Below are 57,671 nucleotides of genomic sequence, written 5' to 3'. Positions count from 1 at the left end.
GAAAGCGCATCTCTTCTTGGGTTCTTGGGTGGCGCCTTATGGAATAACCGCGCCAACATATAATAAAAGGTTCTATCAAAACGAATTGTCATTCCATTCGGGTTTATTTAGCCTTGCCACTATCGCTAATAATCCGTAGGGAACTGACACATGTTCGGGCTTTCCAGACCTCGCTCGCTATTCGCCGCCTCCGCCTTCGGACTGACCCTGGCGCTAGGCGCCCTGTCGCCTGCGCAGGCCCAGGAAGAACTGCGGGAGCTGCTCAACTCCTCCTATGATATTGCCCGCGAGCTCTTTGCTGCGGTCAATCCGAAATTCATCGACTGGTGGCAGGCCCAGCACGACGAGACCGTCAGCGTGAAGCAGTCCCACGGCGGTTCATCGACCCAGGCGCGTTCGATCATGCAGGGGATGCGCGCCGACGTGGTGACGTTCAACCAGGTCACCGACGTCAACGTACTGGCCGACGCCGGCCTGGTCGCCAAGGACTGGCAGGATCGTTACCCCAATCACGCCTCGCCCTACTACTCGACCATCGCGTTTCTGGTGCGCAAGGGTAATCCCAAGCACATCGAGAACTGGGACGACCTGGCTGGCGACGATGTGTCGCTGGTCTTTCCCAACCCCAAGACCTCGGGTAACGGCCGCTACACCTATCTCGCTGCCTGGGGCTACGCCGACAAGACCTTCGACGGCGACGAGAGCAAGATCGAGGACTTCATGAAGACGTTCCTCGGCAACGTCGAGGTGTTCGATACCGGCGGGCGTGGCGCAACCACAACCTTCGTCGAACGCGATATCGGCGACGTGCTGATCACGTTCGAATCCGAGGTCAATAACATCCGCAACGAATACGGCAAGGACGACTACGAGGTGGTGGTACCGCCGGTGAGTATCCTGGCCGAATTTCCGGTGGCCGTGGTCGACGAGTATGCCGAGCGTAACGGCAACGAAGATCTGGCCAAGGGCTATCTCGATTATCTTTACACCGAGGAAGCGCAGCGCCTACTGGCCGGGTTCAACTACCGCGTCAACGACGAGAAGGTTGCCGAAGAATTCCGCGACCAGTTCCCGCAAACCGAACTGCTGCGCGTCGAAGATGTCTTCGGAAGCTGGCCGGAAGCGATGAAGACGCACTTCGCCAGCGGTGGTGAACTGGATCAACTCCAGCGCCGATGATCGCCCAAGCTCTCACGCGACGTCGCGAACGCCGAGTACTGCCGGGCTTCGGCCTGTCGCTCGGCATCTCGCTGACCTTCGTCTCGCTGGTTCTGCTGCTGCCCCTGACCAGTCTGGTGGGGCAGCTTTCGCAGCTGAGCTGGTCGCAGTACTGGTTTCTGATCACCGACCCGCGGCTGCTGGCGAGCTACACGGTCACGCTCCTCGCCGCAGCGGTGGCCGCCCTGTCCAATGCGGTCTTCGGGCTGCTGATGGCATGGGTGCTGGTGCGCTACGAATTTCCCGGCAAGCGGCTGGTGGATGCGCTGATGGATCTGCCGTTCGCGCTGCCGACGGCGGTGGCGGGGATCACGCTGGCAACACTCTACTCCAGTAACGGCTGGATCGGCCGGCTGCTGGAGCCGCTGGGCATTTCGGTTTCCTACACCTGGGTCGGCATCGCGCTGGCGATGGCCTTTACCAGCATCCCGTTCGTGGTCCGTACCGTGCAGCCGGTACTGGAAGATCTGCCGGCCGAAGTGGACGAAGCCGCGATGACCCTCGGCGCCAGCGATGGCCTCGCGTTTCGTCGGGTGATCCTGCCCTACCTATGGCCGGCGCTGGTAACGGGTACCGGGCTCGCTTTCGTGCGCTCGCTGGGCGAGTTCGGCGCGGTGATCTTCATCGCCGGCGGCAAACCCTACGAGACCGAAATCACCTCGTTGATGATCTTCGTCAAACTGCAGGAGTACGACTACGCCGGCGCTTCGGCGGTCGCCTCGATCGTGCTCGCCACCTCGCTTGCCCTGCTGCTCGCGATCAACCTGTGGCAAGGGCGATTCATCAAGCGACTGCATGGAGGGCGCGGCTGATGATCCGTATCGGTGATGCACCGCGCGTCCGCCGTTTGTTGATCGGCGTGGCGCTTGCGCTGACGGTGCTGTTCCTGTTGCTGCCCTTGGTGGCGATCTTCGCCCAGGCGCTGATGAGCGGTATCGACGTCTACTGGCAGAACCTGAGCAACGCCTACACCCTCTCCGCCATCGGCCTGACGCTGCTGGTCGCTGTGATCACGGTGCCGGTCAATCTGGTCTTCGGGGTGTTTCTGGCCTGGCTGGTCACCCGTTTCGAGTTTCCCGGCCGCCGCCTGCTGCAGACGCTGATCGACATCCCGTTTGCCGTTTCGCCGGTGGTCGCCGGCCTGGTCTACCTGCTGCTTTATGGCCGCAACGGCTGGCTCGGCGGCTGGCTCGACGCCCACGATATCCAGATCATGTTCGCCTGGCCGGGCATCGTATTGGTCACGCTTTTCGTCACCTGTCCATTTGTCGCGCGCGAACTGATTCCGCTGATGCAGGCACAGGGTTCGCGTGAAGAGGAAGCCGCGGTGACGCTGGGCGCTTCCGGCTGGACGATCTTCCGGCGTGTCACGCTGCCCAACATTCGCCACGCCCTGCTCTACGGCGTGATCCTGACCAACGCCCGCGCCGTAGGTGAATTCGGCGCCGTCTCGGTGGTCGCCGGGGCGATTCGCGGCGAGACCAACACCCTGCCGCTGCAGGTCGAACAGCTCTATCAGGACTACAACACCGTCGGCGCCTTCACCAGCGCCTCGCTGCTGGCGTTGCTGGCACTGCTGACGCTGGCCGCCAAGGCCGCACTCGAATGGCGCGCCGCGCGCCGGGAGACCGCGACATGAGTATCCGCATCTCGCAGATCGACAAGACCTATGGTAAAACCCGCGCTCTCGAGCCCATCGATCTCGACATTCACGATGGCGAGCTGATCGGGCTGCTCGGCCCGTCCGGCTCCGGCAAGACCACGCTGCTGCGTATCGTCGCCGGGCTGGAACAGGCCGACGGCGGATCGATCCACTTCGGCGAGCGCGACGTGACCCACGTTCACGTGCGCGACCGGCGCATCGGTTTCGTGTTCCAGCACTATGCGCTGTTTCGCCACATGAGCGTGTTCGACAACGTCGCCTTCGGCCTCACCGCCATGCCGCGTTCGCAGCGGCCCTCGACCGGCGAAATCCGCACCCGGGTGATGCAGCTGCTCGAGATGGTCCGGCTTCAGGACTTCGCCGAACGATTTCCCGCCCAGCTCTCCGGCGGCCAGCAGCAGCGCGTGTCGCTGGCACGCGCCCTGGCCCTGAAACCCGACGTCCTGCTGCTCGACGAGCCGTTCGGTGCCCTGGATGCCAAGGTCCGTCAGGAGCTGCGTCGATGGCTGCGTCATCTCCACGAGGAGCTTAACTTCACCAGCCTGTTCGTGACCCATGACCAGGAAGAGGCGTTGGAGCTGTCGGATCGCGTGGTGGTGATGAGCAATGGCCGGGTCGAGCAGATCGCGACGCCGGATACGCTCTATCGCCAGCCCGCCAACCGTTTCGTGTTCGAGTTCCTGGGCGACGTCAACCGGCTCGAAGGCGATATCGAGAACCAGGTACTGACCTGCGGCAATGCGCGAGTGGCGGTGCCCGGCGTCGAGAATGGCCGCCGGGAACTGCTGCTGCGACCCCATGAGGTTCGCCTGGACGAGCAGCCCAGCGCCCGCGCGCACTTGCCGGTCAGCGTCACTGCGGTGGTGCCGGTCGGTGCCGAAGTGCGGATCGAGCTGGAGGCGGACTGGCTCGGTGAACCGTGGCTGGCGACGATCAGTCATGCCGATTTCGAACGTCTGGCGATCACCCGCGGCAAACGACTATTCGCGCAACCCAGCCGTCTGCATCGCTTCGATACGCCACGCCCGCAGACACTGGCGCCGTTATCGGTTTCGTGAGAGAAGACCGCTCGATTCGCCTCCGGAATTTCCGTTTGACGCTTGCCCGCGTTCCGGAAAGTAGCGGACAGTGTCTATAATGGGCGCATCCGCCCCCACGATTCGAGAGGTTAGCGTTATGCGTCAATGGTTTGCGCTCAAATGTACCGCCACGTTGCTACTACTCGGCCTGCTGACAGCCTGCGCCCAGAGCCCGCAGATTCTCTCCGTGAGCCCCAAGGTCAGCGGCGGGTTCCCGCAAGCCGGCAATGGCCAGTCTGTCTCGCTCGAGGTGGTCGACGGCCGCGACAGTAGCGTCATCGGCACCCGATCCGGCACGGCATCGGCAACCTCGACGATCACCGTCGAAGCCAACGATGTGATTCCCAAGATCCGCTCGCAAGCGGAAAATGCTCTGCGCGGCATGGGCTTCAACCCGACCAGCCAGAACAATGGCGGCCCCTCGCTGACACTGACGCTGGCCGAGCTCGACTACGCCCGGGGTACCGCCGAGCAGCCGATGTTGGGCGCCTCTCAGCTGCAGGCGATCATCCAGGCCGATGTCGCCAACGGCAACAATACCTACAAGGGTCGCTACACGGCCAAACGTTCGCAGAGCTACGCGCTCAAGCCGGACTGGGATACCAACAACCGCATGGTGAGCGAACTGTTGAGCAACGCTCTCGACCGCACCTTCCGCGATCAGCAGCTGGCCAATCTGCTGGCGCGCTGATACGTCCACGGCCCTTAAGCAGAGATGAAAAACCGCCTGCTACNNGTAGCAGGCGGTTTTCGTTATTCGATACAACACGGTGGGTGTGTCGATGATCGTGACGGTACGGCGCTAATTCGCGGGGCCTCGCCTCACCATCTTCCACACGCTTTCGGTCAGGCCATCCTCGGCTGGCGAGACGTCACACAGCGTCAGCTCGAAGTTGGGCGACATCAGCGACTCCACTTCCTCGTGCGTCACGCTGAACGGCGGGCCGCGCTCGGGATCGTCGTGGGTCAGGGTGATCAGCAGCCCCCGCCCGCCCGGCAGCAACAGCTGGGCCAGATGATGGGCGTAGCGCTGTCGCGCCGCCGGCGGTAGCGCGACGAGAGCGGCACGATCGTAAAAGCCCGCCAACTCGGCGGCATGGTCGACCTGAAATCGGAACACATCGCCGCACCACAGTTCGATGTTGCCCTGGCGGGTGCAGTCGAACCCTGACTTCCCGGATTCTGGCTGACGATAACGCAGTACAGGCTGAGCACTCTGGGCGACGAACTGCTCGATGGCCAGCGGCGAGAGTTCGATCCCCAGCACCGGATGACCATGCTCGGCTAACCAGCGCATATCCCGGCTCTTGCCACATAGCGGCACCAGAATCCTGGCCTCGGCCTCCAGACCGATCGCCGGCCAGTGAGCCGTCAAAGCCGGATGAGGCGCCTCGCGATGAAACCCGATGCGCCCCTGTTGCCACCGTTCGAGCCAATCCGCTGCGGTCACGAGGCACTCCCGGCGAGACTCAGAACCAACGGTCGCGCTTGCGCCGACGACGCGGCAGATGCGGCACGATCAGTCCGACGATCAAACCCGCAGCCGCGACACCACCGCCATACATGAAGTAGCGCATCAACAGGTCCTCCTTCTGCGTATCCAGACGCGCCTGCATCTCGCGCATCCTGCTCTCGGCCTGAGAGTAGGACTCGTCGAGCTGGTTGTTGGTGGTCTGAAGTTCATCGACCTGCGCCTCACGGCTTTGCAGTTCGTTGCGCATATCGGCCACTCGCTGGTTCCACTCGTCGTCGATGCCGTCGAGCCGCGTGGTCAGCTGATCGACTTTCTTCTGCAATGCCGGCAGCTGTTGCTGGGCGCTGGGTTCGTCCTGCACGAACTGGGACTGAACCCAGACCTCGTCCCCATCGGGGCCGCGAACCTGGGTATAGTCGCCCTGCGTCTGCAGCACGGTGACCGGATCGCCGCTGGTCAGCGTACCCACGATGCGATAGCCATCGGTTGGACCGCTGCGCACGAACGTGGTCAACGAATCACTGATCCAGTGGCCGTTCTGCGCAATGGCAGGAGCGGAAAACAGGGTCGCGCTCAAGGCGCAACCCAGAACTACATTTCGAATTTTCAACATATCGTCGTGATCTTAAGTGGCTAATCGATAACGGTTGGACATTGACTGGTTCACGCGACGATGAGACCACACCTCGCTTCCTGCAAGGGCGGTGAATCGATCATCCACACTTTCTGTGGATAACCATTTGGACAACCTGCGCATCGATGAGCCTATCCACCGGCTGTCTCGGCATTGCGACAAATTGGTGAAAATCTGACCAACCCCTGATTTTTCAAAAACTTTCCGAAACTTCGAAGCCGGTCGTCTCAGGTATCATCCCGGGGCGGCCACGCCATGGGCCGCGGGAATTCGGCGACGTTACCTTCGGACTTGACGGCCTTGGCTATCCCCCCTCGTTCCACTTCGTCGATACGGACGATGGCACTGTAGGGAATGTAGCTGCGGTTGACGCCATCGAAGGTGCGTCGAAGCTTCTCCGCGCCGGGATCGACGACAACCTTGGACTGATCCTCGAACACGAAAGCTTCGACTTCAATGAAGCCCCACAGATCGCTTTGAAAGATCTCCCTGGCGTAGAGTTCCCAAACTTCACCCTGATTGTGAAACACTACCCGATAGATCGGCTTGCTGGGCATAGATGAACGGCTCTCTCGATATCTTTACCAACGCTGCCGAGCCTTTCGACTCGAGACATCATCCCCGATTCTCGGCTCTCAGCGTGGCATTGCAAATAGGCGCAAGGGTACCACAGCCATCGCGCCATGCGAGCGACGCGGGTTGGCTGTATCGGGTCAACGGCCGTATAATGCCGCGTTTTCAAGGACGCCTGCTCGATGGAGATCCATTCAGGCAGGCTTTCCATCTTGTTTTTCTCCTCTCTTTTCCACGACAGGGCACCGGTGACGCGCGCATGGCCGCAGCAACGCAACCTATGACGAAGAAGCTCTTCATCAAGACCCACGGCTGTCAGATGAACGAGTACGACTCCGCTCGCATCGCGGATCTGCTCGGGGAATCTCATCGTCTGGAAATGACCGACAACGAGGGTGATGCCGACGTCATTCTGCTCAACACCTGCTCGATTCGCGAGAAGGCACAGGAGAAGGTGTTCCATCAGCTCGGACGCTGGAAGAAGTTGAAAGCCGCCAAGCCGGATCTGGTCATCGGCGTCGGCGGCTGCGTTGCGAGCCAGGAAGGCGAGAATATCCGCAAGCGTGCGCCCCACGTCGACATGGTATTCGGGCCGCAGACGCTGCATCGGCTGCCGACCATGCTGGACGCCCGCAACAAAGGCGCATCGCCGATCCAGACGGTGGACGTCACGTTCCCCGAGATCGAGAAGTTCGATCATCTGCCCAAGCCGAAATCCGACGGCGCGACCGCATTCGTGTCGGTGATGGAAGGCTGCTCGAAGTACTGCACCTTCTGCGTGGTTCCCTACACCCGTGGCGAAGAGGTCTCGCGCCCTTTCGAATCGGTGATGGAAGAAGTCGTTCATCTGGCCGACCAGGGCGTGCGCGAGATCAACCTGCTGGGCCAGAACGTCAACGCCTATCGCGGGCCGGATGCCGATGGCGACGAGATCGATCTGGCCGAGCTGATCGCCTGCGTGGCGGCGGTCGACGGTATCGACCGCATCCGCTTCACGACCTCGCACCCGGTCGAGTTTTCCGACAGCCTGATCGAAGCCTATGGCGAGATACCGGAGCTGGTAAGCCACCTGCATCTGCCCGTTCAATCAGGCTCGGATCGTATCCTCGCCGCCATGAAGCGCGGCCACGATCGCGACATGTACATCGACAAGCTCGAGCGCATTCGTGCCCTGCGTCCGGACATCAGTTTTTCCTCGGACTTCATCATCGGCTTCCCTGGCGAGACCGATGCCGACTTCGAAGACACCATGGACCTGATCCATCGTATCGGTTTCGATGCCTCTTTCAGTTTCATCTACTCGAAGCGACCGGGAACGCCGGCGTCCAGCCTTCCCGACGAGACTTCGGCGGAAACGAAAAAGCAGCGGCTGGCGATCCTACAGGATCGACTCAATCAGCAGACTGCCCAGATCGGCCGCCGTATGGTCGGCAACGTCGAACGAATTCTGGTCACCGGCTTCTCGCCCAGGGACCCAGGGCAGCTCTCAGGCCGAACCGAGAACAATCGGGTGGTCAATTTCCGGGCCGACGATCCGACGTCGCTGATCGGCTATTTCGTCGATGTCAGCATCACCGAAGCGCTGCCCAATTCGCTGCGCGGCGAGCTGGTTTCCGGCGAGCGCTATTGACCCCTGTCTCGGCCTCCCCATCTGAATTCAGGCGCAATGCCGCGAGACGCATCCGACATTCCGTCAGAGAGATGCGGCGTTGCCCTGCTTCAGCGCTAACGGGTGACGCGAAGCCGGTGGCTGACACTGGTTAACCTCAAGCATTGCTCCGACAGGAAACTGCGCAGTAAGCTGGCGATATGGCAGTCGTGCTGCGCTTTTTCCAAAGCCATATTTTCAAATCCATTTTTTCAAAACAACGGACCTCTTTGCGTTGACCCAAGACCAACAGTCTGACAATCGCGTCGTCTCCTTGACGCTCGAACCCAACGATCCCATGCGTCTGGCCAATCTCTGCGGTCAGCGCGACGAACACTTGAAACTGGTCGAGGCACGGCTCGGCGTCACGCTGCGCAACCGCGGCAACGTCTTCCAGATGGCCGGTCCCGACGCCGGCGTCAAGGCAGCGGCCAACGTGCTCGAGCATCTCTACCGCGAGACCGAAGCCGACGAACTGACCCCGGACACTGTCCATCTCTATCTCCAGGAGTCGGGGGTCGAGGCGATGGAAGAGGAGATCGGCGATATCGAAGCCGGTGGCCTGCTCATCCGCACGCCGCGAACGCTGATCAAGCCACGCGGCTTCAATCAGCAGGGCTACGTCGCCAGCATTCGTCGTCACGATATCAACTTCGGGATCGGCCCCGCGGGTACCGGCAAGACGTATCTGGCGGTGGCAGCGGCCGTGGAAGCGCTCAATCGTCAGGAGGTCAGGCGCATTCTGCTGGTTCGTCCGGCGGTCGAGGCCGGCGAGAAGCTCGGCTTCCTGCCCGGCGACCTGGCGCAGAAGATCGATCCCTATCTGCGCCCGCTCTACGACGCCCTCTACGAGATGCTGGGCTTCGAGCAGGTCAACAAGCTGATCGAGCGTCAGATCATCGAGATCGCCCCGCTCGCCTACATGCGCGGGCGTACGCTCAATAACGCCTTCATCATTCTGGATGAGAGCCAGAACACCACGCGCGAGCAGATGAAGATGTTTCTGACGCGTATCGGCTTCGGCTCGACGGCGGTGATCACCGGCGACGCGACCCAGGTCGACCTGCCGCGTGGCACGAGCTCGGGGTTGATTCACGTGCTAGAAGTGTTGCGCGATACGGCCGGCATCGGAATCACCCAGTTCGCGCCCAAGGACGTCGTCCGCCACCCGCTGGTGCAGCGCATCATCGAGGCCTACGATATTCACGAGGCGACCGAGGAAGCGGCCCAGCGACAGCGTCGGGAAGATCGCCGTCAGGCGCGGCTCGAGACCGAGACCCACCGGGGCCACGACGACTCATGACCCCGGAGATCGATCTCCAGATCGCCGTCGGCGACGAAGCCGAAACGGCTCTCCCGAGCCAGTCGGATCTCGAAGACTGGGTCGGTGCGGTACTCGCTCATGAGGGCGATACTCGCCACGAATTGACGATTCGCGTTGTCGAACGTGACGAGAGCCAACAGCTCAACCGGGACTATCGCGGCAAGGACAAGCCGACCAACGTGCTCTCTTTTCCGTTCGAATCCCCGCCTGGGATCGAACTGCCTCTGCTCGGCGACCTGGTGATCTGCCACGACGTGGTAGCCAACGAAGCGCAGGAACAGCACAAGTCAATCCACGATCACTACGCCCATCTGGTAATACACGGCTGCTTGCATTTGCTCGGCTATGACCATATAGATGATGATGAAGCCGAGCAGATGGAAACTCTCGAGAGAGTTCTGCTCACCCAGTTTGGCATTGCGGACCCGTATCGCGTCGTCGATTCGAAACCCGATGCCTAAACTCCGACTCAAAGCGTCAACATCCAGCATCATGCCGATACCGACGAGATCTTCCTGCGGTCATGGGGAAGCATCCAGCGAGACCCCAAGCCTGATGGCCGAAGCGCCTGACGAGCCTCCGCCAAGCCGCGCCCGAATCGCGGTTGGCCCCTTTTGGATATCGATCATCGATTCGCCGCGACTCTCTTTCGAGCGCGCCGCGAAGGCATCGTGTCGCCTACGGGCATTGCGATGGAGCGATAGTCCTTTTCCCTTCCGTGTGTCATTCGAGGACAAGAGACCACAGTCATGAGCGAAGACCGATCGAGTAGCCAGAGCAGTCGATCCTGGCTTGAAAAACTGATCAGTACCTTCTCCAGCGATTTCGATGAACCCAGCTCGCGTGAAGAGCTGCTCACCTTTCTGCGCGAGGCCGGCCCACGCCTGAACCTCGATCAGGATGCGTTGACGATCATCGAAGGCGCATTCCAGATCAGCGATCAGCAGGTGCGCGAGGTGATGATCCCGCGCTCTCAGGTCACCGCCATCAGCGTGACTCAGCGTCCGGAAGACTGCCTGCCGATCATTCTGGAAACCGCGCATTCGCGCTATCCGGTCATCGACGACAATCTGGACGACGTGCTCGGCATCATGCTGGTCAAGGATCTGCTCCCGCTACTCAAGGGCAACACTCAGGAGCGCGAGGCTTTCGCCCTGCGCGACGTGCTGCGCCCGGCGATGTTCGTGCCCGAATCCAAGCGTCTCAACAGCCTGCTCAAGGAGTTCCGCGATACCCATAATCACATGGCGATCGTGGTCGACGAGTATGGCGGCACCGCCGGTATCGTCACAATCGAGGATATTCTCGAGCAGATCGTCGGCGATATCGAGGACGAGCACGACACCGACGAAGAAGAGGATATCCGCGACATGGGCGACGGTACCTATGCCGTTCGCGCCTTGACGCCGATCGAAGACTTCAACGAACACTTCGACACCGAGTTCTCCGACGAGGAGTTCGATACCGTCGGCGGGCTGATCATGCAGCGCTTCGGCCACCTCCCGGGTCGCCACGAGCATACCGATCTCGGCGAGTGGCGCTTCACCATCCTCAATGCCGACAATCGACGCATTCGCCTGCTCCAGGCCAAACCGGTACCGACCGAAGTCGAAAACGAAAACGAACCGGCACGGCGCATCGAAAGCTGAGCGATGCCTGATTCGAGGCTCGGGCGTCTGAGTCGGAACTGTAGGTGCGGGACTGTAGCCCCGGGACTGTAGCCCCGGGACTCTAGGCGCAGGTCAGCGCGGTTGAAAGCACTTAACGCATTCATTCAGCAACTTTGGTATAAGGGGCACTTTTCGCAAGGAGCGCCCCTGACATGCCGCAAGCCAAGCCGTTGATTTCCGCCCGCCGCCCATGGCCGGGTTATCTCGCTGCGCTGATTGCCGGCGGGTTTGCCACGCTCTCTTTCGCACCCTTCCATCTGTGGTGGTTGGGACCGGTTGCGGTTGCCCTGATGTATCTCGGCCAGCATCGCTTGAGCGTGGGCCAGAGCGCGCTTCGCGGCTGGGTGTTCGGCGTTGGCCTGTTCGGAAGCGGCACTTCCTGGGTCTATGTCTCGATTCACGACTACGGCTATACCGGCGTACCGCTGGCGCTGTTTCTGACCGCGCTTTTCGTCGGCACTTTGGCTTTATTCCCGGCGCTCGTCTTCGGGCTCTATCGTCGTTTCACTTCGCCGCGACTGGCCTTTCTCAGCTTCGCCGGGATCTGGGTACTGGGCGAGGCCTTCCGCAGCTGGGCGTTCACAGGTTTCCCCTGGCTGCTGCTGGGCAGCGCCCAGGTCGATTCGCCGCTGGCGCCTTGGGCGCCCATCGGCGGCGTCTATCTGCTGTCGTTGATCGTCGCGCTCACCGGCACGCTCCTTGTAGAATTTTGTCATCGTCGCTGGTGGGCCATCGCTCCTATCGCACTGCTCTGGCTGGTGCCGCTGGCGCTACCCGCCCAGTGGACGACACCGGCCGCCGACCCGCTGCGCGTCGCATTGCTGCAGGGCAATCTGCCGCAACTCGCCAAATGGAGCGCCGATGGCCAGCGTGATGCAGTCAACACATACTCTCGCCTGACGCGTCAGGTGCCTGACGACGTCGACATCATCGTCTGGCCGGAGACTGCCCTGCCGATGCTCGAACAGCAGGCGCGGCCGTTCATGGCGCGCTTGCAGTCGACGCTGCCCAGCGACACTTCACTGCTGACCGGCGTCGTCCAGCGCGACGCCGAAGGGCGTTACTACAACGCCATCACCGGCGTCGGCGATACCCGCGGCGAATACCGCAAGAGCCATCTGGTGCCGTTCGGCGAATTCCTGCCGCTGGACTTCCTGCTGCGCGGCGTCATCGACTTCTTCGACCTGCCGATGTCGGACTTCGCCGCCGGCGACGATTCCCAGCCTCCAATCCTGACCCATGGCATCGCCATCGGCAGCGCCATCTGCTACGAGATCGTCTACCCCGACCTGGTCGCGGAGCGGGCGCGAGATGCCAACGTGCTGCTGACGGTTTCCAACGACACCTGGTTCGGCCGCTCGATCGGACCGCTGCAGCATCTGCAGATGGCGCAACTGCGTGCCTTGGAGAACGGCCGCTACGTCGTTCGTGCTACCAGTAACGGGGTCACGGCGATCATCGACGATCACGGCCGCCTGCGCGAGCGAGCGCCGCAGTTCGAAACCGCCAGCGTCGTCGGCGATATCATCCCCATGACCGGACAGACGCCTTTCACCCGCACCGGCAGCTGGCCGACGTGGCTGCTGTCATTGTTACTGCTGGCACCGGCACTGGTATGGAAGGCTCGCCAGCCCAGGTAACACCCCGCCGCATGCCGCCACGCCCTGGCACTCCAGCCAACGGGCGTGGCGTCACGATTTTCGGACCTGCGTCATTTCCGGATATGCGACGCCGGTTTATCGAATGGTTCCGAGGCGGCATTCGAGGCTTGCCTCCCGCCTGACGATAGCGTTGGATGGAACTCTTCATTTCCGGTCATCGAGTATGTCATGACACTGTCTCAGGTCTCCCCCGACGATATCCGCAGCGCCTTCTCCCAAGCCATGTCGGACATGTACCGGCAGGAAGTGCCGCAATATGGCGATCTGCTCGAACTGGTCGCCAATATCAATCAGACGACACTCGACTCGGATCCGGCGCTGGCCGCTCGGCTCGACGCGCAGAACGAGACCTCGCGCCTGGGCGTCGAGCGTCACGGGGCGATTCGCGTCGGCACCGCCGATGAGCTGTCGACGCTGAGACGCGTGTTCGCGCTGATGGGGATGTATCCCGTGAGCTACTACGATCTCTCCGAGGCCGGCGTGCCGGTTCACTCCACGGCTTTCCGCCCCATCGACGAGAGCTCGCTTCAGCGCAACCCTTTCCGGATCTTCACGTCGCTGCTGCGCCTGGAATTGATCGAGGATGCCGGCCTGCGCCGTCAGGCCGCCTCGATCCTTGCCGAGCGCGACATCTTCACCCCCGGGGCGCGCGAACTGGTCGAACTGGGTGAGCGCCAGGGTGGCTTCGATCGTGATCAGGCCGCGCGTTTCGTGACCGAGATTCTGGAAACCTTTCGCTGGCACCGCGACGCGACGGTCGACCATGACACGTACCATGCGTTGCACGCGGCCCACAGACTGGTGGCGGACGTGGTCTGCTTCCGCGGTCCGCATATCAACCATCTGACGCCGCGAACGCTGGATATCGACGCCGCCCAGACCGCGATGCCGGACTATGGCATCACGCCCAAGGCCGTGATCGAGGGGCCGCCCCGGCGCCAGTGGCCGATCCTGCTGCGCCAGACCAGCTTCAAGGCCCTGGAAGAATCGGTACGGTTCGCCGACAGCGATGGAGGCACTCATACCGCCCGCTTCGGCGAGATCGAACAGCGCGGTGTCGCACTGACACCCAAGGGCCGCGCGCGATATGACGAGCTGCTGGCCCAGTCCCGCCAAGCGCCAGCCGCCGCCGACAATCTCGCCCATCAGCGCCAGCTGGGCGAAGTCTTCGCTGCCTTCCCCGATGACGCGGCAACGCTGCGGCGTGAAGCGCTGGCGTACTTTCGCTATCAGCTCAGCGACAGCGGGCGCGAGCGTCTGGCCAGCGGCGAGTCGGCCCCGGCTTCCCTCGACGACGCGGTGGGTACGGGGTGGATCGATGCCACCCCGATCACCTACGAGGATTTCCTGCCGGTCAGCGCCGCCGGCATCTTCCAGTCGAACCTCGGCGACACCCAGCAGCAGACGCATGCCAGCGAGTCTCGCAGCGAATCCAACCAGAGCGCCTTCGAGCTGGCACTGGGTCGGCCGGTTCACGACGAATTCGAACTCTACGGACGTCTGCAGCAGGACTCGCTGGAACGAGTGCAACAGCAGCTCGGCATCGAGGATTGACGCTTTTTCGTCGCCGACCCGCGAAGCTCGTCGCAGCCGGAACACTTCTCGTCGCCTGAATGCCGATAGAACATCGCCTGTCACCCTAGGCTGAGAGCATCCCTCTCGAGACCCCATGGAGACAGGCAATGGCCACGGTCCACAACAATAATGCGACCGCCTCACTTTCGACCGATGTCGACCTTTCAACGCTACGCAAGGTGATCGCGGCCTCGGCGATCGGCAACTTCGTCGAGTGGTTCGATTTTGCCGTCTACGGCTTTCTGGCCGTGATCATCTCGCAGCACTTCTTCCCGCCCGGCGACGATTCATTGGCACTGCTGCAGACGTTCGCGGTGTTTGCGGTGTCATTCGCACTGCGCCCGCTCGGGGGCATCTTCTTCGGCATGCTGGGCGACAGGATCGGGCGCAAGCGCATCCTTGCCGTGACCGTGCTGCTGATGGCCGGGGCCACGACGCTGATCGGCGTGCTGCCGACCTACGCGAGCGTCGGGCTGTTTGCCCCGCTGGCGCTGGCACTGGCGCGTTGCATTCAGGGGTTCTCCGCCGGCGGCGAGTATGCCGGCGCCTGCGCCTTCGTGATGGAACACGCGCCGACCCACCGCAAGGCCCGCTACGGCAGCTTCGTGCCGGTTTCCACCTTTATGGCTTTTGCCACCGCGGCGGCGCTGACCTTCGTCATCAGCACCATCCTGTCCGAAGAGGCTCTGAACGCCTGGGGCTGGCGTATTCCGTTTCTGGTCGCCGCGCCGCTGGGGCTGATCGGGCTCTACATGCGCCTGCGACTGGACGAATCCCCCGCTTTCCAGGCCCTGAAAGCACAACATGCCGTGCCGCAGGCACCATTGAAAGAAACCGTCCGGGCGCACGGCGCGACCATTGTCAGTCTGAGCGCTTTCATTTCCGTCACGGCGCTGTCGTTTTACATGTTCACGACCTACTTCACGACCTACATGCAGGTCGTGGGTCACGCGTCGCGAACCACCGCGCTGCTGGCCAGTCTAGGCGCGTTGATTTTCGCGGCAGCGCTATGCCCGTTCGTCGGGCGATATGCCGATCGTGTCGGACGTCGCAAGACGATCCTGACGGCGGGAACGTGTCTGATCGTGGCGGTCTTTCCCGCCTATACGCTGGCCGGGAGCGGCGAATGGTGGGCATCGCTGATCGGCGCGATGCTGATGGCGGTGGGCGCGGTGATCTGCGGCGTGGTCACGGCGGTACTGCTGTCGGAGCAGTTTCCGACCCGGGTGCGCTATACCGCCTCGGCACTCTGCTACAACGTCTCGTATACGATCTTCGGCGGGACGGCGCCCCTGGTGGCAACCTGGTTGATCGAGCGCACCGGCAACAATCTGTCGCCAGCGATCTATTTGATCGCGATCACGCTATTGGCCATGTGGGGAGGGCTGCGCCTGCCGGAATCTTCCCACCGCGCACTGGATGCCGATGAGTCCGAATGGCGCCACGCTCCGGAACCCTTCATGCGGCCCACGACCTGATTTGCCAAGCCGTGCCGCGCGCTGACACGCCCACGACTAGCGAGTGCCGAGCCGCCAGTCGTGAGCGTCGATAAAGCGGCCTCAGGGCCGCGATTCGGATTGCGGCATTCCGGAAACGCGCTGGAAGTAGCGATGTCCGCAGGCGTGGCAGGCGTCCAGCCGCGCGACCTGATCGAGCAGCACGCCGACGCCACAGTGAACGCAGTTCATGCGTCCCGGCAGCGCCACTTCGCCGGCGGTGTAGTCGGCCCGAGCCGCTTCCAGGTCGTCATCGAAGCGTTCGCGATCGATGGTGGTGCGATCGGCGATCGAGAACAGCGCTTCGCTGACTCGGCGCGAGAGCACGTCGAGGTCGATCCCAAGCCAGGTCGCGATGCCCTCGCCACCCCTGGCCAGATACTGGCGAAAATCTCGCATGTCCCGCTCGACCCAGGCACGCAGCAGCGCCGCCTCGTCCTTGGTGAACTCTTCGAACTCGGACTCGAACGCGACCGCCTCGTCGAGTTCGTGCTGAAAGCTGTCCCAGGAGAGTTCTCCGCCGCCGTCCTTCAAGCGGGTCAGAATGCGTTCATAGGCTTCGCTGAGACGGGAACGCGCCTCGGGTCGTGACTGTTGCTCATCCATGGCTATCCCCTTTTGCTGCTGCGGATCGATTCACCCGGCCTTGATGCCAGGCTCTTACTTGCGACGATGGGTCTGGGGTATGCTTGTGGCCCTGAAAAATCAAGCCGGCCCCGCTTCTTTTCGTCTGTGATGAGTATAGCTTTTCGCGGGGACTCTGGCGCTCCCACACGCCGAACGCAAGGTGCCTGACCAAACCGATGGACGCACAGTACAACCCGCAAGCGATCGAAAACGCCGCCCAGCAATACTGGAACCGGAACCAGAGCTTCAAGGCCGTCGAGGATGCGACACGCGAGAAGTTCTATTGCCTGTCGATGTTCCCCTATCCCAGCGGCAAGCTGCATATGGGTCATGTGCGCAATTACACCATCGGTGATGTGGTGACGCGTTTCCAGCGCATGCAGGGCAAGAACGTGCTGCAGCCGATGGGGTGGGACGCCTTCGGCATGCCGGCCGAGAACGCCGCGATCAAGAATCGCGTAGCGCCGGGCAAGTGGACCTACGAGAACATCGACGCCATGCGCAGCCAGCTCAAGTCGCTGGGGTTCGCCTATGACTGGAATCGTGAATTCGCGACCTGCGACGTCGACTACTACCGCTGGGAGCAGTGGTTTTTTGCCAAGCTGGTCGAGAAAGGCGTCGTCTACAAGAAGATGTCGACGGTCAACTGGGACCCGGTCGACCAGACGGTACTCGCCAACGAGCAGGTCATCGACGGCCGTGGCTGGCGTTCCGGCGCGCGTGTCGAACGCAAGGAGATCCCGCTGTGGTTTCTCAAGATCACCGACTACGCGGATGAACTGCTGGCCGACCTCGACAAGGTCGAGTGGCCCGAGCAGGTCAAGACCATGCAGCGCAACTGGATCGGCAAGTCCCGCGGCGTCGAACTGAGTTTCGACGTGGCCGGCCTGGATGCGGCGGACGCCAATGCCCGGCTCGATGTCTACACCACTCGTCCCGATACGCTGTATGGCGTCACTTACATGGCGGTGGCCGCTGGCCATCCGCTGGCGAAGCGCGCCGCGGAACAGGATCCGGCCATGGCCGAATTCCTGCTCGAATGTCAGCAAGGCGGCAACTCCGAAGCCGAGCTGGCGACCATGGAAAAGCGCGGCCGCGATACCGGTTATCGTGCGATCCATCCGCTGACCGGCCAGGAAGTGCCGATCTTCGTCGCCAACTTCGTGCTGATGGAGTACGGCACCGGGGCTGTCATGGCCGTGCCTGGCCACGATCAGCGCGACTGGGAGTTCGCGACGAAATATGCGCTGCCGATCCAGCCGGTCATCGCCGACGCTGACGGCAGCACGCCGGATCTCTCCGCGGGTGCCTTCGTCGATCATGGCAAGCTGATCCACTCCGGCGAGTTCGACGGCCTCGAATTCGAAGCCGCCTTCACTGCCGTCGCCGCCCGACTCGAGTCCGAAGGCCGCGGCAGGATCAAGACCCAATACCGGCTGCGGGACTGGGGCGTCGCCCGCCAGCGCTACTGGGGCGCACCGATTCCGGTCAAGTACGGCCCCGAAGGCCAGACCGTGCCGCTCACCGACGACGAGCTGCCGGTGGCGCTGCCGATGGAAGTCGAAGTCGACGCCTCGGGCTCGCCGCTGAAGAAGATGCCGTCCTTCTACGACCTGGGTGATGGCTGGACGCGGGAAACCGATACCTTCGACACCTTTATGGAGTCTTCCTGGTACTACGCCCGCTTCTGCTGTGCCGACAATCCGGAGGCGATGCTCGACGACCGCGCCAACTACTGGCTACCGGTGGATCTCTACATCGGCGGTATCGAGCACGCGATCCTGCACCTGCTCTACGCCCGGTTCTTTCACAAGCTGATGCGCGACGAAGGCCTAGTCAATAGCGACGAGCCCTTCCAGCGCCTGCTGACCCAGGGCATGGTGATCGCCGAGACCTTCTATCGCGAAGAAGCCAACGGCGGCAAGGCGTGGTTCAATCCTGCCGATGTCGAGGTCGAACGTGACGACAAGGGCCGTCCGATCAGTGCCAGACTGATCGACGATGGCCAGCCGGTGACCATGGGCGGCATCGAGAAGATGTCCAAGTCGAAGAACAACGGTGTCGACCCGCAGGCGATGATCGATCGTTTCGGTGCCGATACCGTCCGCCTGTTCGTGATGTTCGCCGCCCCGCCGGAGCAATCCCTAGAGTGGTCGGATTCCGGCGTCGAAGGCTCCCATCGCTTTCTCAAGCGGCTGTGGAAGCTGGTCGCCGATCATGTTGCGGCGGGTACGCCGGCGTCACTCGACGTGGCCGTGCTGGATGACGCGCAGAAAGATCTGCGCCGCAAGACCCACGAGACCATCGCCAAGGCGGGTGACGACATTGGCCGTCGAACCACGTTCAATACCGCGATCGCGGCGGTGATGGAGCTGACCAACGCGCTGGGGCGTTTCGACGACACGTCGCCGCAAGGCCTTGCCGTCAGTCGCGAGGCCATCGAAGCCTGCGTATTGCTGCTCTCGCCGATCACGCCGCACGTCTGTCACGCGCTTTGGCAGTCGCTGGGTCACCAGACGCCGGTGATCGATGCGAGCTGGCCGGTGGTGGACGATGAGGCCCTGGTCAAGGCCAGCGTCGAACTGGTGGTGCAGGTCAACGGCAAGCTGCGAGCTCGACTCGACGTGCCGGCGGCAGCCGACAAGTCAGCGGTTGAGTCGTTGGCCTTGGCGGAAGAAAACGTGCAGCGTCATGTCGAAGGCAAGACCGTGCGCAAGGTCATCGTCGTTCCCGGTAAACTGGTCAATATTGTTGCTAACTGAGTTGTTGCATTGCCGTCCGTGACAAGGAGCTTTTCATGATTCGTCGCACCGTTTTGACCGGCCTACTCGCGGTATCGCTGACCGCACTGGCCGGCTGTGGCTTTCAGCTCCGAGGGCTGAACCAGCCCACCCTGAGTCTTTCTGAACTCAGCTTGAGCGCCAATGTTTCTCCATTCAGCGAAGAAGTGAAACGCTCGCTGGAGAACGCCGGCACGCGCGTCGTCGACGACGCCGACCTGCGCGTCAATCTCGGCGACGAGCGAATCAGCGAGACTCGCCTGACCCGCTCCGACTCCGGCAGCCGCGAGACCGAAATCACGCTGACGGCGCCGTTCTCCGTCCAGCGTGTCTCGGATAGCGCCTACCTGCTCAACCAGCAGCAGCTGGAGACGTCGACGACGGTGCTGCTCTCCACCGACGATATCTATTCCGGTGAGGAGCTGCGTACCGGAGCCGTCAGGCAGCTGCGTCGTGATGCCGCCGAACAACTCATCGACCGACTGGACGCGCTCGAGACGCCATGAAGGTTTTTCCCGACAAGCTGGAAGAGGCGCTCAAGAAACGTCTACCGCCGGTGGTACTGGTCGCCGGCGACGAGCCGCTGATCCACCTGGAAGCCTGCGATGCCGTGCGCCGCGTTGCCCGCGAGCGCGGCATCGAAGAACGCGAGGTGATGCACGTCGAATCCGGATTTCAGTGGACGCAGCTCCTGGAGTCCGCGGCCAGTCTGTCGCTGTTCGCCTCGAGCAAGCTGATCGAGGTGCGCCTCGGCAGCCAGTCCCCCGGCCAGGAGGGAAGCAAAGCGCTCGAAGCCTACGCCGAGCAGGCGGGCGGCAGCGACAACGTACTGCTGTTGTCGAGCCAGCGCCTGGACCGCAAGTCGCAGTCGAGCAAATGGTTCAAGACGCTCGACAAGCTGGGACTGTTCGTCCCTGTGTGGCCGGTCGATCATCAGCGTCTGGGTTTCTGGATGCGCGATCGGGCCAACCGTTACGGTTTCACCATGGACATGGAGGCGGCGCGGCTACTCGGCGAACGCACCGAAGGCAACCTGCTGGCGGCGGATCAGGAGCTGCAGAAACTGGCACTGCTGCTGCCGCCCAATGCACGCCTCGATGTCGAAGCGATCGCCAGCGGCGTCGAGAGCAGTGCGCGTTACGATGTCTTCACGCTGGTGGATGCGTGTCTGAAAGGCGATCGCGACCGTGTCGTTCGCATCGTGCGCGGCCTGCGCCAGGAAGGCGTCGAAGCGCCGATCATCCTGTGGGCGCTGACCCGCGAGCTGCGAACGCTGCTCTCGATCTTTCAGCACCTCGACCAGGGTCAGAGCCTGGAGCATGCTTGCAAGGCTCAGCGCCCGATGATTCCGGAAAAACGTCGCCCCGGCTATCAGCAGGCGCTCAAGCGTCTGCCCCAGCGACGCCTGCACAAGCTGCTGATGTTCTCCCAGCGCATCGATCTGGCGATCAAGGGCGCCATCGCCCTACCCGTTTGGGATTGCCTGCAGGATCTCGCTCTGACCCTATCCGGCGGCCGCGGGATGCTGGCAGAAATGCCTTTCGCCTACCGTACGGCCTGACGCTTCCGACGCCCCCGTCGGGCCGCTCGGGTCACAAGATGACACCTGGAATTCTCGCGGCTCGTACAAATAGTTGATAATATCTACTATTTGGCAACGAACTTCACAGGTCCCCATGTCTCGTTCCTACTCTTTTGCCCTGCCACTGGTGCTAGCCATCACCATGGCCCTCGGACCGCTGTCGATCGATGCCTATCTCCCCGCCTTCCCGGCCATGGCAGACGCGATAGGTGTCGGCATCGGCGAAGTCTCGAGAAGTCTTTCGATCTACATCTTTGGCCTCGCCATCGGCCAACTGGTCGGCGGGCCGCTGTCGGACCGAATCGGACGACCTCGGGTCATGTATGCGGGGCTCGGGATCTTCATTGCCGCCTGCCTGGCGATCACACAGACCGACGATCTGAATCTGCTGCTGACGCTACGCGGCGTTCAGGCCTTCGGCGGCGGCTGGATCATGGTGCTCGTGCCAGCCCTGGTCCGGGACCAGGTCAGAGGGCGCGAGGCTGCCAAGCTGTTTAGCATGATCGGGCTGATCATGGTGGTGGCCCCCGGCGTCGCGCCGAGTATCGGCAGTGCGCTGCTGGCGCTGGGCGACTGGCACGCCATTTTCTGGTTCCTCGCCATCTACGCGCTTGGCGTGGTTCCGCTGCAGGCTCGCGTGGTGCTGCGCCATGCCCAGCCGCGCGTCGTCGCCCAGCAACAGGATTCGTTGCTGACGCGCTACCGTTTCGTGCTGGCGACTCGGGCCGCGCTGCCGTTCATTGCTCTGCAGGCCTTCGCCTTCTCGGTCATGATGCTGTTCATCACTCACGCATCGTTCATTTATCAGGCCCACTTCGGGCAGTCGGAGAGCGTCTTTTCGCTGATGTTCGGCGCCAATATCCTGATCATGCTGCTGGTCAATCTGACCAATCGCGCCGTCCTCAACCGATTTACCTCGCGCCAGATTCTGATTACCTGTCTGTGCGTGCAGTTCATTGGCGTGCTACTGCTGTCGCTGGCGACGTGGGCCGATGTCTCGGTCTGGGTATTCCTGCCGGCCATGATGCTGACCATCGGTGCCCAGGGCGCCGTGGTACCCAACAATCAGGCCTGCTTCATGGAGTATTTCGAACGCCATGGCGGCACCGCGGCTTCTCTGCTGGGTGCCTGCCAGTTCGGGATTGCCGGGACGCTCAGTGCGCTGTCGACCTTGCTGCCGGAAACGCTGAGCTGGGTCATCGCGTCGATGTTCCTCTGCTCGCTGATCTGCATGGGCGTCATCATCGGTGTGCTGCGCCCTCAACGCGCGGTGGGTACCGGTTCGCCCTGAACGATGCTGCTGCCTCCTGTCGACATGAAAAAGCCGGGCCCCAGGGCCCGGCTATCGATCGATGAATGAAACGACCCGAGTGCAGACGCCAAGCATGAGAACCTGGCGTGAGTGCCTAGGCGATGCTGGCGTGCTCTGGCTGGTCGACACCTGCCAGGGCGACGTCATCGCTGAGTACGACGACATCATCCAGCAACGGAATCGAACCGGGACCGTCGTCGTCAGCCGTCATCAGCGACATCGTCGAGGCTGAGGCAGTGGTTGCCGCGTTGGCTTCCGGCGTCAACGTGAACGATTTCAGGTTCATCGCGCCGCCGTTGAACGTCAGCCGAAGTGTCTGCTCGCCGGCGGCGAGATCCAGCTCGATACCGTCGTTGGCCTGATAGTTGTTCCAACCGCCGGTATTGGTCACCGCCTGGGGCGTGGCGCTGGTATAGACGGCGCCATCCTGCTCGACGCTTGCGGTCACCGTTCGCCCGCTGGACATCGTCGCCGCAGCGAATGACAGCTGATAGGTACCCGCCGTGGCAACGTCGATGGTGTATTCCACCCATTCGCCGTTGGCGATCGAGCCGATCGAATTGCCGTTGTCGCGCAGATCGACGCCTTCGTTTCGGGTGGTGTCGCCCAGCTGGGTCTCGCTGCTGTCGTGATAAGCGACCTCTGGGCCGCCCTGGTCATAAAGCCCCGCGTTCAGCGTGAGGCCATCGTCGACGGCCCAGGGCGTAGCCGAGTCGTTGAATGCCGTTTGCGAAGGCGGTGCCAGACTGAACGATTCCAGATTCTGCGATCCGCCGTTGAAAGTCAGACGCAGGGTCTGCGTGCCCGCTTCCAACGCCACGTTCTGACTTTCGGTCTCTGCGAATGTGCTCCAACCGCCCGTGTAGTCCACGCCGATTGTCGCCACTTCATAGACGCCGGCGCCATTGTCGAAGGTGGCAGTGATCGAGCGGGCGCTGCCGGTCTGTGCGCCCAATGCGGACAGGAACGACAAATCGTAGACGCCGGCCTGATCGATCTCGAGCGTGTATTCGACCCACTCCCCGTTTTCGATCCAGCCGATGGCATCCCCGTTGCCCTGGATGTCCACCCCGCCCTCGCGGAAGTGAGTCCCCATTTGGGTCTCGCTGGAATCCTTGTAGGTCAGATACGACGCGCCCTCATCGAATAGTGCCGCGTCCAGCGTCAGGCCGCTCTGTTCGACGACCCAGGGTGTAGCGGACTCGTTGAAAGGCGTTCTCGCGGCCGGCTCGATACCTTCGACCAGGAAGACGTTGTCGTTGTAGTCATAGTTGATACCGGTGTAGTCCATGACCACGAAGTATGTATTGGCGATGGCATTGCCATCGGTGTCGTAGGCCTGAAAAACGCGCACGGTATGGCCACGTTCGATCCCGGCATCCTCGGCCGGAGGCGTGTTCCCCCCATGAGGATTCAACGACGGATCGGTCGACTGGTTGGCGATCGAGATCCCGAAGATATCGTCGCCCGCCCAGCTGTCGGGGATCCGGCCTGCATTAAAGATCGAAGTGGCATAATCGCCATTGGCCACTTGCGGTAAGAACGACTGGCTATACAGGCTGTCATGATTGCTCAGCGACACTCGCGCCGACTTGTCACCCGGGGCATGCAGCGCAAGCAGTGCACCGCTATACCCGTGTAGCGCGGCCAACTGCGTGACCGTAACCGATTCCACGCCGTCCGCAATCTGCCAGTAGCGTGACAGCACTTCCTGATCATTGACCGCTCGGTAGAGATCGAAATCCTGCAGCACGGACTCACCGCCACCGTCGAGCGTCGACAAGCCATCGATGTGATTGCCGAAGCCGAACACCCGCCAGATTTCGTTGAGATTGGGCTCCCAGCCGCCCTCGTCGCGCGCCTGCCAGAAGCCGGCCAGCTGGATCTCCGTCACCGGTTGGTCGGCGTCGTCCGAGACGATCGTCATGGTGCCTTCGAACACGCCGTCGGCGGCATTGCTGGCCGGCGGCGTATAAGCGGCGCGATTGAATAGGACGCCCACTTCGATGGATTCCCCGGGTGCCAATCTCAGATCGTTCAGGGCATCCGCATCCGCCAGCATGAACGGGCCGCTCAGCTTCACGCTATCGACCCCCAATTCCCCGGTACCGTTATTGGTGATGATGACCGAGCCACTATCCTTGTACTCCCGCGCCACGGGAGACGAGCTGGTGGCATCGTTGTCTTCGAGATAATTGAAAGCGATGCGATCATCGAAATAAGCCGGATCGGTACTGACGATGCTGATGTCGCCATTGCTGATGACCGCCAAGGGCGCGGCGGGCACTTCCAGCGAATCGATATCCGGGCCGACGCCGTTGGGCGCGGTCACCGCGATGGTGTTGCTACCTTCACTCAACGTCATCTTCACCGTCTGGGTGACCCAGTCGCTGACGGTCCGGCTCTCGGCAGGAAAATTGACAGCCGGGTAGCTCTCTCCGTTGACCGTCAGCGCCAGGGGACGATCGGCCTTGCCGGTGGTCAGGGAGTAGCGGAAAGTGACCTCGTAAACGCCGCTCTGGCCGACGTCCACGTTCCAGGTAACGGTCTGATCACCGGTGCCCACGAAGTCGACGAACCCGGTACCCGACGCATCGCGGTCGCTCTGCGTCGTGGGGACGACGATCGCGCCGCCCTGTAGAACGGCATTCTCGGCCTCATAAATTTTATACTCCGGCGCCGTGTCCTCCCTCTGCAATTGCAGCCGGTCGATGTTGGGGCCGGTATTGCCCACGTTGGCGAGTCGAACCACATTGTCCCCGGCACCAAGATCGATCTCGACGGTAGTCTCCGTCCAGTTTTCCCAGCCCGCGCTACCCACGCCAGTCGATGCAAAGGCAATCGTCCCCTGCGGATCGCCGTCCACCGACAGTGTCATCGGGCGATCGCTGGAGCCACTGGCAGCGTAGCGAACCGTCAACAGATAGGTCCCCGCTTCGGCGACGTTGACCGAAAACGACCCCGCATCCCCCGCCTGAGAACCCATATCCAGATAGCCGGATCCGCTGAACTCGCCCCAAAGACGATCGGCACCGCCACCACTCGATTCGGGATTATTGGCATTGCGAACGACCGTGTCGGCGATCGAAGCACCATCGTCGATCAGCAACGATTCGCCCTGGAGAGTGAAGACATCGCCCGACCAACCTTCGGCGTTGACGATCTCGACATCGACCGACTGCTCACCGTTCGTCAGCTGCTGGCCGCTGTCATCAAGCGCATCCAATTTCAGGTTGGTCACCCCGCGATCCAGATCGGACGCCAAAGGGAACCGATAGGGAGTGTCGGTAGAAACCAGTTCGCTGGCTGCACCAGTCGAGTCGGTCAGCGTCAAGGCGACGCCGGCCACGTCACTGGCGAGAAAACCGCTACTGTCGATGGGCGTCACCTCGAGCCGATAATCGTCGCCGAGCAAATCACGGGTAATAGCAGCGCCCGGTGCCAATGTCTTGACGATGTTGCCTGTCTGCACATCGATGATTGACAACGTGAACATGTATGAAGCCTCTACGCGTTATGGGGGTACGGGGTTGTAAAAGCCGCCCTCGACTTCGATTGCTTGCCCGGGGGACGAGGAGGCCGGGCACCCCCATGGCTGCCCGGCTTGTTGACCGACGGATCGGAATGAGGGTTCAGTGGGATCTGGTCTTAGGCGACGCCGACGTGCTCCGGCTGGTCGACACCTGCCAGGGCGACGTCATCGCTGAGTACGACGACATCATCCAGCAACGGAATCGAACCGGAACCGTCGTCGTCAGCCGTCATCAGCGACATCGTCGAGGCAGTCGCAGTGGTTGCCGCATTGGCTTCCGGCGTCAACGTGAACGACTGCAGGTTCATCGCGCCGCCATTGAACGTCAGCCGAAGCGTCTGCTCGCCAGCGGCGAGATCCAGCTCGATACCGTTGTTGGCCTGATAGTTGGTCCAACCGCCGGTATTGGTCACCGCCTGGGGCGTGGCGCTGGTATAGACGGCGCCGTCCTGCTCGACGCTTGCGGTCACCGTTCGCCCGCTGGACATCGTCGCCGCGGCAAACGACAGCTGATAGGTCCCCGCCGCGGCGACATCGATGGTGTATTCCACCCATTCGCCATTGGCGACCGAACCGATCGTATTGCCGTTGTCGCGTAGATCGACGCCTTCATTTCGGGTGTTGTCGCCCAGCTGGGTCTCGCTGCTGTCGTGATAAGCGACTTCCGGGCCACCCTGGTCATAAAGCCCCGCGTTCAGCGTGAGGCCATCGTCGACCGTCCACGGCGTACCCGACTCATTGAATGCCGTTTGCGAAGGCGGCGCCAGACTGAACGATTCCAGATTCTGCGATCCGCCGTTGAAGGTAAGACGCAGGGTCTGCGTGCCCGCTTCCAACGCCACGTTCTGACTTTCGGTCTCTGCGAATGTGCTCCAACCGCCCGTGTAGTCGACGCCGATCGTCGCCACTTCATAGACGCCGGCGCCATTGTCGAAAGACGCCGTGATCGAACGGGCGCTGCCAGTCTGGGCGCCCATTGCAGACAGGAATGAGAGATCGTAGACGCCGGCCTGATCGACCTCCAGCGTATATTCGACCCACTCCCCGTTCTCGATCCAGCCGATGGCATCCCCGTTGCCCTGGATGTCCACCCCGCCCTCGCGGAAGTTGCTGCCCAGTTGAGTCTCGCTGGCATCCTCGTAGGTCAGGTACGGCGCGCCCTCGTCGAACAGCGCGGCATCCAGCGTCAGGCCGCTCTGATCGACCTCCCAGGGCGTCGCGGTCTCGTTGAAAGGCGTTCGTGTCGCGGGTTGAATCCCTTCGATCAGATAAACGTTGTCGTTGTAGTCGGAATTGCCGCCGTTATAGTCCATCAGCGCAAAATAGGTGTTCGCGATCGCGTTTCCGTCGGCGTCAAAAGCTTGGACCATGCGGAAATAGTAACCGGTCTCGATTCCCGGGTCGGCGTTGGAGGACTGGTTATTGAGAGACGGGTCGGTCGACACGCTTGCCGCCGAAAAACCGAAGATATCGTCGCCCAGCCAGGCATCCGGTACCTGCGCGCGACTGATCGTCGTGGTCGCGAAACCGCCGTTGGCGAGGAGCGGCAGGAAAGACTGATTATAGGGCGAGTCATGATGAACCAGACTTCTGGCATCGCTCTTGTCGCCGGGCTCGTGCATGGCAAGTAACGCGCCTCCCGGACCGTGCAAGCCCGCCAACTGCGTGACCTTGGCCGTCTCGGCGCCGTCGGCAACCTGCCAGTAACGCGAGAGAACTTCGCCCTCCAGCGCGGCTTCGTAGCGTCCGCCAGTATCCACCTCCGACAGGCCGCCACCCTCCAGCGTGGAGAGCCCGTCGACATGATTACCGAAGCCAAAGACCTGCCAGATTTCGTTGAGATTGGGCTCCCAGCCGCCCTCGTCGCGCGCCTGCCAGAAGCCGGCCAGCTGAATTTCGGTGACGGGGTGATCCACGTCGTCGGATTGAATCGTCAACGTGCCCTCGAACACGCCGTCATCGGCGTTACCGGCCGGGGGGGTATAGGCTTCCCGGTTGAACAGGACGCCAACCTCGATGGAGGCACCGGGGGCCAATCTCAAATCGTCCAGCAAGTGGGCGTCGGCCAACATGAATGGACCGCTCACCGCCACGCTACCGACCGCCAATTCCCCGGTGCCGTTGTTGGTGATGACGACCGAACCGCTGTCCTTGTACTCCCGAGGTCCGTTCTCAGGGTGGGTGGCTTCATTGTTCTCCAGATAATTGAAAGCGATACGATCATCGAAGTACGCCGGATCGGTGCTGACCACGCTGATTTCACCGTTACTAGAGGCCGCCAGAGGCGCATCCGGCACTTCCAGCGAATCGATATCCGGTCCGACGCCGTTGGGCGCGGTCACCGATATCGAGTTAGTGCCGGCGGTCAGCGTCATATTGACGGTCTGGGTAACCCAGTCGCTGACCGTCTGGCTCTCGGCAGGAAAATTGACAGCCGGGTAGCTCTCTCCATTGACCGTCAGCGCCAGAGGGCGATCGGCCTTGCCGGTCGTGAGCGAGTAGCGGAAAGCGACCCCGTAAACGCCGCTCTGGTCGACATCCACGTCCCAGGTAATGGTTTGATCGCCGGTGCCCACGAAGTCGACGAAGCCGGTGCCCGAGGCGTCGCGGTCGCTCTGCGTCGTAGGGACGACGATCGCGCCGCCCTCGAGGGTCGCGGTCTCCGCTTCATAAGCCGCATAGCCCGGTGTCGTATCGTGAATCAGGACTTCCAGCTGATCGATGTTGGGCCCGGTATTGGTCGTTGACTGCAGGCGGATGCTGTTGGCCCCGGCTATCAGTTCAGCCGGGATATCCAACGTCTGCCAGGTATTCCATGCCGCGTCGCCACTGGCGCCGACCGGTGGCTGGAAGGCGTAGGTGCCGATGCTCTCGTCATTGACGAAGACCTCCAGCGGCCGATTTGCCGTTCCCCCATTGGCATAACGCACCCTGAGGACGGCGTCACCAGCATCGGCGGCGCTAATGTCGACGTTGAAGGTGATGAAGTCGGCGGTGGTAGAACCGAAGTCGGCATACCCGCCGACGATGCCGTCGCTGTAATCGGTGTTGCCATCCAGCCCGTAGGCGCCCGGCCGAATGCCATAAGGCGGATTGGTCGGGCTGACCTCCGGCGTGTCGCCATCGCGAATCACGATCTGGGCATCTGCGCCAGAGGCGATGACGGCCTGAGACTCATCCTCGGCCTGAACCGTAGCGATCGTGGTCAGATCGGCGTCTCCATCGCCGGGCACGATGACATCACCGGGCACGGGGTCCAGGCGTATGACCTGGCTCTCGCCGGTACTGCGGTTGAGCGTCATCAGATAGAGCTGGCCAGTCAGCGGGTTCTCGATGATATCCAGCGGGTCGACGTATTTGATGACATTGCCGTCCACGTCGCGCAGCACGTTGTCGCTCGCGACATTGCCATCCTCGTCCAACGAGACCCAGCGAATATCGTCGCCTCCCGAGTACTCGACGAACAGCAGGCTTCCATTCAGCGTTGCCCCGAAGATATTGCTGGTGTATTCGATCGCGCCGTTCGGCGATCGATTGGTGCCCAGCGAATAGATATCGTCGAATCGATAGTTGCTGTCGGGTTGGGTCCCGACCTCGTAATCGCCCGTCTCGTAGAGATCATCGCCATCGGTCGGATTGCCGCCGTTGAAAATGTATTCGTCGCGCAGCGAGTCCGGATGGCCGTAGTAGCCGCCCTGGTCGACCTTGAACAGCCAGTCGTCTTCGATACCGACGTTGCTCAAGGCCTCGTTGTAGTCCGTGGAAGGATCATCGGGGGTGACACCGCCAGCCGCGGAGCCATTGGTCGAGGCGTACAGATTGCCATTGGAGTGCCAGACCAGGTCGTAGGCGTTACGAATGCCGGTCGCATAGATCTTGAGTACCGCATCGTCGGCAAACGGATCGTAATAATCGATCAGCACATTGCCATTGACGTCCTGCATCGATGCAGTGCCGTCTTGCGCGAACACCAGGTACTGGCCACCGCCCATATCGATGGGCCCGTTCTTGATATCGCCGTCATCATCCTGATAACGGGTATTGGAGCCATCGGTGGGGAGCGGTTCGGTCGAGACATCGAAACCGCCTGTGGGTGCCTCTCGAGTCGGATCGACCTCCAATACCGCGGCGTTCAGTAGCCGTTCCGGACGATTACCCCAGGCGCTGTCGTCGCCGCCCATCGCTGTATTGGCACCCTGCGAGACGTACAGCAGATAGGGCGGCACGTCGGGATTGGTCTCGGCGTCGTATTCCGGGTTGGCGTGGAAGACCAGGCTGTTGGTGACGTGGTCGCCGTTGGAACGCGGCAGGCCCGAGATATAAGTTTCCGCCGATCCCGAAAACGTACCGTCACTATCATCGATCGTGATCTTGCTGACTCGGCCGCTGAAATCCGGTACGGCGTTGTCGCGCCCCGTCAGCGGGATCGGGTAATTATCGGTCACCCACAGCACGTTGGGATCGGTCGGATCGAAGGTAAGCCCGACAATACCGCGGGCGCCGGCGTCGGTCTGGAAATAGTCCAGTGCCAGCGTCTGCTCATTGGAAAGCTCCCCTGTCACGGCATCGATATCGTAACGCTTGATCTCGCCGTTCAGGGTCGACACGTACATCTGGGTGTTGTCGGGAGAGAGGGTAATGGAGCTGAACAGATAGGCGCCGTCCTGCGCGCCGTCGAGCTCGACATGGGTACCGAACGCTACCTCGCTGTCCTGAACCTCCGCCTCGGCCCCGGTGACGAACGTGGTGGTGAACTTCTGGAACTCTCGGGTCGGCGCATCCGGATCGGTGTTGCTGCCACGGTCCTGAAAGCCATCGATCACCAACGTGTAGCTGGTGTATTCGTCCAGCTCGTCCGTCGGCGATATGGTCAGCGAATCGAAGCCGCCGGTGGTGTTGATGTTGAAAGCCACGTCTTCGCCGGTAACGGTGTTGAAGAGTTTCACCGAGCCATCGTTGAGGCTCTCCAACAGTGCACCGCCGCGGCCCTCGACGACCGAGATTCCGATGAAGAAATCCGAGGTCGGATCGATACCGACCGGCTGGGTCCCATCATCGGCCTGCAGATGGACTTCGACCTGCTGCTGCCCTACCCCTGCCACCGCTCTAGGGTCGGTAAAATAGGCGTAATCCGCCGGTGCCTCGCGGTCGTCGTCGGGGGTCAGATCGGGCAGCGACTGGATCTCGATGTACTGAATTTCGGTGTTGTTGCCGTCGACGCCGAGAGAGTCCAGGGTAAGCCGGCCATCGGTGACCTGGACGACCCGCGTGATCAGACTGGAACGATAGCCATCGCTATCGTCGGTGGGATCGTTGTCGGCCGGAAATCCGCTCGGCCGCGACGAGGCGAACGGCGTGTTGAAGGCTTCGCCCTCGGCATTGATGGCGTTGACGCTATCGTAAGCGCCACCGCTATCACCGATCGAGATCGTGACTTCGTAGTAGCCATCCTCCAGCTCGATCTCCCAGCCCGCCGCCTGGCTGTAGCCCGGTTTGTCGAACCCAGCATAAGTGGCCTGCAACGGATCGACATCGTCGAGTGACCCGCTGCGGTCGCCGAGTGCATCGCCATCCTGACCGGCGATCGCCATTGGCGTCGTGCCGTTGTCCGTTCCGTCGGCGATCGACCCCGCCGTCACCCATCCATACTGGTATGTCTGGCCATCCACCTGCAGCGACTGCTGCCCGAAGGCCAGGCCCGTGTCGGCGACGTAACCCTCCGGCGTCGCCGCTCCATTCGGCTGAAAATTGATCTTGGCCTCGAATCGGTTAACAGGCTCGGCGCCCGGATTACCGCCGCCGTCGTCCGCCATCGAATGAATCGACAGACTGTCGATGTTGGGGCCGGTGGTGCCAATGTTGGCGAGTCGAACCACATTGGCACCAGTGTCGAGATCGATCTGGACGGTGGTCTCCGTCCAGTTGTCCCACCCCGCACTCCCCGTTCCCGTCGACGCGAAGTCGATCCTTCCCTGAGATTCACCGTCGACCGACAGCGCCATCGGACGATTATTGGGTCCACTGGCGGCATAACGGATCGTCAGCAGATAGGTGCCCGCCTCGGCAACGTTGACCGAGAAAGATCCCGCGTCCCCTGCCTGCGCCCCCATATCCAGATAACCGGAGCCACTGAAGTCTCCCCACAGGTGGTCCGCACCGCCACCGCTGGGTTCCGGGTTATCGGCACTGCGTACCACGGTATCGGCGAGGGAGGAGCCATCATCGATAGCGAGTGCTTCTCCCTCGATCGAGAATACCAGCGTCGGATCTGCCGGCAGCGCGTCTGCATACTCGAAACTGATCTGATCGATATTGGGACCGTTGGGCACGCCTCCCTGGGCGGTCGATGGCAGCGTCAATGTCAGCGTATTGTCGCTATCGGACAGCGGCACCGACACGCTGATCTCGCTCCAGTTGGTCCAGGACCCCGTCGGCGGAAACGAAACCAGCGTGGGTTCCGCGCCGTTGACGGACAGCAGCAACGGCCGATCTCCCGTCCCGCCATTGACGTAGCGAATCGTCGCGGTGTAGACGCCAGGCTCATTGGGCGCGACGTCAAAAGTCACGGCGTCTCCCGCGTCGGTGCCAAAATCGACGTAACCACCACCGATCGCACCGGCGCCGACATTGCCGAGCGCATCGGGATGTTGACTGTCGACGACTCGGGTCAAGCCGGGGCTGTTCGTCGCCCCGCTGTCGTCGATAGAGACCAGATTCATATCTTCGGCCTGGATGACCAGAGATGCCGGACCGTCGTCCGCCGCGACCGCGGTCAACGTCAGACTGTCGATGTTCGGGCCGCCGCCGATGACGTTCTGCAGGCTAACCACGTTGGTCCCGCTACTCAGGTTCAATGTCAGCGAGCCGCTGCCCCAGGTTTCCCATCCGGCCGTACCGGTACCGGTCGACGGAAATGCCAGGTTGCCCTGATCGACGCCATCGACGAGCACGGCCATGGGACGCGAGGCGCCAGCGGCGCCACTTGCCGCATAGCGGACATCCAGTTGGTAAGTCCCGGCCGTCTCTACCTCGACCTCGAAATAGGCCGCGTCGCCAACCTGCCCGCCCATATCGAGATAACCCGGCCCACTCGAGCCATTCCACAGCCCATCGGGGCCGGCGGCTGCCGACGATTCAGGATTGGACGGCGAGCGAATCACGGTATCGGCCGCCGAGGTGCCATCGTCCGGCGTCAGCGATTCGCCTTGAAGCGTAAAGACGTCGCCCGACCAGCCTTCAGCGTTGACGATCTCGATATCGACCGACTGTTCGCTACCCGCCAGCAACTGGCCATTGTCATCCAGGGCGTCCAGCATCAAATTGATCAAACCGCGATCCAGATCGGACGCTAACGTGAACCGGTAGGGGCTCTCGGTAGAAACCATTTCGCTGGCTGCGCCGGCCGAATCGGTCAACGTCAAGGCCACGCCGGCCACGTCACTGGCGAGAAAGCCGCTACTGTCGATGGGCGTCACTTCGAGCCGGTAATTGTCTCCGATAAAATCCCGAGTGATGGCAGCACCTTGTACCAATGTCTCGACAGTGTCCCCTGTCTGCGCATCGATGATGGATAGCGTGAACATGTATGAAGCCCCTACGCGTTGAGTTAATGGTTGTGAAACGAGCGAAGATGAACGTCTCTCGTTCGGTGCTGACAGAGGCGCCATTTCACCTTCATTAACGAAGTGTCGGACATCACCTGTCGCTGATTGTTATTGGCAGAGACCTTGGAACTGATGCGTGACTAAAGTTCTACCGGTGGAGACTCACCGATGGCAACCTAGCGTGTCTGCCTGCCAAGGCAAAGTTGAAACTTTTAAACCCGAAAAACGAATTTAAGTAGCCAAGTGGTGAAAAAGCGCCTCCAGACTCTTCGATTTCGTTGAGCTATCATCGCCTTAGACTCGCTGAAACACCACCCATGACAGCGGCGCTTACATAAAATTTCAAGACTGGTAAAAACCACACCAAATCACTTATAAAACTAATGCCACGGAATTACAAAGGACCACACTCCAGCTCATGAAACGCGCTAGTTTTGATCGCCAGCATTTTAATAGAATCGTAGAAACAAGCCCGCGACAGAACCCAAGCCATTGTTTTATAACCCATGAAAAATCCAGAAAGGATTAGAATATCGATACCGACGCCAATAAAACCAGAAAAACAGACTTGTAAACTTGTTCACAATTTCCGCATGCTGGTCACGTGATCTACTCGTCAACGCCACCCGACAACGTCAATTCCAGAAGAGAAAAGATCGTGGCAAAGCCCAGTGATAAAACAGATTTACAATTGGCGTTAGCAGCCAGCCGCCAGGCTTTTCTATACATTCTGCTGTTCAGCCTGTTCATCAATCTGCTGATGCTGGCACCGTCGATCTACATGTTGCAGGTGTATGACCGAGTCGTCACGACACGGAGCTCTGAAACGCTGCTGATGCTGACGCTGGTCATCGTCTTTCTATTCATGGTGATGGGCGCGTTGGATCTGGTCCGTTCACGCATTCTGGTGCGTGTCGGCAACAGGCTCGACATGCAGATCAGCGAGCGTCTGTATCAGGCCACCTTCAAGCGCGCATTGCAGGTACCCGGCAAACCCTCGGCTCAGCCCTTCAACGATCTCACCACGCTGCGCCAGTTCCTGAGTGGCAACGGCCTGTTCGCGTTCTTCGATGCGCCATGGATACCGGTCTACATCGCGATTCTGACGCTGTTCCATCCCTGGTTCGGAATCTTCGCCACTGTCGCGGCCTGCATATTGATGGTGCTGGCCTGGATCAACGAGAAGAGCACGCAGTCACTGCTCGGCGAAGCCAATCGCGAACACGTCCAGTCCCAGGATCTGGCCCAGAGCAACCTGCGCAATGCCGAAGTGCTTCAAGCGATGGGCATGTTGCCCAACCTGCTCGCCCGCTGGCGCATCAAGCACCATGACTACCTGCTGCATCAATCCCACGCCAGCGACCGTGCCGGCGTGCTCAGCAATCTGTCGAAAACCCTGAGAATCATGTTTCAGTCGCTGATCCTGGGGCTGGGCGCCCTCCTGGTTATCGAGGGCAGTCTGACCGGCGGCATGATGATTGCCGGTTCTATCCTGATGGGACGCGCTCTGGCTCCGATCGACCAGATGATCGGCGGCTGGAAGGGATTCGTCGCCGCGCGAACTGCTTATGCCAGACTCAACGCGCTGCTGGCGGCGATACCCGCGGAACCGCAGCGCATGCCGCTGCCGCCACCGGTCGGTCGTCTAGCGCTCGAGGCGGTAACGGCCGCCCCGCCCGGCGACAGTCGGCCGACGCTGTGGGAGCTCGACCTGCTATGCAACCCGGGCGAGCACATCGCCATCGTGGGCCCTAGTGCAGCGGGCAAGTCGACGCTGGCGCGGGTCATCCTGGGCGTATGGCCGGTCCAGAGAGGCTGCGTTCGGCTGGGCGGCACCGATGTCGGCCAGTGGGCTCGAGAACGGCTAGGCCCTTTCATCGGCTATCTGCCTCAGGACGTCGAGCTGTTCGACGGCAGTATCAGCGAAAACATCGCCCGATTCGGCAACATCGATCCGGACCGCGTCATCGAAGCTGCGCAGAAAGCCGGTGTCCACGACATCATCCTGCGACAGTCGGCGGGCTACGACACCCAGATCAGCGGCAGTGGTGGCGTGCTGTCCGGCGGTCAGCGTCAGCGTCTGGGCCTGGCCCGGGCGCTCTACGGCAACCCCGTTCTGGTGGTCCTCGACGAGCCCGATGCCAACCTCGATGCCAGCGGCGAGCGTGCGCTACTGCACTGTCTGCGCCAGCTCAAGACCCAGGGCACGACCGTTTTCATCATCAGCCATGCGACCGCCATTCTCGACCATGTCGACCGAGTTCTCATGCTGCAGGAGGGACGCATGGTCGCCTGTGCTCCCCGCCAGTCTGCATCCAAGGCTTCGGAGCCGCCGCTCAGACCGGTGGAGTCCCCCGTACATTCGATTCGGATGCGCGCCCGCGGCAAGTCGGAAGACGCACCCGTGCCACCCCCTCAATCAACGGAGCCGCCGACGCCATGACGCTTTCCTCTTCTGCGCCGATAGCGCTTGGCGCGCCTGTGCCCAAGGTCCCTACCAGCGATCGAGCCAGCCGTCGGTGGGGGCTGGGGATACTGGTGATCGCCCTGGGCGGCTTCGTGCTCTGGTCGCTCACCGCTGATCTCGCGGTCGCGGTAGTCGCTTCGGGATCGGTGGCGGTGGAAACCTCGACCAAGAAGGTTCAGCACTTCGAGGGCGGCATCGTCAAACGCATCCTGGTCGAGGACGGCGATAGCGTTAGCGCTGGAGACTCGCTGATCGTGCTCGACGATACCCAGCCACTGGCCAAGCTGTCGATCGCCGAATCGGAGTATCGAATCGCGCTCGCCAGCGAAGTGCGACTGCTGGCGGAACAGAGCGACCGCGATACGCTGACGTTCCCGGATACGTTACTGAACAATGTATCGCCACGTGTGGAAGCGGTCGTCGACGTCCAGAAGCGGCTATTCCAGGTCGGTCGCCAGTCGCTGAAGGATGCTCTCTCGGCACTGGACGAAAAGGCCCGCCAGATGCAGGAACAGATCGCCGGCCTCGAAAGGCTGCAGCAGGTCAACCAGTCCAAGATCAAGTCGCTGACCGGAGAAGCCAGCGACTACCGCACGCTGTTCAAGGAGGGCCTGGGCGACAATCAGCGTCTGCGCGAGCTCGAACGACAAGTCCTCGAGTATCAGGGGGAAAACGCCCAGCACAGCGCCGAAGTGGCCCAGTTACGCTCGCAGATCAGCGAAAACGGCTTCCAGAAGGAGATTCGCCTGCAGGAGTACCACCAGGAAGTCGGCGAAGACCTCAAGGACGTTCAGTCTCAGGTTACTGACGCTGAAGAGCGGGTCACCGCTCTGCGCGATCAGGTCCACCGCACGGCTATCGTCGCGCCGGTTTCGGGGACCGTCGTCGGCCTGCAGATCCACACCCAGGGCGCGGTCATTCGATCGGGCGATACCGTCATGGAGATCGTCCCCGCCAACGAAGCGTTCATCGTCGAGGCGCGGATCCCCGATCGCGATATCGATAACGTCCATCCCGGCCAACCCGCCGAGATTCGCTTCAGCGCCTTCAATCAGCGGCTTTCCAACGTCATTCAGGGCGAAGTCGCCAACGTGTCGGCGGACAGCTTCGAAGACGAGGCTACCCACAACCACTATTACAAGGCGCGCATTCGCGTCACCGACGAAGGCTATTCCAAGATGACGTCGTCGATGCAGCTACTGGCCGGGATGCCTGCGGAAGTGATGCTGAAAACCGGCGATCGCACCTTTGCCAGCTACATGTTCAAACCGTTCAGCGACATGCTGGCCCGTGCGATGCGAGAAGAATGATGAAGACGATTCATCGATGGATGCTGACCGGCTGCCTTGCCGCACTCACCGCCACCGCACAGGCTCAACCGCTCGACATCACGTCGCCGGTACCCGAATCGAATAGCACCACGCCGACCCCGTTACCGTCGCTCTCCGAGCTGGTCGCCCGAGCGTTGAGCTACGACAGCGGCCTGCAGAGCCAGCGACTGGACAGCCAGTCGGTGGCTCAGGAGGTGCCGATGGCACAGGCCGGATTGCGCCCTCGGCTCGACGCCACTGCCGCCTATCGCTACACGGATGCCGACAACATCTATACCAAAAACCCCGGTGACTACCCTGACGAGGTCTACGACGATCGCGTTGCCGGCAAGACGAGAGACACCAGTTGGGAGCTGCGAATGACCCAGCCGCTATTCAGTCTGGAACGCTGGCGACGGGTCGGTAAAGCACATGCTCAGATGGATGCCGCAACGTTGAAGGTGGCGGTCGCCGAGCGCGATCTGGCGGTCAAGGTAGTGGAAACCTATCTCGATGCCTATCAGGCCTCTCGCAAACTGGGCTTGCTGATCGCTCAGCGGGAATCGCTGGTACTGCAGCAGCGTCAGGCCCAGCGCGCCTATGACCTGGGCATCGGCGATCGGATCAATCTGCTGGAATCCCGGTCGCGGCTCGACCAGGCGGTAGCCGATCAGACCTCGGCGGAGAATGATCTCGCCAATGCGCTAAGCGATCTCGAACGCCTGTCCGGCACCGCGCTGAGCTTTGATCCTGCGTTGATCGACACCCCGGAGAAGCTGGACATCGCCCCGGAAGCCCGCCCGCTCGAAAGTTGGCTGGCACAGACCCAGGACAACGTCCAGGTGCGTCTGGCAGCCGAGCAGCAGCGGGTGGCGCAGATCGATACCGACGTCCGCGGCGCCACGCGCTATCCCGAGCTCAATCTGGTCGTCGGCTACAGCGATGTCGACAGCAACGATGCGCTCAGAACGAGCAACGACCTCACCGCCAGTATCGAGATGAACCTGCCGATCTATCAGGGCGGCTACACCTCCGCCAGCATTCGACAGGGCGAACTGACGGCCATGGCCGGCACCGTAGCGGTGGAAAACGAGCAGCGCCTCGCCCAGCAGGAAGTTCGCAAGCGACTCCTCAGCATGCAGGGCGACCTTCGCCAGATCGAGGCGCTGCAGCGCTCGGTCGAATCCGGCAGTTTGTTCCTGCAGGCGGCGATTCGCGGTGAGTCCCTCGGTCTGAGAGACCTGGTCGATGTTCTCGACGCTCGCTCCTCGCTCTACGATCTCCGTATCCGTTTCATCGAGACGCTGTGTCTCTATCTCAAGGATCGCACTTATCTCGCGGCCGCTGTGGGGCAACTCGATACCTCGGCACTGACGGATGTGGCCGCCATCCTGGCTCGCGTCGAGCATACCTCTTCCAACCGCGCCGGGTGAGCCTGCGTCGCTGTCGCACTCGCGATCGCGTACAGCCACAGAGTGATCTGCTACCTTGATGACAAGATGTCGAACGATCCGGTTCGACAGTGGCAATCAAGAGGATGGCAATGAATCTACCGCTGTGGTGCCTGCTGATAACCGCGCTGCTACCTTTCTGGCTGGCCTTCTGGGGCAGCAGCGTCAGGCGCCGGGAATTTGGTCATCTGGATAATCAACACCCGCGCCAGCAATATGCGCAGATGGAGGGTAAAGGTGCCCGATTGTGGGCGGCACAGAGCAATGCCTGGGAGGCGCTGGCACTGTTCACGGCCGGAATCGTTGCCGTGCAGACGACGACGGGTGGCGGTTGGCTGGCAGACGTTGCCTGCATCGTTTTCGTGCTGGCTCGCATTGGACATGGGCTCTGCTATGCCATGAATCTCGCAACGCTGCGTTCGGCCATCTTTTGCGTGAGTCTGGTCGCGGTGCTGTGCCTGTTTGCCACGGCGTTCCTGTAGAGACCCTCTAACCGTGGGCCACGGGCGTTCGCCGAGCCCGTGGTCGCCTCCCTGGGGGCTATCGGCGACGACTGAGCAAGAGCAGACTTCAAGTTCTGATGCCTCGGGCCGATGAAAGGTCTTCGAGTCACCGCTCGTGAATGCCTGCTGTCTTTCCATCGCGACCGAGGCCCGATTCCATGTCCAGTACCGACGAATCCGAGAGCGCATCAGCGCAGGAACCCGATCCCGCCGACGAAGAGGCGGTAGTGACCGTACCGATCGATGGCCACTTGTCGGTCTTGCCTACAAGTCATCGGCAACTGGCTCTGGAAGCCATGATGGCAGCCCAGGTGTCCTACTGGCGATGGTCCGCGCCCGATCGCAGCTTGCTGTTCGGCAGCGTGACGACGACGCCCGAAGATGAAGATGACTATCTGCGCATCGATTCGTGGGGATTGCTGAAGTCGACGCCACCGCCGGAGCGACGGCGCCTGATCGCGCTGTGGCGCCGGCTCAATGACGGCCACCAGGATCGAATCGACACGCTGATACAACCCGACGCCAGAACTCCCTCGGTCCGATGGCATGTTCGAGGCGCGATTACGGCGCGGGACGTTGACGCTCTGCCGGTCTCCGCCACCGGCACCTGGGAAATCATCGAAGAGTCGCGCGACCGGCGCAGCGTGGATAGCGTCAAGGCTCACGCCTTCGTGGCGTCGCGTGACCCCATGCTGGTGGTGGACGAACAGTGGCACATTCTGGAAACCAACGATGCCTTCAACCAGCTCGGCGGGCTGCCTCTCGACGCGATACTCGGCCAGACTTTGCAACATTACATCGAGGCCGATGTCCTGCACGGCGATCCTGCAACGGCGGTTGCCAACGATCGCTTGCAGCACCATGAGGGCACCTTTCATATCGAGGGAGCCCCCGCCATTCCGGTCGAGCTAACGCTCAGCCAGTTCACGCTGGATGGGACCGGCCTGGTCCGCTACATCGCCGTGCTACGGGACATCTCGGCTCGCAAGCGTTCCGAGCGCGAACTCGAGCAGCTCGCCAGAATCGACGCCCTGACCCAACTGCCCAATCGGGCGACGCTACAGCAGACGTTGAATCGACGGCTTTCCCGACTCTCGACCGATGATGGGCTCGCCCTGCTGTTCATCGATCTGGATGGATTCAAACACATCAATGATTCGCTGGGTCACCAAGCGGGCGATATTCTGCTGAAAATCATGGTCAAACGCCTGCGCGCCACGCTGCGCAGCAAGGACCTGGTCGCCCGCTGGGGCGGCGACGAGTTCGTGGCGATCATCGACATGGGAAGCGACACCCCGCTGGTCGACAGGATCGCGCTGCGCCTACTCGAAGCGCTGTCTCATCCGATGGTGATCGGCGGCCATCAGATCAGCGTTACCGCCAGCATCGGTATCGTCCATGCACCGCGAAATGGCCGTGACGGCGAGACATTGCTCAGGCACGCCGACCTCGCCATGTATGCGGCCAAGGACCAGGGCAAGAACGCGATCGTCACTTATCATGAAAAGCTGAAGCATCACAATCTGGAGCAAATGTCGATGCTTTCCCTCCTGCGGGAGGCGATCGCCGAGGGGACGCTCGATTTCGTCGTTCAGCCCAAGTTCGATAGCCACAGCCGCATGATCGGCGCCGAACTATTGGCGCGCTGGAAGACCCTCGAATATGGTCAGGTTCCCCCCGATACCTTCGTACCGCTCGCCGAACGCAACGGTATGGCCACTGCGCTGGGCAATCTGGCCATCGATCGGGCTGCCGAGTATGCCGCGCGTCTCGCCGCATTGGGCAATCCGTTGCCGGTGGCGGTCAATATTTCTGCGTTACATGTGATGGACGATAGCCTGCTCGATACGCTCTGCGACGCCTGTCGGCGTCATGCCATCAGCGTCGATCAGCTTGAACTTGAAGTGACGGAGTCCGTTTTTCTGGAGAACACGTATGCCCCGGAAACCCGAATCGAACATCTCAGGCGTCAGGGCTTCCGTGTCGCGATGGATGATTTTGGCGCCGGTTATTCATCGTTGGGCTATCTCAAGCGACTGCCTTTCGACACCATCAAGATCGATCGCAGCTTCATGAGCGATCTCGAAGTGGATCCGCGCGCTCGCCATTTGCTGGCAGGTATCGTCGGGCTGTGCGATATGCTCGGCATGGATACCGTCGCCGAAGGCGTCGAAACCGGCGAACAGTGGCAGCTGCTGCAGACCCTGGGCGTGAAGCAGTATCAGGGCTATTGGCTGGGGCGCCCGATGAGTCTGGAGCAATTGCTCGACAAACTCGGTGACTGACGACAGAGAGACTCGTGGACGATGCCCCTCAATGGCCCTCAATCGCAAATGCATCGCTGAAAAGCCGTCACAGAGAACCCGAATAAAAGCAGAGCCAGAAGGAAGCGCTCGAAGCGATGGCATCGCGAGCTGTGCTGACGTAACGTGACGAGCATCCCCATTTCCGACGCCGATTCGTGACGCCTCATGTCCCTGACTTTCAGCTTGATCGCCCCAGCCTCCTTTACCCGCCCCGAGATACTCGAGCAAGCTGCTCAAGCCTTGCAGCTCCTGGGCATCGACGTCCGCTTCCCCCGACAGCTGCAGAATCCGACCCGCTATCTGGCCGGCGATACGGCTCACCGTCTGCAGGGGCTTTATGCTGCCTACGCGGACCCGGACACCGATGCGGTGTGGGCCGTTCGCGGAGGTTATGGCTGCGCCCATCTGGCCACCGAAATCGACTGGTCTCGCCTCGCCTGCAAACCCTTGATCGGCTACTCCGACCTGAGCGTGCTGCTGGACCAGTGCTATCGTCACGGGTTACCCGCCATCCATGGCCCAGTCATGAAAGAGGGAGTGAAGCTCAACGCCGAGGACGCCGATCTTCGCGCCGCCGGCCAACGCGACTTCCAGGCCCTGCTCGCCCTGCTCGGAGGCCAGACGCCCGAGAGCGTGGCGCTGACATCCGTCTCTCCGACACTGGAGACGGCCCCCATCGAGGGGCCCATGGTCGGCGGCAATCTGGCGACGCTGGCCAGTGTCGCCGGTACCCCGTTGGCGTTTCGCGCGCCGCCTGGGGCGATCGTCATTCTCGAGGATGTCGGCGAACCGTTCTATCGACTGGAGCGCGACCTGTGGCAGTTGGTCTATTCGGGCGCGCTGGATGACGCTGCTGCGGTCTGCCTCGGCACGTTCGAAGGCTGCATACCCTACGGTGATCTGCGGATCGAGACGCTGCTCGAGACGTGGCTGGCCCCCCGGGGTTTGCCGCTGTACACGGGCCTGCCGATCGGCCATGGCCGCGACAACCTCCCCTGGCGCTATGGGTCGAAGGCACGCATTGACGCTAATCGACTCCATTTCTTGAACTGAATCTCTCGCGCCACGTCAGCCAAAGTGACGCGATCAGCTCGAAAAAACGCCGCCTCGCGCAATGCGAGGCGGTATCGGTTCAACCAAGTTGAAAGAAAATTGGCGAGCGACGATCAGACAAGGCGAAAATCAACGAAAGAGCGGAGTTTACGGGACGTAAATGAGCACCTTAAGTTGATTTTCAACACAGTATGATCGAGCGCAGCCCTTTTCTCAGGGCAGACGTTCGAACACGGTCGCCACACCCTGCCCCATCCCGATGCACATCGTTGCCAGACCCAGTTTGGTGTCCTGCTGGCGCATCACATTGAGTAGCGTGGTACAGATGCGCGCGCCGGAACAGCCGAGCGGATGGCCGAGCGCGATCGCACCGCCATGAAGGTTGACCGCGTCGTCCATACGATCGAGCAGTTCGAGATCTTTCAACACCGGGATCGACTGCGCCGCGAAAGCCTCGTTGAGCTCGACCGTCTGGATATCGCCGATCTTGAGACCGGCCTTGGCCAACGCCTTCTGCGTCGCCGGTACCGGACCATAACCCATTATCGAGGCGTCACAGCCGGCGACACCGGTCGACACGATTTTGGCCAGGGGCTCGAGACCCAGCGATTTGGCGCGCTCGTAGCTCATCACCATCAGCGCCGAAGCGCCTACCGACAGCGCCGAAGAAGTGCCTGCGGTGACCGTTCCGTTCCTGGGATCGAAAGCCGGCTTGAGCGAGGCCATCTGCTCGAGCGTGGCATCCTCGCGCACGACCTCGTCATGCTTGATCAGAGCCCGGTAGCCCTGCTGATCGTGGCCTTCGATCGGCACGATCTCGTTGTCGAAGTAGCCCAGACGGTTGGCTTCGCTGGCACGTTGATGAGAGCGTAGTCCGAACTGATCCTGCTGTTCGCGGGTCACGCCATGCATCTTGCCCAGCAGCTCCGCGGTCAGGCCCATCATCATCGCGGCCTTGGCCGCGCTCTTGCTGGCCGCCGGGTTGACGTCGACGCCGTGAGTCATCGGCACGTGTTCCATGTGCTCGACGCCGCCGATCAGGTAGCAATCGCCCATGTCGGCGCGGATGTTGGCCACCGCGATATGCAGCGCACTCATCGACGATCCACACAGACGATTGATGGTCTGTGCCGGAACCGAACGCGGAATGCCGGTTAGAATGGCCGCATTACGCGCGATGTTCATCGACTGTTCCAGGGTCTGATTGACGCATCCCCAGAGGATATCGTCGACGCCTGCGGGATCGAGCTTCTCGTTACGTGTAAACAGCGCCTGCATCACGGCGGCGGAGAGATTCTCGGCACGCACGTGGCGGAAGGCGCCGTTTCTGGCTTTGGCCATGGGGGAGCGTACGGCATCGACCACCACGGCATCTCTGGCATTCAAACTCATGTCTGTGACTCCGCTGACCTGGATATGAAAAGGTGGTGGATTCAGCGATCGCTGGCGTCGGGATAAAAGCGCTCGCCGCTGGTCGCCATCTCCTTGAGTCGCGCCGTCGGCGCATACAGCGCCCCCAGTTCGCCGGAAAGCCGCTCGGCCACTGCCACGAATTCGGCCACGCCCATGGCGTCGATGTAGCGCAGCGCGCCGCCACGGAACGGCGGAAAACCGATGCCGTAGATCAACGCCATGTCGGCCTCGGCCGGCGAACCGACGATGCCATCCTCCAGGCAGCGAACCGTCTCCATGCAAAGCGGCACCATCATCCGCGCGATGATCTCGTCGTCGGACAGCTCACGCGTCTCGCGGACGACTTCCGCCACCAGCCGGTGCGCCTGGTCATCATGAACCTTCTTCGGCTTGCCCTTCTTGTCTTCTTCGTAGACGTAAAAGCCCTTGCCGTTCTTCTGACCGAGGCGCTGGTTGTCGAGCATGATCTGAATGGCTGACTTGCCGTCATGGGCCATCCGATCGGGGAAGCCTTCCGCCATCACTTCACTGGCGTGAACGGCCGTGTCGATGCCCACCACATCGAGCAGGTACGCCGGGCCCATCGGCCAGCCGAAGCGCTCCATCAGCCTGTCGGCACGCTCGAAGTCGACGCCATGTTCGACCAGGCCGCTGAACCCGCCGAAGTAGGGAAACAGGACACGATTGACCAGAAAGCCCGGGCAGTCGTTGACCACGATCGGCGTCTTGCCCATCTGGCGGGCGTAGGCGACGGTCGCGGCGACCGCGGCATCGGATGTCCGGGTGCCACGAATGACCTCGACCAGCGGCATCCTGTGCACCGGGTTGAAGAAGTGCATCCCGCAGAAATTCTCGGGCCGTTTGAGATTGGCCGCCAGCCGATCGATGGAGATCGTCGAGGTGTTGGATGCCAGGATGGTGTCATCAGCGACGTTGGCTTCGACTTCGCTGAGCACCGCTCCCTTGATTTTGGGGTTCTCGACCACGGCTTCGACCACCAGATCGACCTGGCCGAAATCGCCATAGGAGAGGGTCGGACGAATGTTGCCGAGCACTTCCGCCATTTTCGTCTGGCTGAGCTTGCCGCGCTCGAGCTGCTTGGTCAGCAGTTTGCGGGCTTCCTTCAAGCCCAGCTCGATCGCCTCCGACTTGATGTCCTTCATCAGAATCGGGGTGCCCTTGTAGGCGCTCTGGTAGGCGATACCCCCGCCCATGATGCCGGCTCCCAGCACCGCGGTCTGCTCGACCGGCTTACCATCCTTCTCGTACTGCTTGGCTTTCTTCTTGACCGCCTGATCGTTCAGGAACAGACCGACCAGATTGTAGCAGACGTCGGTCTTGGCAAGCTTGGCGAAAGCCTGAGCTTCGATCGCCTGGGCACGCTCGCGCCCTTCGCCCGCGCCTTTCTGAATGACGCGGATGGCTTCGATCGGCGCCGGATAATGCGGCCCTGCCTTGCCAGCCACGTAACCCTTGGCCGTTTCGAACGCCATCATCTGCTCGACGGCGTTGAGCTTCAGCGGAGAGCCCTTCTCGACCCGGCGGGCACGATAGTCGAAATCTCCGGCGTTGGCCTTGTTGAGCATGTCGCGGGCGGCCGCCACCAGCGTCTGCTGCGGTACCACGGCGTCGACGGCACCGACCTTGAAGGCCGTCTCGGCATCGTTCTGGGTACCCCCGGCAATCCATTCGATGGCGTTGTCGGCACCGATCAGGCGCGGCAACCTGACGCAACCGCCCCAGCCCGGCACGATCCCCAGCTTGGTCTCCGGCAGCCCGATCTGAGCGCTGTCCGCCATCACGCGAAAATCCGTGCTCAGACTGAGCTCGCAGCCGCCGCCGAGCGCCAGTCCATTGAGCGCGGTAACGGTGGGGAACGGCAGATCCTCGATGCGGTTGAAGAGCGCGTGAATGCGCATGTTCATGTCGATCAGGTACGCTTCATCCTTGGCGAACATGGCGTGGAACTCGGTGATATCGGCACCGACAATGAACACGTCCTTGGCACTGGCAATGATCAGCCCCTTGAGGCCGGTCTCATTTTCCAATGTCTCGATGGCGCTCGACAATTCACCGATGACCGAAGCGGAAAGCTTGTTGATCGCTTCATCCTTGAGGTCGAGCGTCAGGAGCGCAAGATCGTCGTCCTGTCGCTCGACCCGAATGGCATCGCCTTGATAGAGCATGGGGGGTCTCCGTGCCATGGCTACAAAGAACGCCCCGCGATGACTCCGGCGGGACGAATCATACGACTGTTTGAATATGGCAGAGCTTGCGGGGCTACCGGGGTCTCGTCAAGCTCAACCAAAGTCTCGATCCTGCACTGCCAGCGCTGTTCCCGCCAGCGTAAACCCACCATCGCGACCGAGCCGGCTTGTTGGCGTCGCGCAGAGCGGCGCTTCACCGCTAGAATGGCCGCGATTCGATGACTGGAGACACGGCGATCATTACGCTGTTTTACGGTCTCTCGTCTTTCACGCAATTTCGTCTTTCACGCAATTTCGTCTTTCACGTAAGGAGCCTGGCCCGTGGCCGAGAAGCACCCCGCGATTCCTGCGAAACTCGCTTGGCTCGAGCCCACCGTCGCACGCTTGCGCCGCTATCACTGGCTCTGGCCACCGATCGCCTTCGTACTGGGTCTGCTGGGCTTCTTTCTGGTCAATCGACAGCAGTGGCTGGGTGGCGTACTGGCGCTGGGGCTGGTGCTGACCTGGGTTTTGTTGATCGTCGAAAGTATCGCCAGCAAATGGTTGTCGCGGCGAGGCCGAAATGTCGCTCTGCCTCGGGCGGCGGCAACCTTCATCGCCCAGATGGTCCACCAGGAGACGCTGTTCTTCTGCCTGCCGTTCTTTCTCGCCACCACCATCTGGACGAGCGGCCAAGCGCTGTTTACCGGGCTGCTCATCGCCTGCTCGATCCTGGCAATCCTGGATCCCGTGTATTTCGGGTTATCCAACCGTCACCGCTGGCTCTACTTCCTGCTCCATGCGCTGTGCGTCTTCGTGGTCATGCTGGTGACACTACCGATCATGCTGAGCCTGACCACCGGCGAAAGTCTGATCCTGTCGATACTGGCCATGATGTTCTTCAGCCTGCCCAGTGTCATCGGTCTGTTGAAACCTGCCGGCATCACCCGCTGGCTGGCGATGATCGGTCTGCTGATGGTGCTGGGCGGGACTGCCTGGAGTGCACGAACCTGGATTCCGCCGGCCACGCTATGGTTGTCCGGGAGCGCGCTTTCGCCGAGCTTCGACACCGCGGCACGTCAGCCAAGGGGGAGCATGACGCTGACACCGCAGGCACTCGAGTCTCGCGGGCTCTTCGTCTACACCGCCATTCGCGCGCCGCGTGGGCTGCGCGAAAAGATCTATCACGTATGGCGCCATGACGACGCAGTGGTGGAACGTATTGCGCTGGTCATCCGTGGCGGTCGTGATGAGGGCTACCGCGCCTGGACTCACAAGCAGAATTTCTCCGGCGAAGTGGCGGGACGCTGGCAGGTGGACGTGGTGACGCAGACTGGCCAGCGTATCGGAAGCATCCGTTTTACCGTTTCCGATGACGCCAGTGCCACGCTGGCGGACGGCAATATCCAGCGCCCACCGGGCATTCCGGGATGGAATATTCGCCATCTATTAGGAAGCGGTAAAGAAAAGGGCGACTAATCGCCAATCATTGCGGCTTGCATTATCCTGCGCCGCTTTGGAGAATGTTAGGACGTTCACGATTCAGGTAATCCGCTATGGCACAGCATATCGGCTTTAAACTGGCACGCCTGCCACGACTCTGGCGCGCTGTCATCGATGAACGCTTGGCGCCGCTGGGGTTGACCCAGACGCGCTGGGTGACGCTCTGGAACCTGCGAAACATGGGCGGGGGGCAGGCGCAGTGCGACCTGGCGCGAGCCATCGGCGTCGAAGCGCCCTCGCTGGTCCGTACATTGGATCAGCTCGCCGAGCAGAATCTGATCGAGCGCCGCCCCTGCGCCGAGGATCGGCGCACCAAACGGCTGCATCTGACCAACGATGCGACGCCCTTGCTCGAGAAGATCGAGGAAATCGTCAATGAAGTCCGCGAAGAGATGCTCGGCGGGTTCACGCAGCAGGAAATCGATACCTTCGAAAGCATGCTGGATCGCATCGAGCGAAATGGTATGGACCTTCAGCGCCAGAGCGAGCAAGCCAAGGCCAGCTGATCACGGCCAGGTTCGTGCTTCAGTGGTTATTCTTACGCACGCCACTTACATACGGCGCTCTCGTGCGGCACTCACGCACCCCAGGGAGGGTGGTGCGGAATGCCTGCAACGAACTCGTCGTTCCTCAACGCGACCTGTACCTCCACCGCGATTGCCGCCTGGATCGCGACTCGCCCCCTAAAGGGCGCCCGCTGCCCTTTCAGGACGCTCCCCGCCTCAGGGTTTCTCGAGAGCCCTGACACTCAACGCGGACTGACAGGCACTTCTGCACGTCTGCCACTCCCGGCCAGCGTATCGCGCATGGCGAGCCAGCTTGCCCAATCCTGCTGGAAACGCTCGAGGCCCATTGCCTCCTGCCACCAGACGCACAGCGTATGCTTGCCCGACTCGACGATCAAAGCGTCTGCCGGCAAGCGATCCAGCCACTGCTCGAGAGCTTCCCGCCGTTCGGCATCCAGAGACGGCAACGGGGCCTGCCGCCAGCGCCACTGGTCCGTCGCCGCTTCCAGCGCTCCACTGGCGACTTCATTGCGGACCAGGGTGAAATCGCTGCCCGACGCCGTACCGGGATAGCGCAGCCGATACCCCATCAGCGCGATGTTCGGCATCGCCATCGGCGCCTTGGTGAAGTTCAGCTCGCCGCCATTGGCCTTGACGTAGCGCCGCAGCTGCCCGCGGGTTGCTTCGCACCGACTGGGGCGTAACCACACCATCGGTGACAGGATCAACAGTACTGCCACCGACAGAAAACCCAGCAACGCCATAGTGTCTCTACTCCTTTTGCGGCCGAAGGCTCTGCCGTCTGAGAGCCCTGCATTACGACCAAGGTATGAACCTTTATTCTACCGATTGACGGTTACATTGCGTTGCGTCGTGAAGATGCATGGTTGATGATCGTGGCGCGCCTGACCGCAGGCCGTTGATGAAAAGAGCGTTGTGCCGTTCATGAGGCGCGCTTACAGTTATCCATGTTCATTCGCCGAACGGGGGATTACCCGATGAGCAACGAATACCATCACGTGCTGGTTGCCGTGGATCTGACCAAGGATTCGCACAAGGTCCTGGAGCGGGCGATTCCCATCGCACGTCGGAACCAGGCCAAGCTCTCGATCATCCATACGCTGGAGCCCCTCGGGTTCGCTTACGGCGGAGATATCCCGATGGATCTTACGAGCATCCAGGACCAGCTCGACGAACATGCGACACAGCGACTGGCCGATATTTCCGACCCTTACGATATCCCCCGTGAAGACCAGCATATCGTGGTGGGAATGCCGGATACCGAAATTCAGCGTTTCGCCAAGGACCAGAATGTCGACCTGATCGTCGTCGGCTCTCATGGTCGGCACGGCTTTGCCCTGCTGCTGGGATCGACCTCGACCGGCGTGCTGCATGGTGCCGAGTGCGATGTCCTGGCGGTTCGCGTCGGCAAGGACGGAGAGACCGAGGAATAACCCCTCAAGCTGGCTTCCTGTCCGCCTTGGGAAGGACAGGAAGCCAGCGACGACCTCGCGGATGCTAACCCTCGCCTTCGGCCATTGCCTCCAGCTCCATCCAGCGCTCCATCGCCCGGTCCAGCTTGGCTTGGGTTTCCGACAACGCGTCGATCGCAGCGGCGACGGTCTCGCTGTCCTGTTGATAGAAATCCGGCGCGCCCATCTGACTTTCGTAGGTTGCGATCTGGCTTTCCAGCGACTCGATCGTCGCCGGTAACGTATCCAGCTCACGCTGCAGCTTGTAGGACAGCTTCTGACGGCGCTTGTCGACATCGTTCTTCGCTGGCTGGGTCGATGCCGCCTGCCGTTCGGCCAGTTTTTCCTGTGCCTTGCGCGCTTCGGCCAACTCCCATGGCGCAGGCGGCAAGCGTCCACCCTGCCGCACCCAGTCGGTATATCCGCCGACGTAGCTCCGGACGATGCCGTCACCCTCGAACGCCAGTACGTCGGTGACCACGTTGTCCATGAATGCCCGGTCATGCGAGACCAGCAGCAAGGTGCCCTCGAAATCGATCAGCAGCTCTTCCAGCAGCTCCAGAGTCTCTACGTCGAGATCGTTGGTCGGCTCATCGAGTACCAGCACATTGGCGGGTTGCGTGAACAGTTTGGCCAGCAGCAAGCGATTGGACTCGCCGCCGGACAGCGCCTTGACCGGCTGGCGGGCGCGTTCGGGCGTGAACAGGAAATCCTGCAGATAGCTGATGACGTGCTTGTCCTTGCCCGCAACGGTGACCTTGTCGCTGCCCTGGGCCACGTTGTCGTAGACGCTCTTGTTCAACTCGAGCCCGGCGCGTAGCTGGTCGAAATAGGCGACCGAAAGATTGGTCCCCATCTGCACGCTGCCTTCACTCGGCGCGAGTTCTCCCAGCAGAATTTTGAGCAGTGTGGTCTTGCCGGCGCCATTGCGCCCGATCAGACCGATACGATCGCCGCGCTGAATCTCCAGGGAGAGATCACGGATGATGCAGGCGTCCGCGTAGTACTGCGTGACGTCTTTCAGCTCGACGACGCGCTTGCCGCTACGCTCGCCGCCGTCCACCTGGAACGAGGCCTTGCCCTGGCGCTCGCGTCGCTGGGAGCGTTCACTGCGCATCTTCTCCAGCGCTCGCACGCGCCCTTCGTTACGCGTCCGGCGGGCCTTGATGCCCTGCCGGATCCAGGTCTCTTCCTGGGCCAGTTTCTTGTCGAACTCGGCACGCTCACGCGCTTCGACCTCGAGTTCATGGGCCTTCTGCGCCTGATAGGTCGGATAATCGCCGGGATAGCGGCCCAGGCGTCCGCGGTCGAGTTCGAGGATCGCCGTCGCCAGCTTGGAGAGAAAGGCACGGTCGTGAGTAATGAACAGCACGGCACCATCGAACGCCAGCAGCTGCTCTTCGAGCCAGGTGATGGTGTCGATATCGAGATGGTTGGTCGGCTCATCAAGTAGCAACAGGTCGGGGCCGGCAACCATGGCCCTCGCCAGCGCCACTCGCCGACGCCAGCCGCCGGACAAACCACTCATCATCGCGTCGGCGGGCAGCCCCAGCCGGGTCAGCACCGTATCGATACGTTGGTGGAACGACCAGCCATCCTGCGATTCCAGCCGTGTCTGCAGCGTCTCCAGACGTCGCATGTCGGGATCGGCCGACGCTACCAGGCGATGATACTCGGCCAGCAGCGCCCCGGTCTCGGGAAGCCCCTGAGCAACGACTTCGAAGATCGTTGCCTCATCCGCGTCCGGCAGCGTCTGCTCGAGGACACCAATCTTGAGCCCCGGGGCCCGCCAGATATGGCCATCGTCGGCCTGATTTTCGCCCGCGATCAATTTCATCAAGGTCGACTTGCCGGTGCCGTTGCGCCCGACCAGCGCCAGGCGCTCGCCCTTCTCGATCACCAGATCGGCGCCGTCGAAAAGCGTATGATGCCCGTAGGCGAGTTGCAGTTGTTCAAGGCGTAGCAGAGCCACGTAGGACCTCGCGTTCGTGAGTCTTCGAAATAACTGACGGTATGGCGTGCAGAACCTGTACCGTGCTGACACGTGTCTTGGCGACACTGGATATTGTGGACACTGATCCTGTCGAACCATTGTCGAGCCGAACGTGTTTCCTGTGCGGCATTGTACCTTGTCAGCCCACTCTCGCCGAAATGGATTGGACTGCGCTTCGCCCCGACGCTTCGGCGCTTTACAATGTGCTCCGACTTTTTTCCTCGAATGAAAGGAGTGCCGCGTGAGCGACACGCCCCAGCACGAATCTATTCACGGCGACTCTCCTCTACCGGAGGCGCTGCGCATCACATCGCCGGCACCGCTGGTGGACATCGGCGCCAATCTGACCCATGAAAGCTTTGCCCAGGATCTCGAAGCCACGCTGGCTCGGGCGGCAGATGCCAACGTCCGGTCCCTGGTGGTTACCGGCGCCGATCTCGAAGGGGCGACACGGGCAGCCGAACTGGCGACGCGGTTTGCGAGTCTACATGCGACGGCCGGTCTGCATCCTCACCATGCATCCGACTGGAACCTGGATCTGGAACATGCCATGCGCGAACTGCACCAGCAGAAAGTCGTGGTCGCCGTGGGGGAATGCGGGCTCGATTTTCATCGTGACTTTTCACCTCGCGCGGATCAGGAGCGCGCCTTGGAAGCGCAACTGGCTCTGGCAGCGGAAACCGGCTTGCCCGTGTTTCTGCATGAGCGTGACGCGGGGCGCCGGATGCTGGAGATGCTGCACGAGTGGCGCGATCGACTGAGCGACGCCGTCGTGCACTGTTTCACCGGTGATCGCGCAACGCTTCACGGCTACCTGGACCTGGATCTGCACATCGGCCAGACCGGCTGGCTGAGCGACGAACGCCGAGGCCATCATCTTCGCGAATTCGTCGCAGATATCCCCGTCGAGCGTTTGATGGTGGAAACCGACTGCCCCTACCTGCTGCCAAGAAATCTGCCGGCGAAAATCAAGGGACGCCGCCACGAGCCGGCTCTGCTACCTTGGATAGTGAGAGAACTGGCTTACTGGCGCGGCGAAAGCGAAGCCGAGCTGGCACAACAAACCACGCTCACGGCCAAGCGTTTCTTTCGGCTCGAGGAGGACGCTGGCAAATGACGGACTATCCGGGATTCATCGCAATAGAAACGGGCGGCGACAATTCGCTGCCATTGGCCATCGCCTGGGCGCTGCCCAACGGCCAGATCAAGAACACCCTGATTCAGCCTGACGACGAATGGCTGAAAGATGAGCTGCTGTCGCTCGGCGGTTATGATCTCGACGAGCTCCGCCATCTCGGAATCAGTCCGCTGGACGTTATCCGAGAGCTGGAAAACGATCACTTCAGCGAGACGCTCTACACCGCCGGCGTTCAGGACGATGAAGCGGCGCTGTCGTTGATGTTCGATGACTTCGGCGTCGATCCATTCGTGGAGTTGGCCCCGGCGGCGAATCTCTATCCCGAGCTCGATGCCGGCGAATGGTCCCGCGCCCGCAGCGAGCTCTTCGGCGAAATGGGTCTCGAGCCCATGCGTCCGGAGCATGAAGTTCAGGTCATGCTGTATCTACATCAGCGGCTCGTGCAGCAGGACGAGTAGCGCTACCCGCCTCGAGCCGTCGCCGCCCGGCGGCGACGGCTTTCTCGAGTGCTTGGCCTGTCGAATCACCTTCTGTCGCATCGCCCTTTGTCACACCACCCTTTGTCGAATCACCCTCTGTCGCGTAGAAAACCTCCAGCGCGTCGATGAGCGCCTGCGCTCGCAATGGTATGCCTTCGCTGCGATAGCGCCTCGCGCGCGCGGCCACTTTCACGCTGAATGCTCGGCGGTCCACCTCGACACCATCGAGATTGTCGACGCTGACCTGAAACGGCTTGCCACAGGCCTCGCTGAATAGCGACTCGAGTGCCTGAGGCGCAATTTCGACACGTTCGAAATCCGCCTGACGCCCGGCGTCTCGTCCGTCCGGTTCATACCAGTAGCCATAATCCTCCTGCTGCCGACGTGACTCGCCGGCAATACACCAGTGGCTGACCTCGTGCAGCGCACTGGCGAAAAAGCCGTGGGCAAACACGATGCGGTGAAACGCGTGTTCGGCATCGGCCGGCAGGTAGATAGGTTCGTCGCCACCGATAACCAGCCGCGTGCGATAGCTGGGCGCGAACACGCCGTCGAACAGGGCAATTAGGTCTTCGATATCGTGAGTCATCAACATCTCCGAAAATGCGACGGAGTATACGTAAGTTCAGGGGTCTCGCCGAGCGCCGGCTCTCGACTCCTGCTAGAATCGCCGCCCTGTCCGTTCGGTCAAGGAGCGCTTCATGTCGTCGACCGCCAACCGGCTTCACCGCTGCCGGGTAGAAACCCGTAGCCTGGTGCGCCTGGCCCTGCCGATCTGCGGTGCGCAATTGGCACAGGCCGGCATGAGCGCGTCGGACGTCATCATGTCCGGTCGAGCGAGCGCCACCGATCTGGCGGCGGTTTCCGTCGGTGCCAGTCTGTGGGTACCGCTGATGCTGTTGATGACGGGCACCCTCATGGGCGTCACGCCCATCGTGGCCCAGCAAGCGGGCGCCGGACGCTTCGATCAAGTCCGCGGCAAGGTTCATCAAGCGCTGTGGGTCGCGCTGGTCCTGGGCTGTCTCAGTGCTCTGGCGATGACGCTGGGGGCCAAGGCCATTTTTCAATTGATGGAGATTCCGGCCGAGGTCGCGAGCCTCGCAACCGACTATCTCAAGGCAGTGGCCTTCGGGATTCCGGCCGTCGCGTTCTACCAGGCCCTCCGGGCGTTCTCCGACGGCATGCACCACACCCGGCCTTCGCTGTGGATGAGCTTGGTGGGCCTTGCGGTCAATATCCCCGGCAATTTCCTGTTGATCTATGGCGGTCCCGGCCTGGTCGGCCTGTTTGGCAGCGAGACGCCTCTCTTCCTGCAGCAGCTGCCCGCCCTGGGTGCGTTTGGCTGCGGGATCGCAACCGCCGTCTCGATGTGGGCCATGTGCCTGGGCATGGTCTGGTACACGACTCGCAGCCGCGCCTACGCGCCGGTGGTGCTGTGGGAAGCACCGACGCCGCCGCGCTGGCGAGATATTGCCGAGCTCACGTATATCGGTCTGCCGATTGGCCTGGCCATTTTCTTCGAAGTCACGCTGTTCACCGTGATCACCCTGCTCGTCGCCTATCTCGGCGAAATCACGGTAGCCGCCCACCAGATTGCACTCAATGTGACTTCGATCCTGTTCATGCTGCCGCTGTCGCTGAGCATGGCGCTGACCGTTCGAGTGAGCAACCGACTGGGCGCCGGCAATCTTGCCGAAGCCCGTTTCGTTGCCTGGAACGGTACCGGCGTGGGTTTTGTCCTGGCCCTGCTCAATAGCGCGCTGATCTGGCTATTGGCGAAGCCCGTCGTAACACTCTATACGGGGAATATTGAGGTCCAGACCCTGGCGATGTCGTTAATTCTACTGGCGATGCTGTTCCAGATTTCGGATTCGCTTCAGGTCAATCTCGCTGGCGCTCTACGGGGTTACAAGGACACCCGCGTGGTCATGGGGATCACGCTTTTTTCTTACTGGTTCGTTGGCCTGGGCTGCGGCCATCTAATCGGCCGCGGCCTGGACGGCATGTTCGACGCCCTCGGCATCTATGGATACTGGATCGGCCTCAACGCCGGTCTGACATCAGCGGCAACGCTTCTGGCCTGGCGGCTCTGGCGCGTCAGTCGGCGCTGCCAGGCAAAAAGCGCAAATTATCACTAATGAGATCGCCCGAGGGCTTAACAGGTCCTTTGTGGCTATGCTAATACTGGCAGCAGGCCTCAAGCCGAGACAATGCCGACCAGGAGGGTAGTCATGGGCGTCCCACTTTCCCCTCGATCTGCGCAGATCATTGATCTGGAAACCATGAGGCACCGGCTGAGAGCCAGGAAGCGGTTGGTCCGGCTATCGCCCGAACTCGATGGTCTGGAAATGCTTTACTATCTCGGCTCGGACCCCGATACGCTCTATGGCATGCCATTGCTGGCGTGGGGTTTGCGTGAGGATAACGAGGTCGTCGGCCTGGTGCCGTGGATGGAGTCGTTGGCGCCCTGTCATGAGCTGGACGATCCTGAATACGGTCACTTCGTAGGCTATCGGGATCCCGAGACTCATGAAATATTCCATGATGCCCCCGAGCACAAGATCGCCGAGCTGGAACACGCGGCGGCGTACTTCGATTATGAAGAGACTGAGGACATCTCGTTGACGCAGCAGTTGCCTGAGACCCAGGGCACTCACGCGCTCTGTATGGACGAAGACGGCCGGCCCTGGCAGCTCAAGCAGATCTTCGGCTGGTATCTCTACAGCAACGGCAACGTCGATGCGATGCTGGTCGATGACGCTCAGGTCACGACACTGCCGGTTCTGGCCGGCGACGACTGTCTCTACCCTGGGCGCAGCCGACACCGCACGCTTTACTTCTTTCAGCGCAATATCGCCAATGGAATCCGAAACGAAGATCCGGATACTCTCGAGGCGCTGGCGCTGATGGTCGCAACGGGTAATTGATCCCGACGGACAGCCGCTATTTCATCCTAACTGGATGCGATAGCGGTACTCCGCGCCCTCCTGAGTCTGCTCGATCAACTCGTGACCCAGGAAATGGCAGAACTGGGGGATATCGCGTGTGGTAGCAGGATCCGTCGCGATGACATTCAGGATATCGCCGGCGGCCATGTCACGAACCTTGTTGTGCATCAGCATGATCGGCTCCGGGCAATAGAGCCCGCGAGTATCCAGGGTCTCGCCCTGCGGGGTTGCAGTATCGTTCATGGTAGCCTCGCACAATCCATCGTCTTGATCCGTTCTGTCTATCCATCCAGACGAACATGGACGGTAACTTCTTCACGATCATGATACAGATGACGACAGGCAATGGTAGCCGCCACGCCATGCGCCTTCAGCGTCACCTCGAGTCGCGTCAGGCAACGTCTTACCTCTTCCCAGCGCTTCTTCATCGGCAACTTCAGATTGAAGATCGCTTCACGGCACCAGCGCTTGATCAGCCACCGCTCGACCATGTCGATCACGCGCATGGGTTTGTCGACGATGTCACAGACCAGCCAGTCCAGGCGATAAGGTGGCTCCCAGACGAAGCCATCCTCACGCAGATGTTCGACTTGACCCGTCGCCATCAATGCCGGCGCCATGGGTCCGTTATCGATGGCGTAGACGAACATTCCTCGACGCACCAACTGATAAGTCCAGCCACCCGGTGCGGCACCCAGGTCCACGGCCTGCATGCCATTGTGCAGGCGTGAGTCCCAGGCATCCTTGGGTACGAAAGTATGCCACGCCTCCTCGAGCTTCAGCGTCGAGCGGCTAGGAGCATCATGGGGATGACGAAGACGCAGTACGCCGCCCGGATGTTCGCTGCGATTACCCGGAAAACTCATTCCGATCTGAACCGAGTCACCAGATAGCCAAAAAAGATGTAGCCGACGGCCACCGGCCTTACGGCGCAAACCGCCACCTCGCTTCAGAGCGCTTTCCAGAGGGCGACTCAGGGATTTGGCCAGACGCCCCAGACTCTTGCCGTCATTGGTGTCGGGCGTTTCGTGCCAGATCGATTCGAAATTCCAGCCACTCTCGTTGACCTGTGCGACGATCGCGGAAATGCGATCATCACGCGAAAGATGTAGTGGCGCGAATGCCACTAACGATTGCCGCGCGAAGACCAGTGACATCAAAGGTAGTGCACGATGAATGCCATTAGCCGGTTGGGATTCGTCGCTCTGCCAGCGAACGAAGCCGCTATCAGGATCAGCCGCCACGACTTCACCAGACTGATCCACTTCGTGCGCGCGCGCACTGACTTCAGCAGCCAGGTCGGGCTCGAAACCCGCTCGACAATATAACAGCCATTCGTTGGGCACTTGATTCACAATCGCCTCGCTGTGCTGGCATTCATCTATTGAAAAACCGATATAAAAAAACCCCAGCCTGTTGGCTGGGGTTTCGGATAGATGCCTGACGATGATTGGGGCGGCCATCCGTGGGCCGGCACTCCGGGACTCTCCA

Annotated in this window: 43 protein-coding genes (1 of these 43 running past the window's edge); 30 read left to right on the top strand and 13 right to left on the bottom strand. The window is 61.5% G+C overall.

Annotated elements, in window-relative coordinates; translation table 11 throughout:
* The 6 genes from DOM58_RS02345 to DOM58_RS02320 form a co-directional block, all read left to right on the top strand.
* A protein-coding gene (locus DOM58_RS02345; RefSeq protein WP_110691634.1) for an MFS transporter crosses the window boundary here: on the top strand, position 1 shows a 1-nt sliver of it. Its footprint begins 1,175 nt before the window's first position; a 1-nt sliver of its 1,176-nt coding sequence is all that appears in the window; its start codon lies beyond the left edge, outside the window; its stop codon straddles the left edge of the window (only 1 of its three bases is visible, at position 1).
* Between the two features lie 149 nt (positions 2–150).
* Positions 151–1,179, top strand: coding sequence for a thiosulfate ABC transporter substrate-binding protein CysP (cysP, locus tag DOM58_RS02340; RefSeq protein ID WP_110691633.1), 1,029 nt, complete (start codon positions 151–153; stop codon positions 1,177–1,179).
* Positions 1,176–2,030: a sulfate/thiosulfate ABC transporter permease CysT gene (gene cysT / locus DOM58_RS02335; RefSeq protein WP_110691632.1), complete on the top strand. Its 855-nt coding sequence runs from the start codon at positions 1,176–1,178 to the stop codon at positions 2,028–2,030. The genes cysP and cysT overlap by 4 nt, the downstream gene beginning before the upstream one ends.
* On the top strand, positions 2,030–2,857 hold the full coding sequence (cysW, locus tag DOM58_RS02330) for a sulfate ABC transporter permease subunit CysW (RefSeq protein ID WP_110691631.1): 828 nt from the start codon (positions 2,030–2,032) through the stop codon (positions 2,855–2,857). Before cysT ends, cysW begins: the two co-directional genes overlap by 1 nt.
* On the top strand, positions 2,854–3,939 hold the full coding sequence (locus DOM58_RS02325; protein ID WP_110691630.1) for a sulfate/molybdate ABC transporter ATP-binding protein: 1,086 nt from the start codon (positions 2,854–2,856) through the stop codon (positions 3,937–3,939). Before cysW ends, DOM58_RS02325 begins: the two co-directional genes overlap by 4 nt.
* Before the next feature lie 118 nt (positions 3,940–4,057).
* Entirely contained in the window at positions 4,058–4,651 is a 594-nt protein-coding gene (locus tag DOM58_RS02320) for a YajG family lipoprotein (protein WP_075561963.1), read from the top strand.
* A gap of 111 nt (positions 4,652–4,762) precedes the next feature.
* Here DOM58_RS02320 and DOM58_RS02315 read toward each other — a convergent pair whose 3' ends face one another.
* The 3 genes from DOM58_RS02315 to DOM58_RS02305 all read right to left on the bottom strand — a co-directional run bounded on the left by DOM58_RS02315 (position 4,763) and on the right by DOM58_RS02305 (position 6,625).
* Positions 4,763–5,410, bottom strand: coding sequence for a class I SAM-dependent methyltransferase (locus DOM58_RS02315; RefSeq protein WP_110691629.1), 648 nt, complete (start codon positions 5,408–5,410; stop codon positions 4,763–4,765).
* 19 nt (positions 5,411–5,429) lie between these two features.
* Positions 5,430–6,047, bottom strand: coding sequence for a TIGR04211 family SH3 domain-containing protein (locus DOM58_RS02310; protein WP_075561961.1), 618 nt, complete (start codon positions 6,045–6,047; stop codon positions 5,430–5,432).
* 248 nt (positions 6,048–6,295) lie between these two features.
* A complete protein-coding gene (locus DOM58_RS02305) occupies positions 6,296–6,625 on the bottom strand; it encodes a DUF1820 family protein (RefSeq protein WP_075561960.1) in 330 nt (109 codons plus the stop codon).
* A gap of 296 nt (positions 6,626–6,921) precedes the next feature.
* On the opposite strand from DOM58_RS02305, the gene miaB reads away from it, so the two are divergent.
* The 7 genes from miaB to DOM58_RS02270 all read left to right on the top strand — a co-directional run bounded on the left by miaB (position 6,922) and on the right by DOM58_RS02270 (position 15,997).
* Positions 6,922–8,271, top strand: a complete 1,350-nt coding sequence (gene miaB / locus DOM58_RS02300) for a tRNA (N6-isopentenyl adenosine(37)-C2)-methylthiotransferase MiaB (RefSeq protein ID WP_075561959.1) — start codon at positions 6,922–6,924, stop codon at positions 8,269–8,271.
* A 253-nt stretch (positions 8,272–8,524) separates the two neighbouring features.
* On the top strand, positions 8,525–9,592 hold the full coding sequence (locus DOM58_RS02295) for a PhoH family protein (RefSeq protein ID WP_075561958.1): 1,068 nt from the start codon (positions 8,525–8,527) through the stop codon (positions 9,590–9,592).
* The gene (gene ybeY / locus DOM58_RS02290; protein WP_110691628.1) at positions 9,589–10,074 is read left to right on the top strand and encodes an rRNA maturation RNase YbeY; all 486 of its coding nucleotides are present in this window, start codon (positions 9,589–9,591) and stop codon (positions 10,072–10,074) included. The genes DOM58_RS02295 and ybeY overlap by 4 nt, the downstream gene beginning before the upstream one ends.
* A 288-nt stretch (positions 10,075–10,362) precedes the next feature.
* A complete protein-coding gene (locus DOM58_RS02285; RefSeq protein WP_075561956.1) occupies positions 10,363–11,262 on the top strand; it encodes a CorC family transporter in 900 nt (299 codons plus the stop codon).
* Between the two features lie 173 nt (positions 11,263–11,435).
* Positions 11,436–12,923 (top strand): apolipoprotein N-acyltransferase, encoded by a 1,488-nt coding sequence (lnt, locus tag DOM58_RS02280; protein WP_110691627.1) that lies wholly within the window; start codon positions 11,436–11,438, stop codon positions 12,921–12,923.
* Between the two features lie 189 nt (positions 12,924–13,112).
* Positions 13,113–14,498 carry a 2-oxoadipate dioxygenase/decarboxylase HglS gene (gene hglS / locus DOM58_RS02275; protein WP_110691626.1) on the top strand — a complete coding sequence of 462 codons (1,386 nt, stop codon included), beginning with the start codon at positions 13,113–13,115 and terminating at the stop codon, positions 14,496–14,498.
* A gap of 128 nt (positions 14,499–14,626) precedes the next feature.
* A complete protein-coding gene (locus DOM58_RS02270) occupies positions 14,627–15,997 on the top strand; it encodes an MFS transporter (protein ID WP_110691625.1) in 1,371 nt (456 codons plus the stop codon).
* Between the two features lie 81 nt (positions 15,998–16,078).
* Here the strand turns inward: DOM58_RS02270 and DOM58_RS02265 are convergent, their stop codons facing one another.
* Positions 16,079–16,621: a zinc ribbon-containing protein gene (locus DOM58_RS02265; protein WP_075561952.1), complete on the bottom strand. Its 543-nt coding sequence runs from the start codon at positions 16,619–16,621 to the stop codon at positions 16,079–16,081.
* A gap of 197 nt (positions 16,622–16,818) precedes the next feature.
* On the opposite strand from DOM58_RS02265, the gene leuS reads away from it, so the two are divergent.
* From leuS to DOM58_RS02245, 4 genes are all read left to right on the top strand, one after another.
* The gene (gene leuS, locus DOM58_RS02260) at positions 16,819–19,404 is read left to right on the top strand and encodes a leucine--tRNA ligase (RefSeq protein ID WP_110691624.1); all 2,586 of its coding nucleotides are present in this window, start codon (positions 16,819–16,821) and stop codon (positions 19,402–19,404) included.
* A gap of 35 nt (positions 19,405–19,439) precedes the next feature.
* The gene (locus tag DOM58_RS02255; protein ID WP_075561950.1) at positions 19,440–19,928 is read left to right on the top strand and encodes an LPS-assembly lipoprotein LptE; all 489 of its coding nucleotides are present in this window, start codon (positions 19,440–19,442) and stop codon (positions 19,926–19,928) included.
* Positions 19,925–20,983, top strand: a complete 1,059-nt coding sequence (gene holA, locus DOM58_RS02250) for a DNA polymerase III subunit delta (protein ID WP_075561949.1) — start codon at positions 19,925–19,927, stop codon at positions 20,981–20,983. Before DOM58_RS02255 ends, holA begins: the two co-directional genes overlap by 4 nt.
* Positions 20,984–21,098: 115 nt before the next feature.
* The gene (locus tag DOM58_RS02245) at positions 21,099–22,295 is read left to right on the top strand and encodes a multidrug effflux MFS transporter (protein ID WP_110691623.1); all 1,197 of its coding nucleotides are present in this window, start codon (positions 21,099–21,101) and stop codon (positions 22,293–22,295) included.
* Positions 22,296–22,410: 115 nt separating this feature from the next.
* Here DOM58_RS02245 and DOM58_RS02240 read toward each other — a convergent pair whose 3' ends face one another.
* Together DOM58_RS02240 and DOM58_RS02235 are read right to left on the bottom strand one after the other, a co-directional pair.
* The gene (locus tag DOM58_RS02240; RefSeq protein WP_110691622.1) at positions 22,411–25,812 is read right to left on the bottom strand and encodes a carbohydrate-binding protein; all 3,402 of its coding nucleotides are present in this window, start codon (positions 25,810–25,812) and stop codon (positions 22,411–22,413) included.
* Between the two features lie 152 nt (positions 25,813–25,964).
* Positions 25,965–33,431, bottom strand: a complete 7,467-nt coding sequence (locus tag DOM58_RS02235) for a carbohydrate-binding protein (protein ID WP_245392118.1) — start codon at positions 33,429–33,431, stop codon at positions 25,965–25,967.
* Between the two features lie 712 nt (positions 33,432–34,143).
* Between DOM58_RS02235 and DOM58_RS02230 the strand changes: the two genes are divergently transcribed.
* The 6 genes from DOM58_RS02230 (at position 34,144) to DOM58_RS02205 (ending at position 42,542) form a co-directional block, all read left to right on the top strand.
* Positions 34,144–35,895: a type I secretion system permease/ATPase gene (locus tag DOM58_RS02230; RefSeq protein ID WP_245392117.1), complete on the top strand. Its 1,752-nt coding sequence runs from the start codon at positions 34,144–34,146 to the stop codon at positions 35,893–35,895.
* Complete coding sequence (locus DOM58_RS02225; RefSeq protein WP_075563715.1) at positions 35,892–37,229, top strand: HlyD family type I secretion periplasmic adaptor subunit; 1,338 nt, start codon at positions 35,892–35,894, stop codon at positions 37,227–37,229. The genes DOM58_RS02230 and DOM58_RS02225 overlap by 4 nt, the downstream gene beginning before the upstream one ends.
* Positions 37,229–38,662 (top strand): TolC family protein, encoded by a 1,434-nt coding sequence (locus DOM58_RS02220; RefSeq protein ID WP_245392116.1) that lies wholly within the window; start codon positions 37,229–37,231, stop codon positions 38,660–38,662. The genes DOM58_RS02225 and DOM58_RS02220 overlap by 1 nt, the downstream gene beginning before the upstream one ends.
* Before the next feature lie 110 nt (positions 38,663–38,772).
* Positions 38,773–39,162 (top strand): MAPEG family protein, encoded by a 390-nt coding sequence (locus DOM58_RS02215; RefSeq protein WP_157957475.1) that lies wholly within the window; start codon positions 38,773–38,775, stop codon positions 39,160–39,162.
* A 179-nt stretch (positions 39,163–39,341) separates the two neighbouring features.
* A complete protein-coding gene (locus tag DOM58_RS02210) occupies positions 39,342–41,468 on the top strand; it encodes a putative bifunctional diguanylate cyclase/phosphodiesterase (RefSeq protein ID WP_188113764.1) in 2,127 nt (708 codons plus the stop codon).
* 186 nt (positions 41,469–41,654) lie between these two features.
* Complete coding sequence (locus DOM58_RS02205) at positions 41,655–42,542, top strand: S66 peptidase family protein (RefSeq protein ID WP_110691616.1); 888 nt, start codon at positions 41,655–41,657, stop codon at positions 42,540–42,542.
* Positions 42,543–42,755: 213 nt separating this feature from the next.
* Here the strand turns inward: DOM58_RS02205 and fadA are convergent, their stop codons facing one another.
* Both fadA and fadB read right to left on the bottom strand, forming a co-directional pair.
* The gene (fadA, locus tag DOM58_RS02200; protein ID WP_110691615.1) at positions 42,756–43,934 is read right to left on the bottom strand and encodes an acetyl-CoA C-acyltransferase FadA; all 1,179 of its coding nucleotides are present in this window, start codon (positions 43,932–43,934) and stop codon (positions 42,756–42,758) included.
* A gap of 41 nt (positions 43,935–43,975) precedes the next feature.
* Complete coding sequence (gene fadB / locus DOM58_RS02195) at positions 43,976–46,141, bottom strand: fatty acid oxidation complex subunit alpha FadB (RefSeq protein WP_110691614.1); 2,166 nt, start codon at positions 46,139–46,141, stop codon at positions 43,976–43,978.
* A gap of 342 nt (positions 46,142–46,483) precedes the next feature.
* Here fadB and DOM58_RS02190 point away from each other — a divergent pair, with 342 nt between their 5' ends.
* Both DOM58_RS02190 and slyA read left to right on the top strand, forming a co-directional pair.
* Complete coding sequence (locus DOM58_RS02190) at positions 46,484–47,620, top strand: DUF5924 family protein (RefSeq protein ID WP_110691613.1); 1,137 nt, start codon at positions 46,484–46,486, stop codon at positions 47,618–47,620.
* A 77-nt stretch (positions 47,621–47,697) separates the two neighbouring features.
* Positions 47,698–48,150 (top strand): transcriptional regulator SlyA, encoded by a 453-nt coding sequence (gene slyA / locus DOM58_RS02185; protein ID WP_075563723.1) that lies wholly within the window; start codon positions 47,698–47,700, stop codon positions 48,148–48,150.
* Between the two features lie 242 nt (positions 48,151–48,392).
* On the opposite strand, the gene DOM58_RS02180 is transcribed toward slyA, so the two are convergent.
* Positions 48,393–48,914, bottom strand: a complete 522-nt coding sequence (locus tag DOM58_RS02180) for a preprotein translocase subunit YajC (RefSeq protein WP_110691612.1) — start codon at positions 48,912–48,914, stop codon at positions 48,393–48,395.
* A gap of 234 nt (positions 48,915–49,148) precedes the next feature.
* Here DOM58_RS02180 and DOM58_RS02175 point away from each other — a divergent pair, with 234 nt between their 5' ends.
* Positions 49,149–49,604, top strand: a complete 456-nt coding sequence (locus DOM58_RS02175) for a universal stress protein (protein ID WP_075563724.1) — start codon at positions 49,149–49,151, stop codon at positions 49,602–49,604.
* Between the two features lie 64 nt (positions 49,605–49,668).
* Here DOM58_RS02175 and DOM58_RS02170 read toward each other — a convergent pair whose 3' ends face one another.
* Positions 49,669–51,594 carry an ATP-binding cassette domain-containing protein gene (locus DOM58_RS02170; RefSeq protein WP_110691611.1) on the bottom strand — a complete coding sequence of 642 codons (1,926 nt, stop codon included), beginning with the start codon at positions 51,592–51,594 and terminating at the stop codon, positions 49,669–49,671.
* Between the two features lie 262 nt (positions 51,595–51,856).
* Here DOM58_RS02170 and DOM58_RS02165 point away from each other — a divergent pair, with 262 nt between their 5' ends.
* Positions 51,857–52,732: a TatD family hydrolase gene (locus DOM58_RS02165; RefSeq protein WP_245392115.1), complete on the top strand. Its 876-nt coding sequence runs from the start codon at positions 51,857–51,859 to the stop codon at positions 52,730–52,732.
* Complete coding sequence (locus tag DOM58_RS02160) at positions 52,729–53,211, top strand: hypothetical protein (RefSeq protein WP_075563727.1); 483 nt, start codon at positions 52,729–52,731, stop codon at positions 53,209–53,211. The genes DOM58_RS02165 and DOM58_RS02160 overlap by 4 nt, the downstream gene beginning before the upstream one ends.
* Here DOM58_RS02160 and DOM58_RS02155 read toward each other — a convergent pair.
* Entirely contained in the window at positions 53,168–53,821 is a 654-nt protein-coding gene (locus DOM58_RS02155) for an elongation factor P hydroxylase (protein ID WP_110691610.1), read from the bottom strand. The genes DOM58_RS02160 and DOM58_RS02155 overlap by 44 nt on opposite strands.
* 112 nt (positions 53,822–53,933) lie before the next feature.
* Here DOM58_RS02155 and DOM58_RS02150 point away from each other — a divergent pair, with 112 nt between their 5' ends.
* A complete protein-coding gene (locus DOM58_RS02150; RefSeq protein WP_110691609.1) occupies positions 53,934–55,370 on the top strand; it encodes an MATE family efflux transporter in 1,437 nt (478 codons plus the stop codon).
* Between the two features lie 93 nt (positions 55,371–55,463).
* Positions 55,464–56,159, top strand: coding sequence for a hypothetical protein (locus DOM58_RS02145; protein WP_110691608.1), 696 nt, complete (start codon positions 55,464–55,466; stop codon positions 56,157–56,159).
* Between the two features lie 21 nt (positions 56,160–56,180).
* Here the strand turns inward: DOM58_RS02145 and tusA are convergent, their stop codons facing one another.
* Positions 56,181–56,423, bottom strand: a complete 243-nt coding sequence (gene tusA, locus DOM58_RS02140; protein WP_110691607.1) for a sulfurtransferase TusA — start codon at positions 56,421–56,423, stop codon at positions 56,181–56,183.
* Between the two features lie 38 nt (positions 56,424–56,461).
* Positions 56,462–57,643, bottom strand: coding sequence for a 23S rRNA (cytidine(2498)-2'-O)-methyltransferase RlmM (rlmM, locus tag DOM58_RS02135; protein ID WP_110691606.1), 1,182 nt, complete (start codon positions 57,641–57,643; stop codon positions 56,462–56,464).
* Between the last annotated feature and the right edge of the window lie 28 nt (positions 57,644–57,671).

Source organism: Salinicola halophyticus (assembly GCF_003206695.1).
Taxonomy (GTDB): Bacteria; Pseudomonadota; Gammaproteobacteria; order Pseudomonadales; family Halomonadaceae; genus Salinicola; species Salinicola halophyticus.
Note: the sequence above shows the minus strand (reverse complement) of the source record. Positions and strands in the feature narration are given on the sequence as shown.

Excerpts from the sequence above, each read along its gene's own strand:
- DOM58_RS02255 (WP_075561950.1), top strand. The coding sequence starts at position 19,440 with ATGATTCGTCGCACCGTTTTGACCGGCCTACTCGCGGTATCGCTGACC.
- DOM58_RS02265 (WP_075561952.1), bottom strand. The coding sequence starts at position 16,621 with ATGGATGAGCAACAGTCACGACCCGAGGCGCGTTCCCGTCTCAGCGAA.
- DOM58_RS02270 (WP_110691625.1), top strand. The coding sequence starts at position 14,627 with ATGGCCACGGTCCACAACAATAATGCGACCGCCTCACTTTCGACCGAT.
- hglS (WP_110691626.1), top strand. The coding sequence starts at position 13,113 with ATGACACTGTCTCAGGTCTCCCCCGACGATATCCGCAGCGCCTTCTCC.
- DOM58_RS02175 (WP_075563724.1), top strand. The coding sequence starts at position 49,149 with ATGAGCAACGAATACCATCACGTGCTGGTTGCCGTGGATCTGACCAAG.
- holA (WP_075561949.1), top strand. The coding sequence starts at position 19,925 with ATGAAGGTTTTTCCCGACAAGCTGGAAGAGGCGCTCAAGAAACGTCTA.
- fadA (WP_110691615.1), bottom strand. The coding sequence starts at position 43,934 with ATGAGTTTGAATGCCAGAGATGCCGTGGTGGTCGATGCCGTACGCTCC.
- DOM58_RS02160 (WP_075563727.1), top strand. The coding sequence starts at position 52,729 with ATGACGGACTATCCGGGATTCATCGCAATAGAAACGGGCGGCGACAAT.
- DOM58_RS02215 (WP_157957475.1), top strand. The coding sequence starts at position 38,773 with ATGAATCTACCGCTGTGGTGCCTGCTGATAACCGCGCTGCTACCTTTC.
- DOM58_RS02225 (WP_075563715.1), top strand. The coding sequence starts at position 35,892 with ATGACGCTTTCCTCTTCTGCGCCGATAGCGCTTGGCGCGCCTGTGCCC.
- DOM58_RS02150 (WP_110691609.1), top strand. The coding sequence starts at position 53,934 with ATGTCGTCGACCGCCAACCGGCTTCACCGCTGCCGGGTAGAAACCCGT.
- miaB (WP_075561959.1), top strand. The coding sequence starts at position 6,922 with ATGACGAAGAAGCTCTTCATCAAGACCCACGGCTGTCAGATGAACGAG.
- ybeY (WP_110691628.1), top strand. The coding sequence starts at position 9,589 with ATGACCCCGGAGATCGATCTCCAGATCGCCGTCGGCGACGAAGCCGAA.
- lnt (WP_110691627.1), top strand. The coding sequence starts at position 11,436 with ATGCCGCAAGCCAAGCCGTTGATTTCCGCCCGCCGCCCATGGCCGGGT.
- DOM58_RS02325 (WP_110691630.1), top strand. The coding sequence starts at position 2,854 with ATGAGTATCCGCATCTCGCAGATCGACAAGACCTATGGTAAAACCCGC.
- DOM58_RS02220 (WP_245392116.1), top strand. The coding sequence starts at position 37,229 with ATGAAGACGATTCATCGATGGATGCTGACCGGCTGCCTTGCCGCACTC.
- DOM58_RS02155 (WP_110691610.1), bottom strand. The coding sequence starts at position 53,821 with ATGACTCACGATATCGAAGACCTAATTGCCCTGTTCGACGGCGTGTTC.
- DOM58_RS02310 (WP_075561961.1), bottom strand. The coding sequence starts at position 6,047 with ATGTTGAAAATTCGAAATGTAGTTCTGGGTTGCGCCTTGAGCGCGACC.
- leuS (WP_110691624.1), top strand. The coding sequence starts at position 16,819 with ATGGACGCACAGTACAACCCGCAAGCGATCGAAAACGCCGCCCAGCAA.
- DOM58_RS02285 (WP_075561956.1), top strand. The coding sequence starts at position 10,363 with ATGAGCGAAGACCGATCGAGTAGCCAGAGCAGTCGATCCTGGCTTGAA.
- cysW (WP_110691631.1), top strand. The coding sequence starts at position 2,030 with ATGATCCGTATCGGTGATGCACCGCGCGTCCGCCGTTTGTTGATCGGC.
- cysP (WP_110691633.1), top strand. The coding sequence starts at position 151 with ATGTTCGGGCTTTCCAGACCTCGCTCGCTATTCGCCGCCTCCGCCTTC.
- slyA (WP_075563723.1), top strand. The coding sequence starts at position 47,698 with ATGGCACAGCATATCGGCTTTAAACTGGCACGCCTGCCACGACTCTGG.
- DOM58_RS02235 (WP_245392118.1), bottom strand. The coding sequence starts at position 33,431 with ATGTTCACGCTATCCATCATCGATGCGCAGACAGGGGACACTGTCGAG.
- DOM58_RS02305 (WP_075561960.1), bottom strand. The coding sequence starts at position 6,625 with ATGCCCAGCAAGCCGATCTATCGGGTAGTGTTTCACAATCAGGGTGAA.
- DOM58_RS02210 (WP_188113764.1), top strand. The coding sequence starts at position 39,342 with ATGTCCAGTACCGACGAATCCGAGAGCGCATCAGCGCAGGAACCCGAT.
- fadB (WP_110691614.1), bottom strand. The coding sequence starts at position 46,141 with ATGCTCTATCAAGGCGATGCCATTCGGGTCGAGCGACAGGACGACGAT.
- DOM58_RS02180 (WP_110691612.1), bottom strand. The coding sequence starts at position 48,914 with ATGGCGTTGCTGGGTTTTCTGTCGGTGGCAGTACTGTTGATCCTGTCA.
- DOM58_RS02320 (WP_075561963.1), top strand. The coding sequence starts at position 4,058 with ATGCGTCAATGGTTTGCGCTCAAATGTACCGCCACGTTGCTACTACTC.
- DOM58_RS02240 (WP_110691622.1), bottom strand. The coding sequence starts at position 25,812 with ATGTTCACGTTGTCAATCATCGATGTGCAGACAGGCAACATCGTCAAG.
- DOM58_RS02245 (WP_110691623.1), top strand. The coding sequence starts at position 21,099 with ATGTCTCGTTCCTACTCTTTTGCCCTGCCACTGGTGCTAGCCATCACC.
- DOM58_RS02145 (WP_110691608.1), top strand. The coding sequence starts at position 55,464 with ATGGGCGTCCCACTTTCCCCTCGATCTGCGCAGATCATTGATCTGGAA.
- DOM58_RS02205 (WP_110691616.1), top strand. The coding sequence starts at position 41,655 with ATGTCCCTGACTTTCAGCTTGATCGCCCCAGCCTCCTTTACCCGCCCC.
- rlmM (WP_110691606.1), bottom strand. The coding sequence starts at position 57,643 with ATGGCCGCCCCAATCATCGTCAGGCATCTATCCGAAACCCCAGCCAAC.
- tusA (WP_110691607.1), bottom strand. The coding sequence starts at position 56,423 with ATGAACGATACTGCAACCCCGCAGGGCGAGACCCTGGATACTCGCGGG.
- cysT (WP_110691632.1), top strand. The coding sequence starts at position 1,176 with ATGATCGCCCAAGCTCTCACGCGACGTCGCGAACGCCGAGTACTGCCG.